Origin of the sequence: Arthrobacter wenxiniae (assembly GCF_013376105.1) — a bacterium.
In the GTDB taxonomy this organism is placed as follows: Bacteria; Actinomycetota; Actinomycetes; order Actinomycetales; family Micrococcaceae; genus Specibacter; species Specibacter wenxiniae.
In genome coordinates this window covers 1-56761 of the sequence record NZ_JAAMFM010000010.1, presented here as the reverse complement: position 1 = coordinate 56761, position 56761 = coordinate 1, and the positions used below count along the sequence as shown (strand labels likewise).

Here is a 56761-nt window from a genome sequence, read left to right as displayed (position 1 = left end):
CTACAACCGGATGCGCGCCCGGGTCACGGAAGAGCTCAAGCAGCACTTCCGCCCGGAGTTCCTCAACCGCGTTGACGACGTGGTGGTGTTCCCGCAGCTGACCCAGGACGAGATCATCGAGATCGTCGACCTCATGGTGGCACGCCTCGAGGGGCGCCTGGCGGACAAGGGCATGGGCATCGAGCTGACGCCCGCCGCCAAGGTCCTGCTGGCCACCCGCGGCTACGACCCCGCCATGGGCGCCAGGCCGCTGCGCCGCACCATCCAGCGGGAGATCGAGGACCACCTCTCGGAGAAGATCCTCTTCGGCGAGATCAAGTCCGGCGACATCGTCGCGGTGGACGTGGAAGGCGAGGGCGACGAGGCAAAGTTCACCTTCGTGGGCACGGCCAAGCCGAAGATCCCGGACGCCATCACCGCCTCCGCGTAGTCCTCGGCCAGGTTGAGGCACGACGCCGGTGCCCCGCCCTCCGGGGGGCGGGGCACCGGCGTCGTGCTTTAAGAAGCCGTGCATGCGAAAGACGGCGGTGCCGGGACGGGCGGCGTCATAGACTGAAGCGGTGACTGCCGAAACCACTGCCCTAGACATTGCCCTCCGCCCGGCCCGGACCTCGGACGTCCACGCGATCAAGGACCTGGTGGCGCCGCTGGCGCAGGAACGCATCCTGATCTCCAAGGAGACGGTCACCTATTACGAGTCCATCCAGGAATTCATTGTTGCCGAGGTCGACGGCGTCATTGTGGGCTGCGGGGCCCTTCACGTCATGTGGGAAGACCTGGCGGAGATCCGGACCCTGGCCACCGCCGACGCCTGGCGGGGCCGCGGGGTGGGGCATGCGCTCGTGGAGCGCCTGCTGGAGCACGCCCGCCGGGTCGGCGTCCACCGCGTGTTCTGCCTGACCTTTGAGGTGGACTTCTTCATCCGGCACCAGTTTGAGGTCATGGCGGACCAGGGCGCCGTGGACCCGGCCGTGTACATGGAACTGCTGCGCTCCGCGGATGAGGGCATCGCCGAGTTCCTGGACCTGGCGCGGGTCAAGCCCAACACGCTGGGCAACACCCGGATGATCCGCACGATCTGAGCCGCGGCCCGCCGGCTTCCGGGCGCCGCCGCGACCACGGCCCGGCTGCCCCTACCACGCGGCAACCGGGCCGGGTAGTGTTCAAGACAGGGGGGCACGCCCGGCTCGGCGGCCGCCACCCGTTTATGCTCACTGTTCTACTCGGAGGGTGCCGTCATGAAGAAGCTCATCAATGATCCCAAGGCTGTGGTGGAGGAATCGGTGGAGGGATTTGGCCTGGCGCATGCCGACCTGGTCACGGTCCACCCCGACCCCCTGTTTGTGTCCCGCAAGGACGCCAAGTCCGGCAAGGTGGGGCTGCTCTCCGGCGGCGGCAGCGGCCACGAGCCCCTCCACGCCGGCTACGTCGGCTTTGGCATGCTCGACGCCGCTGTCCCCGGCGCCGTCTTCACCTCGCCGACCCCGGAGGCCATCATCCCCGCGACCGCCGCGGCGAACTCGGGTGCCGGCGTCGTGCACATAGTGAAAAACTACACGGGCGACGTCCTCAACTTCGAGACGGCCGCGGAGATGGCCCAGGCCGACGGCATCGAGGTGCGCACGGTCCTGGTGAACGACGACGTCGCCGTGGAGGACTCGCTGTACACGGCCGGGCGGCGCGGCGTGGGCGGCACGGTGCTGGTGGAGAAGATCGCCGGCGCGGCGGCGGAGCGCGGTGACGGACTCGACGCCGTTGCCGCCATTGGCCGGCGCGTCAACGACAATGTGCGCACCATGGGCGTCGCCCTGTCGGCCTGCACCGTGCCGCACGCCGGGGTGCCGAGCTTTGAGCTGGCCGACGACGAGATTGAGATTGGCATTGGCATCCACGGCGAGCCCGGCCGGCACCGGATCGCCATGGAGAACGCCGACGGCATCACGGACCGGCTGCTGGAACCAATCCTGGCCGACCTCAAGCCGGCATCGGGCGACAAGGTGCTTTTGTTCGTCAACGGCATGGGCGGCACCCCGTCCAGCGAGCTGTACATTGTGTACCGGCACGCCGTGAAGGTGCTGGAAGCTGCCAACCTGGTGGTGGAGCGTTCCCTCGTGGGCAACTACATCACGTCGCTGGAAATGCAGGGCTGCTCCATTTCGGTGCTGCGCCTGGACGATGAGATGACGGCGTTATGGGACGCCCCCGTCCACACGCCGGCACTGCGGTGGGGGATGTAGGTGACGGCCACCGGCACCGGAACGACGGTGGATGCGGCCTGGGCCATCGACTGGCTGCGGCGCAGCGCGGCGGTGGTGGCGGAGCACCGCGTGGCGCTGAGTGAACTTGACCGGGCCATCGGCGACGGCGACCACGGTGAGAACCTGGACCGCGGCTTCACCGCCATCCTGGCCAAGCTTGACGAGGAGGCCCCGCCCACGCCGGGCGCAGCATTCAAGATGGCCGCGATGACGCTCATCTCCAAGGTGGGTGGCGCCGCGGGGCCCCTGTACGGCACGGCGTTCCTGCGCGCCGGCACCGCCGTGGGGGACGCGGCCGCGCTGGACTCGGCCCTGCTGGTTGCCGCGTTGACCGCGGCGCGGGACGGGGTGGTGGCGCGCGGCAAGGCGGAATCCGGCGACAAGACCATGATCGACGCGTGGACGCCGGCCGTGGACGCCGCTGCCGCGGCGGACCGATCCGCCCCGGCAGCGGTGCTCGCAGCCGCGGCGGAGGCGGCCGAGGCCGGGGCCGTGGCAACTGACCCCCTCATTGCCCGCAAGGGCCGGGCCAGCTACCTGGGCGAGCGGTCCATGGGCCACCGCGACCCGGGCGCCGCATCCTCCGCGCTGATCCTGCGTGCAGCGGCCGACGCCGCGGCCGCCGCGGCGCCGGCCGGCGCGTCCGGGACGGGCGCATGAGCGTTGGGCTGGTGATTGTCTCGCACAGCGCCCAGCTGGCCGCCGGCGTGGTGGAGCTGGCGGCCCAGATGGCCCGCGACGTTGTCCTGGTCCCCGCCGGCGGCACGGACGACGGCGGCATCGGAACGTCCCTTGACAAGGTCATGTCCGCGCTGGGGCAGGCGGACGGCGGCGACGGCGTGGTGGTGCTGACGGACCTGGGGTCCGCTGTCATGACGGCGGAGTCCGCCCTGGAGTTCATGGGAAACCCGGAAAAAATCGTCCTCGCCGACGCCCCCCTCGTCGAGGGTGCCGTGGCGGCAGCCGTGGCCGCGCAGTCAGGTGCTGCGTTGGCCGTGGTGCAGAAGGCGGCGGAGGCGGCGCTCAGCCCGGGCCCGGCATCGGCCGGCCAGGGGGCCTCCGGAGTCATTCCCGGCGCCGCGCCCGGAGCAGCGGCCGGGGGAACGGGCAGCACCGTGAGGCCCGACGGCGCCGTGACGGCGGTCCTGACACTGATCAACCCGATCGGGCTGCACGCCAGGCCGGCGGCGGCGCTGGCCGGCGCCCTGGGCGCCCTGGACGTGGACATCGACATCAACGGGGCGGACGGACAGTCGGTGTTCCTCCTCATGGCCCTCGGTGCCGGCCAGGGCACCGAACTGCATGTCACGGCCACCGGGCCCGACGCCCAGCGCGCCGTGGACCTGGTCCGCGCCGAAGTGGAAAACGGCTTCGGCGAGCTCTGAGGGCCCCGGCCCGTCAGTGCGGGAGGTGGTAGCCGGCCTCGGAGAGTTGCGCCAGGCCGTCGCCGACCAGTCCTGACAGGGCGCGCTGGAGCTGGGGGGCATGGGTGTTGAGGCCGTGCAATCTGTCCAGGGCCGCCGCGACCTCGCCAGGGTGGCCCGTGTGGGAGGCGTCGGCCGTCAGTTCCACGGCCGGACTCCATAATAGTTCTGCCTGGACGGGGGAGTCGGCCGCCCGCAGCACGGCCATGACGGCTCCGCGCACCTGCCGGTCCGTCCCCGCCCACGGCTGCCCCTTGGGGACGTAGGCCGGTTCGGGCTGGCCGGCGGCTATCCACGCACATTGCTCCACGACCGGGCAGAGCCCGCACTTGGGGCTGCGGGCCGTGCACACCAGGGCGCCCAGCTCCATGACGCCGGCGTTCCACTCCACGGATTCGGCCGGATCCTCCGGCAGCAGCTCGGCGGCCAGGGCCATTTCGGCCGCCGTCAGCGACGGGGACGGCAGGGCCTGGCCAATGACCAGCCGGGCGTGGACGCGCCGGATGTTGGTGTCCACCACGGTTTCCCTCCGGCCAAACGCAAAGGCTGCCACGGCGGCGCCCGTGTACGTGCCGATGCCGGGCAGCGCCAAAAGTTCGTCAAAGGTGTCCGGTACGGCGCCGTCGTGCCTTTCCACAATTTGCGCGGCCGCGGCGTGCAGCCGCAGGGCACGGCGCGGGTAGCCCAGCCGGCCCCAGGCGCGCAGCACCTCGGCCGGGGGTGCGGCTGCCAACGCGGCGGGCGACGGCCAGCGCGCCATCCACTCTTCCCAAATCGGCCGGACGCGCACCACGGGGGTCTGCTGCAGCATGATTTCGCTGACCAGGACTCCCCACGGCGGGCAATCCCCACGCCATGGCAGTTCCCGGGCCGTCTCGCGGAACCATTGCCGCACTTCCTGGTGCACCGTTTCTCCTTCAAGCATGTGTGGGCAGTTCAACTGTAGCGAAGGCGGCGTGGTTGGCATGGCGGCGGCCCGGCTTTCGCTAGGGTTGAAGCGTGGCTACATCAGGGAAAAACAGGCAGGGCGGCAATGCGGCGCGACCTGCCCCGAGGCCCAGGGCGTCCGCCAAGGTGTACCGGCGGCGCCGGCAGGTCGTTGGCGTCCTGGCGCTCCTTGTCCTTGCCGGTCTGGTGACGGGCGGCATTGCACTGGCCAACTTCCTGGGAAGCCTGGGCGCGTCCGACGCCGGGACCCCGCCCGCCGCTCCCACCTCCAGCGCCGCTTCGCCCGCCGCCAACGGTGCCGGCGCGGCGGACTCCCCGCCGGCCACCGTGGCCCCCGCGCCCGCCGCCACGCCGTCGGGCGTCTGCAATGAAGCGGGCATCAAGGTCAGCGGTTCCGTGGACAGGACGTCGTACGCCGCCGGCGAGGACCCCCGGCTTTCGCTGCGGGTCACGAACACCGGGCAGGTGCCGTGCGACATCAATGTGGGAACCAGCCAGATGCAGTTCAAGGTCACCAGCGGCGAGGACCTGGTCTTTAATTCCAGGGACTGCCAGGCCGACTCCACCAACCTGGTGAAGAACTTGAAGCCGGGCGCTTCTGAAACGGCCAACTTCACGTGGAAGCGGAACCGCAGCGCCGCCGGCTGTGCCAAGGTCACGGCCGACCCGGGCGCCGGAACGTACGTGTTTGTCGCCATCCTCGGCAAATGGTCCAGCGGCAAGGTCGTGTTCCAGCTCCAATAGGCATGTGTGCCGGAACCCGCGGGCCGCACCGTCTAGAGGAAGCGGTCCAGCAGGCTGGCCTCGGCAATGCGGGACAGGCCCTCGCGCACCGTGCGGGCGCGCAGCTCGCCAATCCCGTCAACCGCCATGAGATCGTCGATGGTGGCGGCCATCAGGTTCTGAAGACCGCCGAAGTGGTCCACGAGGCGGCCGGCCACGGCGCGCGGCACTGCCTTGAGTTCGGAGACCAGCCTGTAGCCGCGCGGCTGGATGATGGACTCGAGCGAATCGAGGGTGGACAGTCCCACGACCCCGGCAATCAGGTTGAGGTTGATCAAGTCCGCCTGGTTGACTTCCTGCAGCGCGGCGACCGCGGCCCCTACATTGGTGGTGTTGGGGTCGGTGTAGTCCCGGATCACCATCTCCGCGCCAGAAGCGCGCGTTGCCGTCAGCTCGTCGAGCTGGAGTGAGAGCAGGCGCCCGTCGACGCCGAGTTCGAGCACGTACTGGAAGATTTCCTCGGAAATGCGCCGCACCATTTCATGGCGCTGAAGTGTCACCGCAACGTCGCGCACGGTGACCATGGCCTCGATCTCCAGGGCGGAGAGGGAACTCGTCACCTGATCCAGGCGTGCCCGGTAGCGTTCCAGCGTCGCCAAGGCCTGGTTGGCCCGGGCCAGCACCTTTTCCGAACCCTCCAAGACGTAGCGCAGACCGTCGACGTAAAGTGCGATGATCTGCATCGACTGGCTGACGGAGACCACGGGGACCCCGGTTTGGATCGCGACACGCTCGGCGGTGCGGTGGCGTGTGCCCGACTCCTGGGTTTCAATGCGGGGGTCCGGCACCAGCTGGACGGCGGCGCGCAGAATTTTGGTGACGTCCTTGTCGCAGATGATGGCGCCGTCCATCTTGGCGAGTTCCCGCAGGCGCGTGGGGGCAAAGTCAATTCCGATTTCAAATCCGCCGGAACAAAGACTGTCAATGGTCTTGTCCGAACCCAGAACAATGAGGGCCCCGGTGCGCCCGCGAAGAATTCGTTCCAGCCCGTCACGCAGCGGTGTTCCCGGGGCAACTCGGGCGAGAGTGGCCTTCAGGGCCTCTTCGGGGCTGCGAAGCATTGACGAATCCTTCTATTCAAGCGCGGGATTCCGCACTGGTTCCATTGCCCATAATAGTGGGAACCGGGGTCCGGCACGGTTTGTGTGGAATTCGCGGCCCCGCGTTGGCCAACTGGCGTTGGCCATGGCGGTCCTGCCAGGAATGGCGGTCCTGCCAGGAATGGCGGTCCTGCCAGGAATGGCGGTCCTGCCAGGAATGGCGGTCCTGCCAGGAATAGCGGCGGTCTAGAACGGGCAGGGTTCTTCGGTCTGGGTGTGGATGTAGATGCGGCCGGTGGGCGTGGTGGTTATGGTTTGGCCGGGGCCGAGGGGTTGGACGGTCCAGCCGGTGTCGGGGTTGTCCTTGAGCTGGTGGCAGTAAGGGTCGCGGGGGCGGAGGTTCTCGACGCTGGTATCGCCTTTGGGCAGGGGGGTGCCGTCGGGGCCGTGGGTGGTCATCCGGAACGGGATGGTGTGGTCGAGGTCGCAGCTCGCGGCGGGGTGGTCGCAGCCGATGCCGGTGCACACGGGGTCCCGGCGGCGCACCTCGGCGGCGATATCCGCGGGCGGGTGGTAGCGTTGCCGGCCCACGGTGAGCCGGGCCCGGGTGGCCGGGTCGGTCAGGAGCCGTTCCCACCAGTAGCAACCGGCGGCGAGTTCGCGGGCCTGGTCTGGCGGGATGGGGCCGTAGCCTTCGAGGTGGCCGGGTTCCCCGGACCTGCCCAGCAGGGTCAGGGCCGGGACGGTGACGCTGATCGTGACGGGGATTCGGGCCGTGCGCCAGGTCTCCGGCACCGGATGCCCGCCGCTGTTGTTGTTGTCCTTGCCGGCGGGGGTTGGGTTGTGTCCGACGGGGTGGAGGAATGCCTGGTGGATGAGGTCCAGGAAGGTGTCGGCGAGGTAGTTGTTCAGGGACCGGGAGGGCCGGCCAGTGGGGGTGGCGGCGGTGCTGGGGGCCCCGCCGGCGCGGGAGCCTTCGCGTTGGGCGTGGCGGGCCCAGGCGTCCAGGGAGTCGTAGAGGGATTTCGCGGGGGCGGCGTCCAGGACGGCGGTGAGTTGGGCCATGCCGTCGGGCAGGGCGGTGAACCAGACGCGGCGTTCGGCCCGGGCGCGTTCGTGGCGCTCTGCGAGGGGTTCGGGGTTGTGCAGTTGGGCAAGGCGGCGGATGCGGCGGGTGAGGGCTCGCGGGTTGGCGCGCGCGGCCCCGGGCAGAAACAGCGGTTCGATCAGGGACTGGACGGCGGCGGGGACGTTGTCCACGCCGGCGAGGATGGCCCGGATCCGGGCCGTGTCCAGCAGGCCCTGGCGGTAGAGGCTGGTGGTGGCGGGCAGGTTGCGGGCGAGGGTTTCGGCGTTCTCGAGCAGCTGCCGGGCGGTGCCGATGCCCACTGCGTGCAGGGCCATGATTTCCGCGCCGGCGTACCGGGACCGGTGGGCGGCCGCGTCCAGTTCCTGCCGCGGGGACGCCTGGCTCCCGCCCTCCGGATTCGCCCCGTCGGGGGTTTCGCTGGCGAGCGGGGGCCGGCGGGTGGAGAACACGGCCAGGGCGGCGTCCTCCATTGCGCGGGCGAACGCGGCGAGCCGGTTCGCGGCGTGGATGAAGTCCAGCAGGTCGTTCTCCCCGAGCCGGTGCGGGTCCAGGTGTGCCAGGGCGTCGGCGACGGCCACGGGGGACCAGGCCAGGCCCGCCGGGTTCCCCGGCCGGGGCGCCTCGGGCAGGTCCGGGACCGCGGCCCGAACGGCCCGCACCCGGCCCAGGTCGGCCGGGCCCGGCAGCAGCGACACCGCCGGGTCGCACTGCCCCGGATCCGCCCACGGCGGATCCGCCATCGGAAACGGAAACCCCGCCACGGCGCCCGCCACGGCGGCGCCCGCCACGGCAACGCCCGCCGGGGTCCCGGCCGGGCTTCCGGCTGGCGTGCCTGCAGCCGCGGGTCCTGGGAGCGCGGTCCAGGGAAGCTCTTCGGGCGGCATCGAGGCGATCAGCCTTGCGATGTCCGCGTCGGAGGGCCAGCGAGCGCCGGACGGGCCGTCCTCCGCCAAGGCGGCGGCGAGCTGCCGGGCGCACTCGGCCGCGCCCGTGGCGGAAAAGGGCTCGCCCGCGTATGGGTCCGAGGCCAGCAACGCCGTCAGCGACGCATCGGACACAACATCCCCGCACGGCACGTCAACGACAGGCCGGCCGCCCGCAGGCGGGCCGCAGGCCGGCGTGGCGTTCACGTCGCCGGCTCTGGGGGAACCGGGGCCGGCAGCCGGCACGGCGTCCCCGGTAAGGGCGCTGCCAGCAGGGCCGGAAGGAGCAGCGCCGCCGGAAGGAGCCGTACTGGAATGAGCCGGGCCGGAGGGAGCAGTTTCCGAAGGTGTGGGGCCGCGCAGCGCGCCATCCGACGGAGCTGGGCCGTAAACCGCGCGGTCCGGGTCCACAGGCCGGGGCCCCGCCGGCCTGTGGCTGGCGGTCTGATCCAAAAAAGTCTGATCCATAAAAGACGGTCCGGCGGGGGTGGGATCCCCGGTGCTGCCGGGCCGGTTTAACGTGCCCATGCATCAAGACTACACCCTCAGTAATCAAAATGTAATGATTTATAGAATATAGTTTCTAGTCACTTTTGAGCCCGGTGCGAACCCGGCTCCCGACAGGCCCGGCCACGGTTAACCATCAGAGGTGCAGCAGCAGTTCGGTCGCTTCGGCAATGTGCTCAATCTGCTTGACCGTGAAGTTTGGCGGAATGGTGCCCGGGCCGGCGGGGCTGAGGGGGACCAGAGCGTGAGTGAACCCCAGCCGGGACGCTTCCTGGATGCGCTGGTTGATGCCGGGCACGGGGCGGACTTCGCCGGCCAGGCCCACTTCGCCAAAAGCCACCATCTTGTGGTGCACGGGCCGGTTGATCTTGGCCGAGGCGATGGCGAGGGCCACGGCCAGGTCCATGGCAGGTTCGGTCAGGCGGGCGCCGCCCACGGTCGCCACATAGCTGTCGTCGGCATCAAGCCTCAGTCCGGCGCGCTGCTGCAGCACAGCCAGCAGCATGCCGACGCGGGCGGAATCGAGTCCGCTGACTGTCCTGCGGGGCTGGGACCCCATGGAAGCGGTCAACAGGGACTGCACCTCGGCCAGCAGGGGGCGCCGGCCTTCCATCGTCACCGAAATGCATGTCCCGGACACGGGGTGGCTGGTGCGGCTGGTAAAGAGCCCGCTGGGATCCGCCAGTCCCTCGATGCCGTCGTCGGTCAGGTCAAAGCAGCCGACCTCGTCCGTCTGCCCGTACCGGTTCTTGACGGCACGGAGCAGGCGGAGGCGCGAGTGTCGTTCGCCGTCGAACTGGCAGACCACGTCCACCAGGTGCTCCAACAGGCGCGGTCCGGCGATGGAGCCGTCCTTCGTCACGTGCCCCACCAGCAGAGTGGTCATGTTCAGGCGCTTGGCCGCGGCAATGAGGGACGCGGCCACCTCGCGCACCTGCGACACCCCGCCGGCGCTGCCGTCCACCAGGGCGCTGCTGAAGGTCTGCACGGAGTCCACAATCAAGAGCGCCGGCTGCACGGCCTCCACCTGCCCCAGCGCCGTGCCCAGATCGGTCTCGGCGCCCAGGTACAGGGTGTCGGCGACGGCGCCAATACGTTCCGCTCGCAGCTTGACCTGGGCGGCGGATTCCTCGCCGGTCAGGTACAGCACCTTTTGCGGTTCCCGGCCGTGGGTGTTGCGGGCAAACTTCGCGGCCACATCCAGGAGCAGCGTGGACTTGCCCACCCCGGGCTCGCCGGCCAGCAGGATGACGGCGCCGGGGACCATGCCGCCGCCGAGGACGCGGTCCAGCTCAGGCACGCCGGTGAGGTTGTGGGCGGCCTGGGACGCGTCCACGTCCGAAATCAGCTGGGCGGGGCGCACCACGGTGGTGGCCGCCGTCGTGCGGACGGTCACGGTGCCGACCTCCTCCAGCGTGCCCCACTCCTGGCACTCGCCGCAGCGTCCCACCCACTTGACAGCCGTCCACCCGCACTCGGTGCAGCGGAAGTTTTGCCCGGTGGACCTGGCCGCCTTGCTTGTCTTTGTTGCCATGGTTCAACCCTAGCGCCGGGCACTGACACACGGCGCCGGCCCGGGGCGGGTGTGGACAACTAGAGCTTGGGCAGCAGCGAGCGGGCGTCGGCGGGGTCCATTTTCGCTGTCTCCAGCAGGTCCACCATGAGCGTGCGGAACAGCAGGACCAGGGCCTCGCCTTCCATGCGCGTGATGTCCAGCCTGCCGGGGTGCAGGCGGGTGGCGATGTCGGCCAGGGTGTCGCGGGCGTGGGCCAGCGAGGCCTTCCTGGGGCTCGACGGCGAGTGTGCCAGTGCCGCTCCCAGCTCGTCCACGGCGGATGCCGAGTCGCTGAGCACCTCCGCCAACTGGATGCTGCCGGCGTCGGAAATGGCCGCATTGGTGATGGCGCTGGCCAGCCTCCGGGCCAGCACGCGGCTGGAGCGCATGGCGTAGTCGAGCCGTTCCATGAGGTGCGACATTCCTTCCACCTCTTCCAGGTGGCGCCGGTACAGCGGGGAAAGGCGGGCAATTTCGACGGCGCCGTGCAGCCCCTGGCGCATGGCGTCAATGCGGGGCTGCTGGCTGCGGGCGCGCACCAGCGCGTGCCAGGCCGTGGTGGAATCGTTGTAGGACAGGGCCGACGCGCACTCGCGCAGCACGAGCGAAAGCTCGCCCAGCATGACCTTGAGATCGTCCTTGGGTGCCCGGCGCGGGTCCCGCGGCACCAGCAGCGTGGCGGCCAGGGCAAAGCACCCGCCCACGACTGCGTCAATGCTGCGGGTGAACGGACCTCCGGCGGGGACGGGCAGCAGGACCACCAGCAGGGACTGGAGGGCCAGCTGCGTGGTGAAAATGGCGCCCGAGTCCAGGAACCTTGCCAGCAGGATGGACAGGAAGACCACCAGCGCCGCCTGCCAGAGGCCTGATCCCAGCCAGTGCAGCAGCGTGTCGCCAAGGATGATTCCAATGGTGCACCCAAGCCCCACCTCGAGCACCCGGCGCAGGCGCGGATCGCGGGAGAATCCCAGCGCGATGATGGCGCTGGTGGCGGCAAAGAGCGGCCCCTGGTGGCCCAGGACGTGTGAGGAGAAATAGTAGGCGCCCACCGCGCAGACGGTGATCAGCAGGGCCTGGAGGACGGAATTTGCGCTGCGGCGCAGGCCGAGCCGGGCACGCCTCCTGAGGAAGGTGAGGGTTTGGGCGGGCCGGTCCAGCTCGGGCATGGGAACCAGTCTAAGCGGCAGGGGTGTCCGGGACGTCAGCCGGTGCTGTGGTTCAGCCGGTCCAGCAGGTCCGCGAAACGGCGGACCTCCTCCGCGTCCCACGTCGAGAGCCGGTCCTGAAGGACGCGCCGGGCGTGCGACTGGGTCGCGTTGTAGCGTTCGGCGGCGCGCCCCGTCATGGCCACCAGGTGCGCCCGCCCGTCCGCGGGATCGGCGGTGCGGGCGACGAGCCCCAGCGCCTCCAGCTGCTTGACGGCCCTGCTCATCGCGGCCTTGTCGACACCCACTTCATGGGCCAGCGCCACCTGCTGGACGGGGCCGGACTGGGCAAGAATGGTGAGCACCCTGAAACCCATGGGCTGCAGCCCGGGGTGGATGGCCGCCGCCCTGTCCTGGATGCTTTTCCGGGCCTTGACGGTCATGATCCCGAACTGCCTTTCAACGTCCCGGATGGCGTCCTGAAGGGAAGCGTCCCGCAGGGAAGGTTCGACGGCGTTCGATGTCGCCGTCCGGGGCGGATCCGGCTGCGCAGGGGGCTCGCTCATGCACTCCATGCTAGCCCCGCACAACGGACTGCCTGCCGGTTTCAAGGCCCGGCGCCACGGCAACCAGCGCTTCGCTGATGCCGGCGAGTTCCTGCTCTGCGCGTTCCAGGTCCAGCAGGCCCGTCGCGGCGGCGTCGCTCTTCTCGCGCTGGTCGCGGGTCTGCGTGCTCAATTCCAGGTTCGGCAGGAACATGACGGTCAGGATGGTCAGGATGCTCAGCGGTGCGGCCACCATGAAGACGAAGGCCACGGAGTCCCCGTAGCTGGATTCAATGATGGTCCGGACCGGGTCGGGCAGGCTGTGGACCGCGGGGATGCTGCCCGCGGCCAGGGCGGCGGCAACTTCCCTGCCCTGGGCACCCAGCGCCACAATGGCGCCCTGCAGTTCGGCTGCCTTGCCGCCGAGCAGGTCAACGACCTTCGAGGCCATGAGCGCCCCGAGCACGGAGACGCCGATGGTGCCGCCGAGGGACCGGAAGAAGGCAATGCCGGAGCTCGCCACGCCGATCTCGGCCGGGGTGACGGCGTTCTGGACGATCAGGACCAGGTTCTGCATGACCATGCCCAGGCCGGCACCGAGAAGGAACATGTACACGGAGACCAGGACGAAGTCGGTGTCGTAGTGGATGGTGCCCAGCAGGTAGAGGCCCACGAGCTGGAGCAGGGAGCCGGTGACCATGATCATCTTCCACTTGCCGTGCTTGGAGATGAGCGCGCCGGCAATGGTGGAGACGATCAGCAGCCCGGCCATCATGGGGATGGTCATCAGCCCCGACTGGGTGGCGTTGGCACCGCGGGCCAGCTGCATGTACTGGGCCAGGAAGACCGAGGTGCCGAACATGGACACGCCGACGGAAATGGAGGCAATGACGGAGAGGGTGAAGGTGCGGTTCCTGAACATGGTCAGCGGGATGATCGGCTCGGAGGCTTTCAGCTCCACGATGATGAAGGCAAGCAGGGCCGCGGCGGCGCCGGCCACCATCAGCGCGGTGGTGGTGCTGGCCCACTCAAACTGGTTTCCGGCCAGGGACACCCAGACGAGCAGGAGCGACACGCCCGCCGAGAGGAGGATGATGCCCGCGTAGTCGATGGAGACCTTGCGCTTGGCCTGCTCCGGGAGGTGGAGCGTCTTTTGTATGAGGAAGATGGCGACGGCCGCGAAGGGCAGGGCAACGAAGAAGTTCCATCGCCAGTTGATGGCGTCGGTGATGAAGCCGCCGATCAGCGGCCCGCCCACGGTGCCCAGGGCCATGACGGCGCCGAAGAGGCCCATGTACTTGCCGCGTTCACGCGGGGAGATGATGTCCGCCATGACGATCTGGCTCAGGGCGGTCAGGCCGCCGGCGCCCAGTCCCTGGAAAACACGCATGGTGATCAGCATCGAGGTGTCCTGCGAGAAGCCAGCAATGGCGGACGCCGCAACGAAGATCAGCAGCGAGAGCTGCAGCAGCATCTTGCGGTTGGAGAGGTCGGCGAGCTTGCCCCAGATCGGGGTGGAAATGGTGGTGGCCAGCAGGGTTGCCGTGACGACCCAGGTGTACGCCGTCTGGTCGCCGTGCAGGTCCGAGAGGATGACGGGAAGCGAGGTGGAGACCACGGTGCCGGCGAGGATGGAGACGAACATGCCCATCAGGAGTCCGGTCAGGGACTGGATCACCTGGCGGTGGGTCATGCCGGAGTCGGACAGGGCCGGATGCGGCCTGGGTGCTTTGCTTGTTTGCGACAAAAGGGCTCCAGGGAGAGGTCGGGAACGGTTGATTTATATCAACTATATAAAATTAGTTGTGGAAAAACAACTAGTTTCGCCGTGAGCTGTGCCTCGTCCCGGGCAGGGTGGGCACGGCGCACTGTACCCCCGCACCCGTGGGAGTGACCGGCGTCGCATGTGAAAAGCCAAGAATCCCATCAGCGTTAACCTTTAGTTCACTTGGGTTGGGCCGTCGCGTCACTTGGCGCCCGTAGCTTCAAGGGGTAAGGAAGACCAGACACCCATCGAAGAGGTAAATCGCGTGAAGGCACTTCACATTGGCCGCGTGGCAGCAGTTCTCACCGTCGGCGCACTCGCCCTGACTGCCTGTGGCACGGACAACGCCGTGACCCCCGGCAACGGCGGCACGTCCGCCGCGGCCGGCGCTTCGGTCACCGGGACCCTGACCGGCACGGGCTCCACGGCAGTATCGGCCGCCATGGATGCCTGGAAGACCGGCTTCGAGTCCGCCAACTCCGGCGCCACCGTCCAGTACTCGCCTGAAGGATCCGGCGCGGGCCGCAAGGCAATCATCGCCGGCGCCGTTCAGTTCGCCGGCTCCGACGCATACATGAAGGATGCCGAGCTCGCCAGTGCGAAGGCCAAGTGCGGTGCCGCCGGCGCCATCGACGTCCCCTGGTACGTCTCGCCGATCGCCGTGACGTTCAATGTTCCCGGCGTGAAGGACCTCAAGCTCGACGCCGACACCATCGCGAAGATCTTCCGCGGCGACATCAAGAATTGGAACGACGCCGCCATCAAGGCCTCCAACCCGTCCGTGGCGCTGCCGAACCTGGCGATCACGCCCGTGCACCGCTCGGACAGCTCAGGCACCACCGAAAACTTCACGGACTACCTGTCCCAGGCGGCCAAGACGGTGTGGACTGACAAGGAGTCCGGCGACTGGCCCGCCTCCCTCCCCGGCGAGAATGCCAAGGGGACCTCCGGCGTCGTCAAGACCGTGACCCAAACCTCCGGCGCCATCGCCTACGCCGACGACTCCGCCGTGACCGACGCGTTGGGCAAGGTTGAGCTGAAGGTTGGCGACAGCTACGTGCCCGTGACGGCCGAGGCCGCCGCGAAGGCAGTCGACCAGGCCAAGCCCGTGGCCGGCCGCTCCGCCAACGACCTCGCGCTCAAACTGGACCGCACCACCACGGTTGCCGGCGCCTACCCGGCCGTGCTGGTCTCCTACGCAGTGTTCTGCGGCAGCTACCCCGACGCCAAGACCGTTGACCTGGTCAAGGCATTCGGCAACTATGCAGTGAGCGACGCCGGCCAGCAGGCCGCGGTTTCCGCCGCCAAGAGCGCCCCGCTCCCCGCTGCGCTCGCCGCCAAGGCCAAGGCTGCCATCGATTCCATCACGGTCGCCAAGTAAGCAACGGCGGCGCAACTCAAAAAGGTTCAGGATTGTCCACCACCAAGCTCGCACGCGGGATGAAGTCAGGACGGACCGGCACGGGCCGCGCCGGAGACAAGGTGTTCTCCGGCGCGGCCCTCGGTGCCGGCGTGTTGATCGTCGTCGTGCTGTTCGCCGTCGCCTTGTTCCTGGTCATCCAGGCGCTGCCGACGTTCAGTGCCAATCCCGCAGACATCACGGGAGGCAGGGGGTTCTTCTCCTACATCCTCCCCATCGTCATCGGAACGCTGATTGCAGCAGCCATCGCGCTGGTCATCGCCACACCCATTGGCATTGCCGTGGCGTTGTACATCTCGCACTACGCGCCGCGCAGCATGGCGCGGGGGCTCGGATATGTGGTGGACCTGCTGGCGGCCATTCCCTCCGTCATCTACGGCGCCTGGGGGGCCACCTTCCTGGCCTCCCAGCTGAAGGCCCCGTACCAGTGGCTGGCGGACAACCTGGGCTGGATCCCGATTTTCGGCGGACCCGCCTCCGGCACCGGCAAGACGATCCTGACGGCCGGCATTGTGCTGGCGGTCATGGTCCTGCCCATCATTGCCTCCCTCACCCGCGAAATCTTCCTGCAGGCCCCCATGCTGCACCAGGAAGCCGCCCTGGCCCTGGGCGCCACACGGTGGGAGATGATCCGCATGGCCGTGCTTCCCTTTGCCCGCGGCGGCATCATCAGCGCCGTCATGCTGGGTCTGGGGCGCGCTCTGGGCGAAACCATGGCCGTGGCCCTGGTGCTTTCCTCGGGGCCGTTGATCGCCTCACTGATCCGCTCCGGCAACCAGACCATCGCGGCGGAGATCGCCCTGGACTTCCCCGAAGCGTTTGGGCTGCGTCTGAATGAACTGATCGCCGCAGGCCTTGTCCTGTTCCTCATCACCTTGCTGGTGAACATGGTGGCCCGTTGGATCATCAGCCGCCACAAAGAATTCTCGGGAGCCAACTGATGGCCGCGCTTATGACCGAACGGAAACGCTCCGCACTGACCCGCGGCCGCCTGCCCCGGTACACGCCCTACGTGGTTGCCGGATCCGCCATTGTGGTGGCAGCGGCGCTCATGTCGCTGATCGGCTTCAACGTCTTTGGCTGGGCCGTCCTTTCCGCGGTGCTGTTCGCCGCGGGCAACGTGGCGTGCTCGGCCCTCGTGGAGGGCCGCCGCAAGGCCATGGACAAGCTCGCCACCTCGGTGGTGGCCGGGGCCTTTCTGGTGGCCCTGCTGCCCCTGGTGTCCGTCATCTGGACCGTGCTGGTCAACGGCATCCCCGGCCTGCTGGCCCCGGGCTTCCTCGGCACGTCCATGAAGGGCGTCACCGGCACCGTCGACAACGCCTCCGTCACCAACCACACGCCCGTGCTGGGCGGTGTCTACCACGCCATGCTCGGTTCGGTGCTGATCACCCTCTGGGCCACGCTGATCTCGGTGCCGGTGGGCCTGCTGACGTCCATCTACCTGGTGGAATACAGCGCGGACAACAAGTTCTCGAAGGTCATCACCTTCCTGGTGGACGTCATGACGGGCATCCCCTCGATCGTGGCCGGCCTCTTCGCGGCCGCCTTCTTCGGCCTGGTCATGGGGCCCGGGACCAAGACCGGCTTTGTCGCCGCCGTGGCGCTTTCGGTGCTGATGATCCCCGTGGTGGTGCGCTCCAGCGAGGAAATGCTCAAGATTGTGCCCAACGAACTGCGCGAGGCCGCCTACGCGCTCGGGGTCCGGAAGTGGCGCACCATCCTCAAGGTCGTCATTCCGACGGCGATCTCCGGCATCGCCTCCGGCGTCACGCTGGCCATTGCCCGGGTCATCGGCGAGACTGCCCCGCTGCTGGTCACGGCCGGCTTCGCCACCCAGATCAACTCCAACGTGTTTGCCGGCTGGATGGCGTCCCTGCCCACGTTCATCTACACGCAGATCATGACGCCCACGTCGCCGTCCAATCCGGACCCGTCCGCGCAGCGCGCCTGGGCCGCGGCCCTGCTGCTGATCCTGCTGGTCATGCTCCTGAACCTCGGGGCACGCCTCGTTGCGAGTCTGTTCGCTCCCAAGACCGGCCGCTAGAACCTAAGAAACGGAATTTTCAACCATGTCCAAACGCATCGACGTCAGCGACCTGAACGTCTATTACGGCGATTTCCTCGCCGTGGAGGATGTCAGCATGACCCTGGACGCCAAGTCCGTCACCGCCTTCATCGGCCCCTCGGGCTGCGGCAAGTCCACGTTCCTGCGGACCCTGAACCGCATGCACGAGGTCATCCCCGGCGCCCGCGTCGAGGGCAAGGTGCTGCTGGACGGGGACAACCTGTACGCCGACGGCGTCGACCCGGTGACCGTCCGCAGCCAGATCGGCATGGTGTTCCAGCGCCCCAACCCGTTCCCCACCATGAGCATCCGCGACAACGTGCTGGCCGGCGTGAAGCTGAACAGCCGCCGCATGGCCAAGTCCGACGCCGACGAGCTCGTGGAGACGTCACTGCGCAGCGCCAACCTGTGGAACGAGGTCAAGGACCGCCTGGGAAAGCCCGGTTCCGGGCTTTCCGGCGGGCAGCAGCAGCGCCTGTGCATCGCCCGCGCAATCGCCGTCTCCCCGGACGTGATCCTGATGGACGAGCCGTGCTCCGCGCTGGACCCGATCTCCACGCTCGCCATTGAGGACCTCATCAACGAGCTCAAGGACGAATACACGGTGGTCATCGTCACGCACAACATGCAGCAGGCGGCCCGCGTCTCCGACAAGACCGCGTTCTTCAACATCGCCGGCACCGGCAAGCCCGGCAGGCTGATCGAGTTTGCCGAGACTGCCACCATCTTCAACAACCCGGGGCAGAAGTCCACCGAGGATTACGTCTCCGGCCGCTTCGGGTAGCCGCCCCTCGTAGAAATTCGGGATAACCACCGCTCCGGAACGCTCCGGCACGTCGTTATCTGCATTTGGGGTGGTTATCTCGAGGCCCGTCAGGCCAGTGGCGAGAGGGCCAGGAAGAACAAGGCACCCAGGAATGCGCAGGCAATGGGAGTGGCCACCCACATCCACACGATGCGGCCCAGGACGCGCCCGTTGGCGACGGAGAAGCGCTGGTTCCGACCGGCCCCGGCGATGGCCGAGGTGACGGTGTGCGTCGTGGACAGGGGCAGCGCCAGGCCGATGGCGCCCACGAACAGCAGCCCGGCCGCCACGAGCTGTGCCACGAAGCCGCGCATCGGATCAAGGCGGACCAGGCGGTGGCCCAGGGTGTAGGAAATCCGCCACCCGCCCGCCAGGGTTCCCGCGGTCAGCGCCGCGGCAGTGAAGATCGGCACCCACAGCGGCACGCTGCCTGCCGTGCCCGCACCGGCGGCCAGCAGCGCGAACAGGACAACCGCCGTCGTGCGCTGGCCATCCTGGAGGCCGTGCCCAAACGCCACGGCGGCCGCGGCCACGGACTGGATTTGGCGCGTGCGCCGGAACGCCTGCCCGGGCGCCGTGTTCCGAAACGCCCAGGACGTGGGGTAGACGGCCGCAAAGCCCAGCGCAAAGGCGATCACGGGCGAGACAAGCAGGGGCAGCACCACCAGTGTCAGGAGGGAGGCGTTGATGCCCTGCAGCGGCGGGTGCCCCAGCACGGCGGAACCCAGCGACGCGCCCACCAGCCCGCTGATCAGCGCGTGCGTGGACGACGACGGGTACCCCCGCCACCACTGGTGGACGCCCCACAGGCACGCCCCCAACAGGCCGGCCAGCAGCAGGATCAGCCCGGTTCCGCCCGGCGGCACGGTGAACAGGCGATCCGCGAAAGCGACCGCCAGGAACACGCTCAGGAGGGCGCCGACGCAGTTGAAGAGTCCGGCCAGCAGCACCGCGAGCGTGGGCGTGAGCGCGCGGGTCCGCACGGAAAGGGCGACGGCGGAGGAGACATCGCGAAAGCCGTTGAGGAACGCGAAAACCGCCGCCATGACGATGACGGCGCCGAGCAAAAACGGCACCAAAGTCAGGATTCCTTGACGATGATGCTGCCCACCTGGGTGGCGACGGCGCGCATTTTGGTGCTGGCCGCGGCGAACTGGTCTGCGACGGAGCGGTACTTCGCAAAACCTGAGGGGCTGTGGCTGTCGAGCAGCTCCGCCACCAGGACGCGGTGCGTGTGGTCGGCCCGCTTGGCCAGGCGCAGGACTTCCAGCCAGTAGTCCTCCAGTGAATCGAGGTCGTTCAGCGACTTCATCGCCGAAGCCGTCAGCTCGGCCTGGCGGGAAAGGATTTCCAGCTGGTCCCCGCCCCGGGCCGGAATGCGCTCCAGCGTATACAGCTCAACGAGCTCGGCCGCGCCCGTAAGGGTCTCGCAGGTTTCGTGGAGCAGCCGGCCCAGGGCGTAAAGGTCCTCCCGCGGGAGCGGGTTGATGAAGCTGGTGCGCATGGTGGTCAGCAAGGTGGAAAAATGGGCGGTCGCGGCGCCCTCATGCTGGCGCATGGTCTCGGCGAGGGCCGGGAAGTCGGCGCGGCGCGCGCCCAACAGTTCGGCCAGGGTCTGGGTGCCCGCCAGAACCTGGCCCGCCATGAGGGCGAGGCCTTCGAGCCCGGCAGTCTCTCGGGGGAAGAAGCGCAGCTTCACGACAGGGACCTTTGTCTGGGTGGAAATCCGGGCATAAAAGTGGTGTCGAACCGGGAGCGCCTCTCGGCACAGGGCCGCTCGAAGCGGCAATAAAATGGAGCCCGGGGGTTCCGCAGTTCGACACCACTTTCAGTGTTCTACGTTGGGTCCCTGCTGTCAACCGGACCCTGTGGACAGCGCAGCCGGAGGGGCGTGTACAGGGGGCGGGAGCCACAAAGGGGGCGCGCAACCTTAGTCGAGTTCACCCTTGCGCCACGATGCGGCCGCGCCCTCGAGGTCCTCGGCCGTGCGCACGAGCTGGTGGGCCTTCTGGTTGAGGACCTGGGCATGTTCAGGATGGGCGGCCTTGCGTTCGACGGCGACGGTGGCCTGCCCCAGTGCCACGACCCTGCAGAACGCGGCGGAGCGTTCCAGCGCAACGTCAAAGTCGCCGTCGAACGCGCCGGACAGGATGGCGTCCGCCATGGTGGTGATCTCCTCCGCTCCGGGCGGTTCCGCGACGCCGGCAACCGCGTTGGCGACCTGCGCGCGGTGCTGGCCCGCGCGGAAGAAGATGCTGATGCCTTCCGGGTCCTGGAGGGTGGCGGCGCGCAGTGCGTAGAGCCTCCACAGGGCGCCGGGCAGGGAGCGGGCGGGGCTGGCGGCCCACATCTCGGCGATGGCCTCCAGGCCCTGCCGGTCCGCCAGCTTGACGAGGCGCTTGGTGATGGCAGGGTCATTGCTCTCCCGGCCGCCGCGCACCAGCGCGCGGGCGGCAAGGTGCGCCGCCTCCGACACACGGGCGGGGTCGGTTCCGCCCGCGAACGGCTCAAAGTCAGCCGGTGCAAAGGGCAGCGGCTTGTGCGGTCGGGGTGCTCGGGTGCCTGGTCCTTCGTTCATGAGACGACACTACGCCAGCTGCGCGGCGGGGTCGAGGAAGCCGGCTGGGGGCCCCGGAACCGGGGCGAAATTGCCATCGTGCCCCTGCCGTGCGGTAGTCTAAATTCCGACAACTTTTCCTCTCGCGGAAGGGAAGTCGACAGGTTGGGCCTTTAGCTCAGTTGGTAGAGCATCGGACTTTTAATCCGTGGGTCGCGGGTTCGAGCCCCGCAGGGCCCACCAACAAAAACCGCAGGCAGGTGCCGCATCTCCATGGCCCCGGCCTGCGGTTCTTTTTTCCCGGCGCCGGAGGGGTGCCCCGGCGCGCGGGTCCCTGGCCGGATGGCCGGATGGTTTCATGGCCACCACAGCGCCTGCCCTTGCCCTGACCATTGCCGGCTCCGAAGCGACCGGCGGTGCCGGGGCGCAGGCAGACCTGAAAGCGTTCCAGGAGCTGGCCGTCTTCGGCATCGTGAACCTGACCTGCATTGTCTCCATCGACCCCAAGGCGGCTGCCCGCATGATCCACGGGATCAGCGGCGCCGTCGCTCCCGCCAAGGGCGCCACGCCGCTGGAAGCGGCCCGGACGGCCCAGGCCTTTGTCACGGAGGGCATCAGGAACCGTGTCGTTTCGGCGGCGCCATACACCGCCCTGTGGCAGGGCGGCGCGTCCTGGCAGGACGCTGTTGCCAGCGCAGGGGCATTGTGCCAAGCTCAATTTATGAGTGATGAAGCAGTCGGGCGCGACGACGCATTTGAAGCCGATGTGACGATGACCCGCAACGATGGGCGGCACCGGTACGAGCTGCACGCCGGGTCGGAATTGGCCGTCATCATCCTCATCCGGGACCTGCCCGGGCACATGGACCTCATCCACACGGAGACGCAGGCCGGCTTCGAGGGCCGCGGCCTGGCCAAGGTGCTGGTGCGCTACGCGCTCGATGACGTGGTGGCCTCCGGCAAGCGAATCATCCCGCACTGCCCGTATGTCGCGCGGTTTGTGGAGAAGCACCCGGAGCTGTACGCCCAATACACGGACCTTCCGGCGGAGCTGTAGGTGGGCCGCCCCACCGCGCTCATTACGGGAGCCAGCGCGGGCCTCGGGGCCGAATTCGCCCGGCAACTGGCGCGCTCCCAGCACAACCTGGTCCTGGTGGCCAGGGACGCAGCCCGGCTTGGGGCGACGGCGGCCCGGCTGCGCCAGGAGTTCGGCGTGGAGGTGGAGGTCCTGACCGCCGACCTGTTGACGGACGACGGCGTTGCTGCCACGGGAGCCCGGCTGGCGGACCCGGCGCGGCCCGTTGACGTCCTGGTGAACAATGCCGGCTTTGGCCTGGTGGCCTCGTTCGAGGCAAGCACCGCCCGGGAGGAGGCGGACCAGCTGCGGCTGCTGGTCCGCACCCCGATGGAGCTGATGCACGCAGCGCTCGGGCCCATGCTGGAGCGCCGGCGGGGCCGGATCATCAACGTGGCCAGCGTCGCCGGGTTCATCCCGCGCGGGTCCTATGGGGCGGCCAAGGCGTGGGGCATCAGCTTCAGCCGCTTCGCCAACCTGCGCTACGGTCCCCGCGGCGTCCACGTGACAGCCGTCTGCCCGGGCTTTGTGCATACGGAATTCCACCAGCGCATGGGCGCCAACACGGGACGCATCCCGACGTGGCTGTGGCTGGACCCGGACCAGGTGGTGCGGGAGGGCCTGGCCGACTCCGCCCGCGGCCGGGCCGTTTCCATCCCGTCCCGGCGGTACACCGCGCTTGTTGCCATCAGCCGCCTGGTCCCGGACAGGGTCGCGGCGGCGGCCGGCAACCGCGGCCGGTGATGTTTTTCGGCAGCGGTTGCGTTGAACCGCGGCATGGGCAATCGGCCCGGCGGGTGGTCAGGACGAAATGGTGAGCTTCCGTTCCACCACGAGTCTTGCCGTCTCGTCGAGCGACTGGTTGTGCGCCCGGGCGTAGGAACGCAGCAGCGCAAAGGAGCCGTCAATGCTGGCGTTGGCCGTGTGCGCAATGACGCCCTTGGCCTGTTCAATGACAATCCTGCTGTTGAGGGCCCGCTGGAGCTGCTCATTGACGACTGCGCTTTCCCGCAGCGCCCTCTCCTGCAGGAGGCTGATGGTGGCAACGTCGGCGAACGCCTGGGCGATGGCGGCATCTTCGGCACTGAGCGAACCGAGCTCCTGCCTGAACAGGTTCAGCGCGCCGATCGTTTGGCCGCGCAGCCGCATCGGAACGGCGTGAAGCGACCTGAAGCCCTGGCTGAGTGCGGCAGACTGGAATTGCGGCCACGCGGACCCGTCGGCTGCAATGTCACGGACCGAGACCACGGCACCCGTCCGGAAGCAGTCAACGCACGGGCCAACGCCCGCTTCCGACTGCAGGACTTCCACGAGCTGGCTTCTCTCGCTGGTGGACGCCATGACCTGGAGTTCTCCTGCAGGATCGACCAGCAGCAGGCCGGCAGCGGTGGCGTCGAGCAGTGCGACCGACTCGTCAACGAGGGTCTGCAGCTGGTCGATGACGTCGTAGTCGACCACCAGGGTGTCCGCTATCCTGACGAATGCGGCACTCACGCGCCGGGCGCGGCTTAAGATCGCCATAGTCGGAATTCTACTGCACGGAACCGTCGCCCCCACCCCCGCCCGTGGGTGTAAAGTCAAGGATCCTGCCGACCACGTCGCGTGCAACCTCATGCACCGGGCGCCCCTGGGCGAATGCATGGGCCCTCAGCAGCAGCAGTGCATCGGTGGCCGAGACCCCGGCCTGGGCCAGCACCATTCCGGTTGCCTGATGGATTTCCCGGCGCGAAAGCCGGGGGCCGTCGTCCCGGTACGGGGCCGTGGCGTCCAGTGGCGCGGCAGTCAGCAGGTGCCGAAGCAGCTTCCAGGCCGCGGCGTCGGCGAGCTGGAGGGCCTTGGCGTGGTCGGCCGGGCTGAGGGGCCCGGAAGCGGTGCTGTAAAGTTCAACGACTCCGATGTCCATGGAGCCGAGCACGAGCGGAAACTCGAAGAGCGCCGAGACATCGAGTGTCAGCAGTGCCTTGGCGAACACTGGCCACTGTGGATGCCCGTCCGACTTCACGTTCGGCAGGGCCACGGGCCTGCGGGTCCGCATGGCCGTCCACCGGGGGCCTTCGCCCAACTCAAATTGCATTTCGTCAATGCGGGCCGAAATGGCATCGCTGGCGCAAATCGGGGTCTCCGGGACCATGCCGGGAAAGGCCGATACGGCAACACCCGTGATGGGCAGGTTCTGCTGAAACGCTGCGCACAGCTCCGCACCAAAATCCGTAGGCCCAGGGGTGGAATCGTCAACCATGACGCGCCGCCGCACCGCATGCCGCCGCGTGCCGGGGAACCGGCCGGGCCGCGGCGGAAGGCCGGGGTGGCGTGGCAACTCCTGGACATCCAAGAAGGCGCACGGGGCTTAGCCTCCTTGGGCGTTGTCGAAGTGCTGCGACACGAACTTCGGAACCGCGGGTGTTCCTTCATCTTAGGCCCGTTCGAGCGGCACGCACGCCTCCCGGCCGTCGCGTTGCCTCCGGTGCCGGGGTGGTGCGGAGACCCGCCGCGCGCACGCCGCCCGGAGAATTGCGGCCGGTTTCCCGTCCGCGCCCAGGGAAATGAACTAGAATGGGGACCTGCCCCAGACCCCGGCACGACTATGTTGTTGCGGCTATTTTTAGGGGGGGGGGACCACGATGCCTTCCATCAGGCCCCTGAACGGCCCGTGCCCGCGGAATGCCCGCGCAGAGAAGGCGGGACCGGGCGGTACGCCATGATTCACCCCCCGGATGTTAAAAAACTGCTTCTGGAGGCGGCGGGGCCCCTCTCACGGGCGCGGACCGGCGGGCGCCCCGCGCCCCGGCGGGTGGCGCAGCTGCCCAAGAGCGGGAGGGACCAGCTGGCGGCCGAACTCATGGTGCTCCTTTTGACCCTTCAGCGCCGGCTCGACGACTATCTGGCGGCCAGGCCGGAGGGCCCCGCCGAAGAGTCCGCACAACTGCTCAACGATTCCGCGGTTGTCTGGATGCAGGAATCCCTCCTGGACCTGGAGGCGACAGTGGTGGGCCTTGAAGCGGCCGCCGCAACCGCACGCGCGGATCCATCGGAGCCGCGCCAGGCAAGGCATGAAGGGCGGGGGGCGCCGTGAGGCGGGGCCGCGGCGTCAATGGTGTGTCAGGATTTGCGCGCCCGCCGTATGGATCACGTCAAGACTTCGCCGGAGCGCCAACGGGGATGCTTCCATGAATGTATGAACAGCGTGTGGCGGCAGGCGCCGGGGGACGGGGGGTTCGTCTCCGTGGACGACGGCGGGGAGTTTTCCTTCCATGAATCGGCGGCGGACGTCGTGGCCGCCTTCGAGTACGCGAACGAGGCCGCCTGCATCCTGGACCGGCATGGCGCCCCCTTCAGGCTGGTCGCCGCGCCGGGCGCCCGGCTGGCACTGGCGCCGGGTCTGGGAGCACCCGACTTTTCCTGGCTGCGGCAGGCCTGGATTGACGCGCAGCACCGCGCTCCGCACCGCTACCCCCTGCAGCGCTTTTACCCCGGCACCATGCCGGCCCTGCTGGAAACACTCTTCGAGTGCCTTTGGCTCAGGCACGGCCCGGATCCGTGGCCGCCGCCGTCCGCAGTATCGCAAGGGGCCATCCTGGCGGATCCCTTTGGCCACGTCTACCGGGCGGCGGAGGTCCCCACGCTGCGGAAATCCGTGCGCACCATGGTGGCCCACACGAGGCCGGGTGCCGGACTCCACGCCCGGCACCCGATATTCGTCGAGGTCGAGGCGGAGTCCGGCACCCGGGGAGGGCATGCGGGTCAGGCGTCCGTTCCTGGACGGCCCACGGTCACGGGGATTCCCGCGCCAGGGGTCGCCGGCTCGTAGGTCTCGTCGAAGGGCAGGTGGTCCATGTCCAGCAGGGGGTTTTCGTCCTGCCCGGCCACCAGCGCTTCCGCCTCCTCCACCGTGGCCACGCTTGGCATCGAACCGGGCAGCGGCTTCTGGGCCGACTCACGCAGGAAGTAGATCGCCACCGCGCCGATCGCGGAGGTGAACATCAGGTAGTACGCCGGCATCAAGTCGTTGCCGGTGAGCGTAATAAGTCCCTGAATGATGAACGGCGCGGTGCCCCCAAAGATCGCCACGGCAAAGTTGTAGGCAATGCCCATGCCGCCGTAGCGGCTGGAGGTGGGGAACAGCGCCGGCAGGGAGGATGCCAGGTTGGCCACGTAGAACGTCACCGGGAAGGCGACCAGCGCCAGGCCCAGAAGTGTCGACCAAATGCCGCCGACGCCGATCAGCATGAATGCCGGGAGGGCCAAAACCACTGTGCTCAGGGCGCCGACCCAGAGCACGGGCCGGCGGCCCACCTTGTCGGAGAGCCGTCCCGTCAACGGGATGCACAGGGCCATGATGACCAGCACGGGGATGGTAAGCAACGTGCCGTGGACGGGGTCGTAGCCCATGGAGTCGGTGAGGTAGGTCGGCATGTAGGACGTCAGGGCGTAGCCCACGGTGTTGGCGGCGGCCACGAGGATCATGGCGAGCACAATCTGGCGCCAGTACACCTTGACCAGCCGGACAGGGCCGCTGGAAGTGTCTTCATCGCCGGCAGCCGCCGACTTGGAGTTCTCTTCATTGGCGTCCAGGGTGGCCTGGAACTGGGGGGACTCCTCGATCTTCATCCGGAAGTAGATGGCAATGGCACCCAGCGGGCCTGCGATCAGGAACGGCAGGCGCCAGCCCCACTGCTCCATGACGTCCTGCCCCATTGTCAGCTGCAGCACGGAGACGAGGGCCGCGCCGATGGCAAAGCCCATGTAACTGCCCAGGTCCAGGATGCTGGCAAAAAAGCCGCGGCGGCTGTCAGGTGCGTACTCGCTCACAAACGTGGTGGCGCCCGCGTACTCGCCGCCGGTGGAGAAACCCTGCACCAGCTTCAAGAGGACCAGCAGCACGGCGGCCCAGATTCCAATCTGCGCGTAGCCCGGAAGCAGGCCCACGGCAAAGGTGGAGGCGGCCATGATCAGCAGCGTGGTGGCGAGCACCTTTTGCCGGCCGATCCTGTCGCCGAGCCAGCCAAAGACGATGCCGCCCAGCGGACGCGCCAGGAAGGTGGCGGCAAACGTTCCGAGGAGGAACAATGTTTGCACGCTCTTGTCGGCTTCGGGCAGGAACACGGGCCCCATGGTGGCGATCAGGTAGCCGAACACGCCTACGTCGTACCATTCCATGGTGTTTCCCACCACGGTGCCGCCGAGCGCTTTTTTCAGCATTGGCGTGTCGACGACGTTGACATGGTCCATGTTGAGCCGGCGTCGTTTCAATTGCGGCAGGCGCGGCCTTTTGGGCGTGGCCTGCGTCTTTTCGGTGGTGTCCTTAACACCGTTGTCCGGGTGAATCGTGCTTCGGTCCATGGGCATTTGTCCAGCTCCCTACGGAGGTCATTTGCTTGTGGCTTTTAGCTTCATTGCTACGGGCAGACGTTAAACCCTAGCAGACGGACCGATTTCAGCCCCGGGGCGGGGTCCTGAAAACCGCGGCCCCGGTGTCTACAGGCCCAGCTCCGCCAGGGCCGGGAGGGCTGCGCGGACCAGCCCGCGGGCCTCGCCGGCGGTGGCGGCAGCCTCGGCGCGGGCGGCCAGTTCCCGGGCCTGCTCCGCCGTCACGGAGCGGAGCACGGCGCTGACGGCGGGGATGGCCCGGGCCGCCATGGACAGGCTGCTGACACCCAGTCCAGCCAGCACGACGGCGAGGGCCGGGTCCGCGGCGGCCTCGCCGCACACGCCCACCGGCTTGGGCGGCGCCCCTGCCGAAAGTCCCTGGGCCGCGGCGCCGTCAACGGTCGCGCGGACCAGCGCCAGGACGGCCGGCTGCCAGGGGTCGTTGAGGGCGGCCAGCGGGCCCAGCTGCCGGTCGGCGGCCATGGCATACTGCGTGAGGTCGTTGGTGCCCAGGCTGGCGAACTCCACCTGGTCCAGCAGGTGGCGGGAGGTGAGCGCGGCGGACGGGACCTCCACCATGACGCCGGGCGCTTGCAGCCCGGCGCCGGCGCACAGGGCGGCAAATTCGGCGGCCTCGGCGGCCGTGGCGATCATCGGCGCCATGACCCACACGATCGCGTCGGAGTCGGCTGCCGCGTCGGCGATGGCGGCCAGCTGCCGGGCCAGGACCCCGGGTGACGTGGTGTCCGTGCGGTAGCCGCGGACGCCCAGCGCGGGGTTCGGCTCGGCGGCGTCCGTCAGGAACGGCAGCGGCTTGTCGGCGCCCGCGTCCAGCGTGCGGACCACCACCTTCTTGCCGGGGAAGGCGCCAAACACGCCTTTGTACGCCGCCACCTGCTCGTCGTGCCCGGGCTCGGAGTCGTGCCCGAGGAAGCAGAACTCGGTGCGCAGCAGCCCGACGCCCTGGGCCCCGGCGGCGGCGGCGGCCCGGGCATCCCTGGCGCCGCCCACGTTGGCCAAAAGGTCAAGGGGGGTGCCGTCGCCCAGCCGTCCCACGCCGTCGAACGTGTCCAGCAGGGAGGCCTGCCCGCGCCACTTCGCGGCGGCGGCGAGCTCGGCCGGGCCCGGCCCTGTGGTGATGCGACCCTGCGCGCCGTCCACGTAAACGAGTATGTTTTCGGCCAGCTCCTGCACCCCGGTGGCGGCCACCACGGCCGGCAGTCCCAGGGTGCGGGCAATGATTGCCGTGTGTGACTGGGGCCCGCCTCCGGCCGTGACCAGGGCAAGGACCTTGGCGGGGTCCAGGGTGGCCGTGTCCGCCGGGGCCAGGTCCGCCGCCACCAGGATGAACGGGACGTCGGAGTCAGGGATCACGGGGGCTGGGACCCCGCGCAGCGCGGAGACGATGCGGGAGCGGACGTCCAGGACGTCGTGGGAGCGCTCCGCCATGTAGCCGCCGAGGCTGACGAGCATGGCCGCGACGTCGTTGCCGGCGTCCCAGATGGCCCGTTGCGCCGAGGAGCCGGCGTTGATCAGCTTGACGGCGGCCTTGAGCAGCATGGGGTCGGACGCCATCTGTGCCGTGGCCTCCAGGACCGCCTTGCTGTCGCCGGAGGCGCGGGACGCCCGGCCGGCCAGCTCGGCCCTGACCTGGGCCGCCGCCGCTTTCAGCGCCGCGGCGGCGGCCTCCTCGGGCGGGGTGCCCGTGCCGTCGGGAGCGGGAAGCCGTTCCCCGGCGGGCGGCTCGCACAGTGCGGGCGGCATGAGGCGCACGGGCCCGACCACGCGGCCGGGGGTGACGCCGACTCCGACATAGCTCTGCATGATGACTCCTTCGAGGGTTAGTAGCTGCCCTGGCTGACAAGCTCCGGTGCGCCCACGGTTTCAACGGGCTTGCGCACTGCCCAGCGCTTGAGCGCCACCACGGTGAACGCCGAGACCACCATGCCAACCAGGATGGCCGTGATGAACATGCCGATGTTGCCGATGGCGAAGAAAACGAAGATTCCGCCGTGCGGTGCCTGCGAGGTGACGCCGGCGGCCATGCAGATTGCGCCCGTGAAGGCACCGCCAAGCATCATGGACGGAATGACGCGCAGGGGGTCCGCGGCCGCAAAGGGGATGGCGCCTTCGGAGATGAACGACGCGCCGAGCAGCCACGCGGCCTTGCCGTTTTCCCGTTCGGCCAGGGAGAAGCGCTTCCTGTCGATCACGGTGGCCAGGGCCATGGCGAGCGGCGGGACCATGCCGGCGGCCATGACGGCCGCCATGATTTCCCACGGCGCGTGGTTCAGGGCGGATCCAGTTCCGAGGCCTGCGACGGCGAACGCGTAGGCCACCTTGTTGACCGGGCCGCCAAGGTCGAAGCACATCATCAGGCCCAGGACAATGCCCAGCACGACGGCGGACGCGCCCGACATGCCCGTCAACCAGTGGTTCAGGCCGTTGGAGAAGGCTGCGATGGGGCCGCCAAGGAACAGCAGCATGGCGCCGGAGGCGATGATGGAGCCGAGGAGCGGGATGATGACCACCGGCATGAGGCCGCGCAGCCAGCGGGGCACCTTCCAGCTGCCGATCCAGTAGGCGGCAAGGCCGGCCATGAGACCGCCCACCAGGCCGCCCAGGAAGCCGGAGCCCATGAAGACAGCCACCGCGCCAGCCGTGAACCCGGGGGCGATGCCGGGGCGGTCGGCGATGCCGAAGGCGATATAGCCCGCCAGCGCCGGGACCAGGAAGCTCATCGAGAGGCCGCCGATCTTGAACGCCACGGCACCCAGGTACAGGGCCAGGTTTCCGCCGTCGGGCAGGTTGAGCAGGGTGTTGTGGGTGAGGATGTCATCGGCATGGGTGCCCAGGGCGATGCCGTAGCCGCCCAGCAGGAAGCCGAGGGCGATCAGCAGGCCGCCGCCGGCCACGAACGGGATCATGTAGCTGACGCCGGTGAGCAGGACCTTCTTGACCTTGGTGCCCAGGTGTTCGCCCGCCACCTCGGCATTGTGCTCGGCAGCCTCCTCGGCGCCAAAGTGTGGCACGCGGTGCGCGTGGGGATCCGTGGCGGTCGCAAGGGCCTCCTGGATCATCTTCGCGGGCTCGTCGATCCCGCGCTTGACGGGCGCGTTGATGACGGGCTTGCCGGCAAAGCGTTCCTTGCCGCGGACATCGACGTCGACGGCGAAGATCACGGCGTCGGCGGCGGCGATGACGGCCGGGTCCAGCGGGGTCACGGCGCCGGAGCCCTGCGTTTCCACCTGGAGTTCGACCCCCGCCTCCTTGGCCGCCTCGACCAGCGAGTCCGCTGCCATGTAGGTGTGGGCGATGCCCGTGGGGCAGGCCGTCACGGCGACGAGGCGGCGGGGCGCGGACACGGCGGCGGCGGCCGCTTCCGCGCCTGGTGCCGCCGCGCCCGCCGGAGTGTCGGCCAGGGCGCCGTCGACGAGGGCCACGATGTCGGCGGGGGTCTTCGCGGCGCGCAGCGCGGCGGTGAAGTCCTTCTTGATGAGGGAGCGGGCCAGCTTCGAGAGCAGCTTGAGGTGCTCGTTGTCCGCACCGGCGGGGGCGGCGATGAAGAAGATGATGTCCGCCGGGCCGTCCTTGGCGCCGAAGTCGACGGCCGGTGCCAGGCGGGCCATGGCCAGCGTGGCTTCCAGGACCGCCTCGGAGCGGCAGTGCGGGATGGCGATGCCGCCGGGCACGCCCGTGGCGGTTTTTTGTTCGCGGGCCAGGGCGTCGGCGTACAGCCCCTCGGTCCCGGTGGCCCGGCCGGCGCCGGCAACCATGCCGGCGAGGTGGCGGATCACTGCGGAGGTGTCGGCGCCGAGGTTGGCGTCCAGCACCACCAGGTCGGTGTTGATCAGTGTGGTCATGAGAGTTCTCCAAGACGTGCATCCAGGGCCGTCACGGTGACGGCGTCGGGGTGGGTTTGGTGCAATGCCGGAACCAGGGTTCCGGGGAGGGAAGCAGCGGCCGCCCCATGGGCCACTGCCTGCTGCAGGCATGCCGCGGGGGAGTCCCCGCGCAGCGTGCCCAACAGATATCCGGCGAGGGCGGAGTCGCCCGCGCCGACGGTGCTTCTGGCGACAATGGCGGGCCCGGCGGCCAGCCAGCTGCCGTCAGCCGTGACCAGCACGGCGCCCTTGGAACCCAGCGTCGCCAGGACTGCGGCAACGCCGCGCTCCACCAGGCTGTGTGCCGCGGCGGCCGCCAGGGAGGGATCCTCCTCCAGTGACGGGCCGTCGCCGATTCCGGTCAGCTCGGCGAGTTCCTCGGCGTTTGGCTTGAGGAGGTCCGGCGCTGCGTCCACGCTGGCGGCCAGCGGTCCGCCCGAGGAGTCCACGGCGATGCGGGGCGCGGCGGCACCGTACCGGGCGCGGACCGCGGCAATCACCTGGGCGTAAAAGCCCTCCGGCGCCCCCGGCGGGAGGGAACCGGCCAGCACCAGCCAGGCGGCGCCGTCGGACTTCTCCACGGCCAGCTCCAGGAGGGCCGCGAGCTGGGCGCCGGACAGCACCGGGCCGGGCTCGTTGACCTTGGTGGTGGTGCCGTCGGGCTCGGTGACCGCCACGTTGCTGCGCAGCGGCGCACCAATGGGCAGCGACAGGTGCGGGATGTCCTCGCGCGCCAAGGCAAGGACGACGTCGTCGCTTGCGTCCCCGGGCAGCAGCGCCAGGGCGTCGGTGCCGGAGACCGTCAGGGCGCGGACAATGTTCACGCCCTTGCCGCCCGGGTGCGCCGAGGCGGCCACGGCCCGCTGGACCTCGCCGCGCTGCAGCGGGCCGGGGAGTTCGATGGTGCGGTCCAGGCTCGGGTTGGGGGTCAGGGTGAGAATCATGCCAGCACCACCTCGACACCGGCGGCTTCCAGTGCGGCGGCGAGATCGGGGGCGGGGGCGGCTGTCGTGATCAGGGTGTCGACCTCCTCAAGGGTGGCAAAGCGGACAAGGGTTTCGGCGCCGAGCTTGGATGCATCGGCGAGAATGACAATTTGGCGGGCGGCGCGGACCATCGCGGTCTTCGTGGCGGCCTCGACGGGGTCCGGCGTGCTCAGGCCGAACTCGGCGTGGACGCCGTTGGCGCCCAGGAACGCGATGTCGGGGCGGAGCGCGCCGAGCTGTTCGGTGGCGCGTGCGCCGACCACGGCGCTGGTCAGGCCACGGACGCGGCCGCCCAGGATGTCCAGCAGCAGGTGCATGTTGCTGCCCAGCGTGGTGGCGATGGGCAGCGAGTTGGTGATGGCCAGGAGCTCGTCGCCGCTGTTGGCGGGCGTCCAGCCGGCGAGCCTGTCCGCCAGGGCGGCCGTGGTGCTGCCGGAATCCAGCAGGATGGACACGGTCTGCGCGTGCGGGATCAGCGCCAGGGCCGCCTCCGCGATGCGCTGTTTTTCATCCAGCCGCTGGCTTTGCCGTTCGCTCAGGCTCGGCTCGGAGCGGCTGAGCCGGTCCAGGGCCACGGCACCGCCGTGCACCCGCCGCAGGACGCGGCCGTCCTCGAGGGAGGCAAGGTCGCGGCGGACGGTCTCCTGGGTGATGGAAAAGAGGTCCGCCAGCTCGTTGACGCCGACGCGGCCCTGCGCGCCGACCAGTTCGGCGATGCGCTGATGACGTTCTTCTGCAAACATGGCGCTCTTTCTTCCTTCGCTTGTGGCGTGACCGGCATCACAGGATGTTGTTTCACATCACTTTATCTGCGGTTATCTTTGTTTGTCAACAAGAAACAACATAAACACAGATTTAGGTGGGCTGTGGCTGCACGGACTGTGCGGAATCCCGCTGGAAACGGCGTGTCTTGGCACCGTCTTCGCCGGGAACGGCGCCAAGCCGCGAGGCAGGCGCAGGGAAGACACATCTCCCTCGCGGGTTGCGGCTTTGTGCTGCACAACGAACTGCCCGGCGCCCTGGAACCACTCGAGCCGCAGCCTCCGGCCGGGGCCACATGCTGCTCACGGCGGGCATGGTGTTCCTCTTCCCGGCCCTGCGCGCACGGCTGTTTGGCGCTTCCGTGAAGCACGGCGCCGGGACCGGCGGCCGGCCGTCCTGGATGGGCGGCTACGCTTGAAGCACGTCAACAGTCAGGGGAGCGCATGGCACGCAAGGATGTCGAACGGGCCGGTGCCGGACGGTCCGCCCGGAAGCCGAATCCCGCCGTCGGGGTGGCCGCGGCGGCCGCCTTCGATGACAAGGGCAGGCCGCGGCCGGCGGTGCATGGGATGCTGCTGAAGGCCGTGGAGGTCCAGCGGCCCCTGGTGCTGGCCAACCTCCGGCGGCTGCGCCGGAAGCACCCGTACGCCACGGCGTTTGAGCTGAGCCGGCGGCTGGAGCGCGACTTCCTCAACGGCGTCGGCGCGGGCGGGGCCGCGGTTGGCGCCACGGCCATCATCCCGGGTGTCGGCACCGTGGCGGCGCTGTCGATCTCCGCCGCCGCCACCGTGGTGTTCCTCGAGGCGACCGCCCTGTACGCCCAGTCCGTGGCCGAACTCCACGGGGTGCGCCTGGCCGACCCCGAACGGGCCCAGCTCACGGTCATGGCGATCATCCTCGGGGATGAAGGCACCGCGATGCTGGCGGGCCTGACCGGGCATGCCCTCGGCAACGGCAAGACGCCCATGCAGGCGTGGGGCAGGACCGTCAGCAAGTCCATGCCGATCTCGGCGGTCAAGGGCCTCATCGCCTCGATGCAGAAGAAATTCCTGAAGAGGGTGGCGGTCAGGGGTGGCGCGTCCATGGTGGGAAGGGCGCTTCCGTTCGGCATGGGTGCCGCCGTGGGCGGGGTGGGAAACTACATGATGGGCCGGGCCGTCATCGCCTCGGCCCACCGTGCCTTCGGGCCCGCGCCGCTGGAAATCCCGGCCGGGCTCAGGGCGGAACTGGACATGCCCAAAGAGCCGAAGGCCCTGAAGGTCCCACGCCGGCGGCCATGACTTCGGCCGGCCTGGGCCAACCCGCCCGCTGGCTGCTCAGTGGAAGATCAGGGTCGCCACCGTGAAGATGGCCAGGCCGGCGAGGGAGCCAACCACGGTGCCGTTGATGCGGATGAACTGCAGGTCCTTGCCCACCTGCAGCTCGATCTTCTCGCTGGTTTCCACCGCGTCCCAGCGCTCCACGGTGTCGGTGATGATGGACGCGATCTCGTGCTTGTACGTGCGCACCAGGTAGGACGCGGCGTCGGCAATCCACGCGTTGGCCTTGCCCGCCAGCTCCGGGTCGGTCGCCAGCCGGGTGCCAAAGTCCTGCACGCCGGCGGTGAACTTCAGGCGCAGTTCCGACGCAGGGTCCTCCACGGCGTCGGAAATCGCGGTCTTGATGGTCTCCCAGGCGCGCCCGGCCACCTCACGCACTTCCGGGTCCCCCAGCACCTGGGCCTTGATGTTTTCGGCGCGGGCAATCATCGCCGGATCGTGCTGCAGCTCCTGGGCCAGGTCCGCGAGGTAGTTGTCCAGCTGGATCCGGAGTTCATGATGCGGGTCGTCCTGCACCGCACGGGCGAACTTGTGGAGCTCGGTGTAGATTTTGTCGCCCACCAGCCCGTCCACGAACTGCGGCACCCAGCCGGGGGACCGTTCGGAGACCAGCCCGGCGATGGTCGCGTGGTTGGCCTGGATCCACAGGGTGGAACGGTCCACCAGCAGGTCGACGAGGGCGTGGTGGTGGCCGTCGGCAACGATCCGCCCGGCGACCTTGCCGATGGGCGGTCCCCACGGCGGGTCGACCAGGTGCTTGCGCACCATGGACTCGATGACGTCGCGGACGTCGTCGTCCTTCAGCACGGCCATGGCACCGCGGATGGCGGCCGCGCCCTCGGTGGCCACGCGCCGGGCATTGGCAGGCTTGGACAGCCAGGCGCCCACCTTCTGGGCGAGCCGTGTCTTGGCCAGCTTCTCGGCCACCACGGTTTCGGAGAGGAAGTTCGTCTCCACGAACTCGCCCAGGGACGCGCCGATGTCGTCCTTGCGGTTGGGGATGATGGCGGTGTGCGGGATCTTGATCCCCATGGGGTACTTGAACAGGGCGGTGACGGCAAACCAGTCGGCGAGGGCGCCCACCATGCCGCCCTCGGCGGCCGCGCGCACGTACAGCAGCCACGGGTATTCACGCTGGAAGGCGAAGGCCAGGCAGAAGACCACGGCCATGGCGATCAGCAGGCCCAGCGCAATGTTCTTCATCCGGCGCAGCGCGGCGGTCTTTTGCACGTCGGGGTCCGGAACCGGCAACGGAAGCCTGCGCGGCTGTTGTGTTTGCGCCATGCAGCAAGCGTAGCGTGATGCCATGACCGTGCAGATCTTCGCCCACCGCGGGGCCAGCGCCAGCTACGCCGAACACACCCGCGGCGCCTATCTGCAGGCCCTGGCCGACGGCGCCGACGGGGTGGAGTGCGACCTGCACCTCACCGCCGACGGCGCCCTGGTGCTGATCCACGACGACGAGCTGGACCGGACGTCCAACGGCACCGGCCCCGTCGCGGACCGCACGCTGCGGGAGCTGCGCGAACTGGACTTTTCCTCCTGGAAGGGCGCCCGGGTCCCGCCCGAATACGGCGGCACGGCCGAACAGCTGCTCACGCTGGACGAACTGCTGGACATCCTGGCGGGCGCGGGCCGGGACGTGGCGCTGGCCCTTGAATTCAAGTACGGCACATTCTTCGACGCCGCCCTGGTGGACGCGGCCCTGGAGGCCCTTGGCGCCCGCGGCTGGTCGGCCGCGGATTCCGTTGCGGGCACGGTGGACGTCTCCTTCATGAGCTTCCACCCGGAGGCCGTGAAGTACCTGGCCGAACGCGTCCCGGCTGCGAGGCTCTGCCAGCTGCTGGAAGAGGTGGGGGAGGTGCGCGGGAGGCCCGACGACGCCCCCGCGCACGCCCCCGGCTGCAGGCCGCGCCGCTCCCAGGCGGCCGGGGAGGCCCTGCTGGACGACGGCGTGGCCCGCCTCGCCGGGCCCGGCGTCGGGTACCTGCGCGCGAACCCGGAGAAAGCCTCCCGCTGGCTGGCCGCGGGGCGCACCTTCCGCGTGTGGACAGTGGACACGGAGGAGGACCTGCAGCTGTGCCTGGATGCCGGCGTGGCCGAGGTGACCACCAACCGGCCCGCCGATATCAGGGCCATGCTGGGGCGGCCGCCCAAACCGGCCTGACCGTGCGGTCCGCCCTGTTTCAACCCAGACTCATGTGGTTGCATGGACACATGGCCTCAAGGATAGAAGACTATGCACTGCTTTCAGATCTGCACACCGGCGCGCTCGTGGGCCGTGACGGCAGCCTGGACTGGCTCTGCTTTCCACGCTTTGATTCGCCGGCGGTTTTCGCCGCGCTGCTTGGCAACGAACACAACGGCCGCTGGCTGATGGCGCCCGTGGAGGCGAAGGTCGTTTCGCGGAACTACGTGGAACACACCTTCGTGCTTGAGACACTGTGGGAAAGCGCGACCGGCACGGCCCGGGTCACCGAGTTCATGCCCATTGGCGACCGGCGCGCCTCGGTGGTGCGGCGCGTTGACGGGATCACCGGCACGGTGGAATTCCGCCAGGAAATCACCATCCGGCCCGGCCACGGCAAGGTGCTGCCCTGGGTAAGGCGCGTCCACCAGGCCGCCGGGCGCTCCGCCATCGTCGCCGTCGCGGGGCCGGATGCCCTGCTGCTGCGCGGGCACGAGCTGCCGCGCGCCGTCGACCACCGGCACGGGGGCACCTTTTCCGTGGCGGCCGGCGAACGGGTGGAACAGGAACTCGTCTGGTATCCGTCGCACAGGCCCGTCCCCCGCGACGTGAAGCTGGACTCCGCCCTGGCGGAGACGCTGGAGTACTGGAACAACTGGGCGGCCAAGTACGACCGGGACGGCAAGTATTCCCCCGCGGTGCTGCGCTCCCTGCTGGTGCTCAGGGCGCTGACCCATGAGGACACGGGAGGCATTGTGGCCGCCCCGACCACCTCGCTCCCGGAGGACTTCGGCGGCTCCCGCAACTGGGACTACCGCTATTGCTGGCTCCGGGACGCGGCGTTGACGCTGGAAGCCATGCTCACCCACGGCTATGAAGACGTGGCGCTCAAGTGGCGGGACTGGCTGCTGCGCGCCGTCGCCGGGGACCCGGAAGACCTGCAGATCATGTACGGGCTGGGCGGGGAACGTGAGCTGGCCGAAGGCGTGCTGGACCACCTTTCCGGATACGAAGGATCACAGCCGGTGCGCTTCGGCAACGGCGCGGTGGGACAGTACCAGGCCGACGTGGTGGGCGAGGTCCTGGTCGCGCTGGAGAAGCTCCGGCGGGCTGGCGGACAGGAGGACCACTTCTCCTGGCCCCTGCAGCTGGCCATGCTGAAGTTTGTGGAACGGCACCTGGAGGACAAGGACCACGGCATCTGGGAGATGCGCGGGGACCTGCAGTACTTCACGCACTCGAGGGTCATGATGTGGGCGGCGTTTGACTGTGCCGTGTGTGCCGTCCGGGACCACGGACTGAAGGGCCCGGTGGAGCGGTGGGAGGAGCTCCGTGGGCTGCTGCGCCGTGAAATCCTCGAACACGGCTTCAACAAGGAACTGAACACGTTCACGCAGACCTACGGCGGCGCCTCCACCGACGCCTCGCTGCTGGTCATCCCCCAGGTGGGGTTTGTGGCCTACGATTCGCCTGAAATGCTGGGCACGGTGGCGGCGCTGGAGAAGGAGCTGGTGGACGGCCGCGGGCTGATCCTGCGCTACGAGACCGGCACGGGCCTCGACGGCCTGGCCCCGGGGGAGCACCCGTTCCTGGCCTGTTCCTTCTGGCTGGTGGAGCAGTACGCCCACTCCGACCGGCGTGAGGACGCCGTGGCGCTCATGGACAAGCTGGTGGGGCTGGCCAATGAAGTGGGCCTGCTCAGCGAGGAATACTCCGTGAAGGACGGGCGGATGGCCGGCAACTTCCCCCAGGCCTTCTCCCACCTGGCGCTGGTGCGGGCCGCCGACGCCCTGCACGGCACCGAACAGCTGAGCATGGCGTCCGACGGCGGGCGGCGGGGACGGCGCCGGGGCGTCCGTCCGGTGGACTCGGGACGGGAATCGGCGCCCGCCCGTGCAACCATGGACTCGTGAAACCAGGAACCGTCAGCACCCTGGCCCTGGCCGCCCTGTTGGGGGCCAGCGCCTTGAACCATGTGCGCAACCCCACGTTCTACTATCCTGTGGTGCCCCCCGTGCTGTGCACCGACAGGGACGGGCGCCTGGGCGTCATGACCCGGCACGGGTGGGTGGTGGCGTCAGCCGTTCCTGAGGTCCTGGCCATGGCGGGGCTGCTCCTGCCGGGAACACGCCGGGCCGCGGCCGGGGCCACGGCACTCATGTTCACGGGATTCGCCGCGGGTCACATTTCGGCCCTCCGCCGCGCGTTCGGACCCGGCGGGACGCCTGCTCGGCGTCTCCTCCACGCGGTGCGGCTGCCGCTGCAGCTCCCGCTGGTGGCATGGGCCTGGAGCGTCCGCCGGCCATGAACCTCAGGGACTCGCCCGCGGCCAAAATTGGTGCCTCGATCGCCATCGCCACGGGCCTGTACGGCGTGTCCTTCGGGGCCCTGTCAGTGGCCTCCGGGCTGGACTTTTGGCAGACCATGGCCCTGAGCCTGCTGCTGTTCAGCGGCGGCTCGCAGTTTGCCTTCATCGGCGTCATTGCCGGCGGCGGCACCGGCCTGGCCGCCATGAGCGCCTCGGCCCTGCTGGGCATCCGCAACGGCGTCTACGGCATGCAGCTGAACGCGCTCCTGCGGCCCACCGGATGGCTGCGGTTTGCCGCCGCCCACGTCACCATCGACGAATCCACGGCCACGGCGACCGGCCAGGTGGAGCCCGGTGAGCGGAAGCGCGGCTTCTGGGTTGCCGGACTCGGCATATACCTGTTGTGGAATGTTTTCACCGCCGCGGGCGCGTTTTTGGGCAATGCCCTGGGAGACCCCAGGCAGTGGGGGCTGGACGGAGCCGCCGTGGCGGCCTTCCTCGGCCTGTTGTGGCCCCGGATCAGGGCCTTCCAGCCGGCCGCGATTGCCGTGGTGTGCGCCGTGGTGACATTGCTGGCCGTCCCCTTCGTGGCCCCCGGCGTGCCCATCCTGGTGGCCGCGCTGGTTGCGGGGCTGGTCGGCTGGTTCCGGCGGGGCGGCACGCCTGACCATGCTCCCGGCCGTGTGGGCGACGGCCTGGAGCCGGACATTGAACCCTACCGGCACGATGCCGCGACGCGGCTTCCGCCGCCGGCCCGCCCCGGCCGGGGCGAGGTTTCCGGCCAGGGGGATGTCCTGGCCCGGGGGGATGCCCCTGCCCACGGGGATGCCCCGGGACGCCACCCGGAAAGCGGGGTGGCACCATGAATTTCTGGCTGTGGGTGCTGGTGGCGGCCGCCATTGCGTACCTGACGAAGCTGCTGGGCTACCTGGTCCCGGCCAAGGTGCTGGCCAACCCGCGCATGTCCCGCGTGGCGGGGACCCTGACCATCGGGCTGCTGGCGTCGCTGACGGTGGTGAACGCGGCGGCGAGCGGGACAGCCGTGGTGCTGGACGCGCGGGTGGGGGCGCTGGTGGCGGCCGCGGTGGCGCTGTGGCTGAAAGCGCCGTTTTTGGTGGTGGTGATCGTCGGCGCCCTGGCCGCGGCCGGGCTGCGGCTGCTGGGCTGGCCCTGACAGCTTCGCCCCGGGTGTACTGGGGGCGCAACGCCGGCTGCGCATGGCGGACACCCGCATGCCGTCGGTGCGGCGCCAGGGACCATAATGGAAGAAACGCAGAAGGAGACCCCATGATTGTGGCATTTTCAGTGGCACCCAGCGGCACGCCCGCGGACGCGCCGGCCGGCACGGGCGGCGACGCGTCCGTCCACACCGCCGTGGCCGCGGCCGTCAAGGTGGTGCGCGAATCCGGCCTGCCGAACCACACCAGCTCCATGTTCACCGAGGTCGAGGGCGACTGGGACGAGGTCATGGACGTGGTCAGGCGCGCCACCGAGGCCGCGGGCCGCTACGGCAGCCGCGTGTCCCTGGTCCTGAAGGCGGACATCCGCCCCGGCCACACCGGCGAGCTCACCGGCAAGGTGGACCGGCTGGAACGCGCGCTGGGGACCCTGGGGGAGTAGCCGGCGTCGTACTTCCCGCCGGGCGGAACCCTGTCCGAACGGCCCGCGGTGTCCTACGCTGGGACCATGGTTGAGCATCAGAGCCGCCCCGGTTGGGCCGAGGTTGAGGACTACCTGTCCGCCACGCTCGTGGGGGGCGGCGAAGGCATGGAGGCGGTGATTTCCAGCATCGACGCCGCGGGCATGCCCCGGATCGAGGTGGCGCCGACGGCCGGGAAGCTGCTCATGCTGCTGGCCCGGATCCAGGGCGCCCGCCGGGTGCTGGAGATCGGCACGCTGGCCGGGTTCAGCACCATCTGGCTGGCCCGCGGGCTGCCCGCTGACGGCCACGTCACCACCTGCGAGTACGTCCCCGGGCATGCCGCCGTCGCCCGCAAAAACCTCGACGCCGCCGGGGTAGGCGCCATGGTGGACATCCGGGTGGGCCCGGCGCTGGAGACCCTGCCCACGCTGGAGGGCGGTGAGCCGTACGATTTTGTGTTCATCGACGCGGACAAGGGCAACGACACGGCGTATTTGCAATGGGCGCTGAAGCTGACCCGCCCCGGCAGCGTCATCGTCATGGACAACGTCGTCTGGGAGGGCACCATCCTGGACCCCGGCGGCGACCCGGACGCCGCCGCCATCCGTGCCGCGCTCGACTTCATGGGCGCCAACTCGTCCCTGGAGGCCACCGCCATCCAGACCGCGGGCTCGAAGGGCTGGGACGGCTTCGCGATTGCCGTGGTGAAGTAGCCGCTGCACTACGCTGGCAGCATGAGCATCGAGCTGCGCCCCGCCACCACCGACGATGCCGAAGCCGCCATGCGCCTGCACCTGCGCTGCCGCGGGGCGGCGTTCCTGTGGGTGCTGGAGGACAACCCCAGGGCCCAGGCCTTTTATGCCAGGAACAGCTTCGGGGCCGACGGCGCGCGCGACGTGTTGGGTGCCGACTGGCACAACCTCCCGGAAATCCGCAGGGTCCGGCCCGCGGTGGCGGGCTGATGGGCCGCAAGCGCACGCCCCGGAATGCCGCGGTGACGCCTGACACCGCTGTGGCCGGGCCCGCGGCGGGACTGTATCCCACCGACACCGGCACCGCGGAGCTGATCCCCGACGGGGACAACCCCAATGGCTGGCTGCTCATGCTCAATGGCGTGCAGAGCTCGCACGTTGACCTGGCCGACCCGTTGCACCTGGAATTCGAGTACATGCGCTGGATCATGGCGCTCGTGCAGGACCGGTGGGGCCCGGACGAAAGGCTGCGCACGCTGAGCCTGGGCGGCGCCGCCTGCTCCATGCCCCGCTACCTGGTGGCCGCCTACCCGAACTCGCGCAACGTGGTGGTGGAGATCGACGGGAAGCTGGCCGCCCTGGTGCGCGGTTGGTTCGACCTTCCCCGGGCACCCCTGCTCCGGATCCGCGTGGGCGAGGCGCGCGGGGTGACCGAGTCCCTGGCGGCCGCCAGCCGCGACCTCGTCATCCGGGACGTGTTCGCCGGCGCCACGACACCGCACGCCCTGACAACGGCGGAGTTCACCGCCGCGGCGAAAAACGTGCTGGGCCCCGGCGGCGTCTATGTGGTCAACTGCGGGGACTCGCCCGCGCTGGCCACGGCCCGCCGCGAGGCCGCCACGATCGCCGCGGCGTTCGCGCACACCGTCATCATCGCGGATCCGCCCATGCTCAAGGGCCGCCGCTCCGGCAACGTCATCATCGCCGGCTCCGACGAACCCCTGGGCGACGGCGACGGCCTGCCCCGCGCCCTGCTTGGCGGCGCCATGCCCGCCCAGCTCTGGGCCGACGCCAAGGTCCGCCAGTTCGGCCACAGCGCCCTCGTGCTCACCGACGGGGCCAGGTGACGCGGACCAGGCCCTGCCGTTAGCGGTACGCGGCAGTGCCCGCGTCCAGGCCGGCCACCGCGGCGGGCGCGGTTTCGTCGGGAAGGAGGGTCCGGCGTCGTCCGTCACCGCGGACCCACAGGCGGAACGCCAGGACCAGCAGGGCCAGCCAGGCCCCGCCCACCCACAGGGCCACGCGGGTGTCCGGGAAGGCGCCCAGCACCACCACGATCGCCGCCATGAACACGATGGTCAGCGCGGAGGCGAGGGGCCAGAGCGGAACCGGGAAGGCGGAGGGGGCCAGGGAGTCGCGGGCGGTTTCGCGCTTCATCGCCACGTGCGACGCCAGGATCATGACCCACACCCAGACGGTGGCAAAGGTGGCGATCGAGGCGATGACCACGAACACCTCCTGCGGGATGACGGCGTTGAGCACCACGCCCACCAGCAGCACGCCGGTCATCATCACCACGGTCATCCACGGTACGCCCGTGCGTGAAATCCGCCCGAAGACGGCCGGCGCGTGGCCCTGGCGGGACAGGCCGAAGAGGATGCGGCCGGCGCCAAAGATGTCGCTGTTGACGGCGGAGAGGGCGGCGGTGATGACCACGCCGTTCAAGATGTTGCCGGCCGCCGGGATGCCCAGGGAGGAGAAGATCTGCACGAACGGGCTGGTCTCGCCCGTGATGCGGTCCCACGGGAACAGGCTCATGAGCACGCCGATGGTCAGCACGTAGAACAGCAGCACGCGAACCGGGACGGTGTTCACGGCCGATGGGATCGACCTGGCCGGGTCAGCCGCCTCGCCGGCTGTCACCCCGATCGTCTCGATCCCGCCGAAGGCAAACATGACGACGGCGAACGCGGCCATGAGCCCGCCCCAGCCGTGCGGCAGGAAACCGCCGTGCGCCACCAGGTTCCCCAGGCCCGGGGCGGACTGTGCGGCCTCGACGTGGAAGCCAAAGACGATGATGGCGGCGCCGCCGGCGATCATGGCGATGATGGCCGCCACCTTGATCAGCGAGAACCAAAATTCCAGTTCGCCGAACACCTTCACGCTGAGCAGGTTCAGGGCGGCCAGGAAGAAGATGATGGCCAGCACCCAGATCCAGCGGGGCACCCCGTGGAACCAGAATCCCATGTAGATACTGAACGCGGTGACATCGGCAATGGCGACAATGGCCATTTCAAAGACGTACGTCCAGCCGGTGATGAACCCGGCCAGGGGCCCCAGGTACCGGCCGGCGTACTGGCCAAAGGAGCCGGAGACCGGATGGCGCACGGCCATCTCGCCCAGGGCCCGCATCACCATGAAAACGGCCGCCCCCGCAACGATGTAGGCCAGCAGCACGGCCGGTCCGGCCTTTTGGATCGCGGAGGCGGAACCGTAAAAGAGGCCCGTTCCGATGGCCGAGCCGAGTGCCATGAAGCGGATGTGGCGGGCGTTGAGCCCGCGTGTCAGCGAGAAGCCTGCGCTTTGCATGCAAAAACCTTTGGAGTGGGGGCCTGGCGGTCCAGGAGTGGCCTCCAGCACATCACGCCGCGACCAGCCGTGACGCGGCTCACCAGGTGTTGCTGTCTTGGATTGGAGACCGCCCGCAAAAAGCCGGTAATCTGGGATTAGAGACTCGAATGTTCCACAGCGGCCCCGCTGCGCCGGCCGGATCGGCCAGTGTAGAGGAAGCAATGGACGCAGATCGCCGGCGAGGAACCATGACAGATGCAATGCAGGCCCCGCCCACCAGGCGGTCCCCCTCCAAGGTTCCCGCGGCGGACAATACGCTGCGCATCCTCAAGCTGCTCTCCGCCAAACGCGGCCCGCTCGCGGCCTCCACCATCGCCACCACCCTGGACCTGCCGCGCTCCAGCGTCTACCACCTGCTCGGCGTCATGGAGGCCTCCGGCTTTGTCATGCACCTGCCCGAGGAACAGCGCTACGGCCTGGGCATTGCCGCCTTCGAGCTCAGCAGCGCCTACTCGCGGCAGGAGCCGCTGTCCCGGCTGGGCCGGCCGCTGCTGGCCGCGCTCGTTGACCGGATAGGCGAGAGCGCGCACCTGGCCGTGCTGCACGGGCGCGACGTGCTGTACATCGTGGAGGAGCGGGCCAAGCACCGCCCGTCCCTCGTGACCGACGTCGGCGTCCGGCTTCCCAGCCACCTCACCGCCAGCGGCCGCGCCATTTTGGCGGCGCTGCCCAAGTCGCAGGTCCGGGCCCTGTACCCCAACGCCGCCGCGTTCACCTCGCGCACCGAGGTCCCGGACCCCATCGGCAAGTACTCCGCCCTCTCCGCCCACCTGGAGCAGGTCCGCCGGCGCGGCTACTCGACGGAAAACGGCGAGATCACCGAGGGCTTCGGCTCCGTGGCGGCGGCCGTGACGGACCATGTGGGCTGGCCCGTGGCGGCCGTGGCCGTGACGTTCCTGGCCGAGAAGGTGCCGCCGGGGGAGTGGCCGGCCCTGGCCAGGCGTGTCACCAAGGTTGCCGGCGAACTGTCCGTGCGGATTTACGGCCGCCGCGAAGGGTAGTGCCTGACGGGCGCAGCCGTCGCAGACGCTCCGCAGCGCCGACGGTCTGGAATCCCGGACACTGCTGACGCGAGGGGCCGGATTTCCTTGCTGTTAAGCGGGATAGTGGGAAGCAAGACCATTACACACCAAAGGAATCAGCCATGAGCACCGCCGTCCTTGCCCACGAAGTAACACTGTCGTCCTCCGGGGTCACCCCCGGGGACGTCATCGCCGTCGCCCGCCACGGCGCCAAGGTGACCATCAGCGAAGAGGCGCTGGCCGGCGTCGAACGCGTCAGGGCGCACATTGAAAAGCTGGCCCACTCCGACACGCCGGCCTACGGCATCTCCACCGGCTTCGGCGCCCTGGCCAACCGCCACATCCACGAGGACATGCGCACCCAGCTGCAGAAGTCGCTCATCCGCTCCCACTCGGCCGGCATGGGCCCGGCGGTGGAGCGCGAGGTGGTGCGGGCGCTGATGTTCCTGCGCGCCAAGACGCTCGCGTCCGGCCGCACCGGCGTGCGCCCCGTCGTGGTGCAGACCATGGTGGACGTACTCAACGCGGGAATCACGCCTGTGGTGCGCGAATTTGGCTCGCTCGGCTGCTCCGGCGACCTCGCGCCGCTGTCCCACTGCGCGCTGGTGCTCATGGGCGAGGGCGAGGCCGCCGGGCCGGACGGCGCGGTCCGCCCCGTCGCCGAGCTGCTGGCCGAGGCCGGCATCACGCCCATCGAGCTGGCCGAAAAGGAGGGCCTGGCGCTCGTCAACGGCACGGACGGCATGCTCGGCATGCTGCTCATGGCCATCGCGGACCTCAAGCTGCTGCTGACGACGGCGGACGTGACCGCCGCTTTGAGCGTCGAGGGCCTGCTGGGCACCGACCAGGTGTTCCTGCCCGAGCTGCACATGGACCTGCGCCCGCACCCCGGCCAGGCATTGAGCGCCGACAACATGCTGCGCGTGCTCGCCGGCTCGCCCATCGTCGCCTCGCACCGGACGGGCGATTCCCGCGTGCAGGACGCCTACTCGCTGCGCTGCGCCCCCCAGGTCGCCGGCGCCGCCCGTGACACCGTGGAGCACGCGCTGACGGTCGCCACCCGCGAGCTCGCCGCGGCCATCGACAACCCCGTGGTCCTGCCCGACGGCCGCGTCTCCTCCAACGGCAACTTCCACGGCGCCCCGGTGGCTTATGTGTTGGACTTCCTCGCCATCGTCTCCGCCGACGTCGCCTCGATCGCCGAGCGCCGCACCGACAGGATGCTCGACCCCGCCCGTTCGCACGGCCTGCCCGCCTTCCTGGCCGGGGACCCCGGCGTGGACTCGGGCCTGATGATCGCCCAGTACACGCAGGCCGGGCTCGTCTCCGACTCCAAGCGGCTTGCCGTCCCCGCCTCGGTGGACTCCATCCCCAGCTCCGCCATGCAGGAGGACCATGTCTCCATGGGCTGGCACGCCGCCCGCAAGCTGCGCCGCTCCGTGGAAAACCTGCGCCGCGTGCTCGCCATTGAGCTCGTCACGGCCACCCGCGCCATCGACATGCGGACTTCCATGTCAGGCGGCGCACTGGTCCCCGGCCCCGCCGGCGCCGCCGTGCTTGAGCTGCTTCGGGCCACGGTGCCCGGCCCCGGCGCAGACCGCTTCCTGTCCCCGGAGCTGGAGGAGGCCGACCGCCTGGTGGGTTCCGGCGCCATCCGCGCGGCGGCAGAATCAGCCACGGGCCCGCTGAACTAACCGGCTCACCATCCAACTGGCGCACCATCAGGGCGGACCGGCATTCCCACCGTGAATGCCGGTCCGCGGCCGGAACGAGGGTGTTGAGACGAGCCGCCCGCCCCCGATGTGACGGTTGCCACACCGGGGGCGGGCGTGTTTAATGTTTGAGTCACTTGAGTATCAAACATTTATTCGAATGAGGTTGCCTTGTGAAACTCGCCCTGCTGGCATTGCGCCATGCGCGGCCATATTGGGGATCCATTCTTGCCGTGCTGGTGCTGCAGCTGGTCTCCACCCTGGCTGCCCTCTACCTGCCCAGCCTCAACGCCAAGGTCATCGACCAGGGCGTGGCCAAGGGCGACACCGACTTCATCTGGGCCACCGGCACCACCATGGTCGTGGTCTGCTTCATCCAGGTTGCCGCGGCGATCGGCGGCATCTACTTTGGCGCCCGCACGGCCATGGCCATGGGGCGCGACCTGCGCCGGGAGGTCTACCACCGCGTCAACGCGCTCGGCGCCCTCGACGTGGGCCGTTTTGGCACCGCCACGCTCATCACCCGCAACACCAACGACGTCCAGCAGGTGCAGATGCTGGTCCTGATGGCGCTGAACTTCATGGTGTCCACGCCCATCATGTGCATTGGCGGCATCGTCATGGCACTGCGCGAGGACCTGGGCCTGTCCTGGCTGTTGTGGGTGTCCGTCCCGCTGCTCTTCATGGTGGTCGGCTTTCTGGTGGTGAAGCTGCTGCCCCTCTTCCGCGAGATGCAGGAACGCATCGACACCGTCAACGCGGTGCTGCGCGAACAGATCACGGGCATCCGGGTCATCCGGGCATTTGTGCGTGAACCCTTTGAGGCCGAACGGTACCGCGGCGCCAACCTGGCCCTGACGCGCGTGTCGGTGCGGGTGGGCAACCTGTTTGTGCTGATGTTTCCGCTGATCATGATGATCCTGCACCTGGCCACCGCCGCCGTGCTGTGGTTTGGCGGGCAGCGCGTGGACGCCGGCCAGATGCAGGTGGGCTCGCTGACGGCGTTCCTGCAGTACCTGCTCCAGATCCTGGTCGCTGTCATGATGGGCGTCTTCATGGTCATGATGATCCCCCGTGCGGCCGTTTCGGCGGAACGGCTCGACGAGGTCCTCAGCACCCGGCCCAGCCTCGCGGTTCCGGGCGGCACAGGCATGCCGGCGGGCCATGACGTCGAATTCCAGGATGTCTCCTTTGGCTATCCCGGTGCCGAGCGCCCCGTGCTGAACAGGGTCAGCTTTACGGCCGGTGAGGGGCGGACGACGGCGATTGTCGGGTCCACGGGGTCCGGCAAGTCGACGCTGGTGAACCTGATTCCCCGGCTCTTTGACCCGCAGGGCGGTTCCGTGCGGATTGGCGGCGTGGACGTGAGCGAATTGAGCCGCCCCCAGCTGGCCTCCCTGGTGGGGCTGGTGCCGCAAAAGCCGTACCTGTTTTCCGGCACCGTCGCCTCCAACATCCGCTTTGGCCGGCCGGACGCGAGCGACGGGGACATCTGGGCTGCGCTGGAGGTGGCCCAGGCCAGGGACTTCGTTGAGGACAAGCCCGGGGGCCTGGCGGAGACCATGGCCCAGGGCGGCACCAACGTCTCCGGCGGGCAGCGCCAGCGGCTCTGCATTGCCCGGGCGCTGGCGGCCAGGCCGCGCGTGTTCCTCTTTGACGACTCCTTCTCGGCCCTGGACGTCACCACCGACGAGAACCTCCGCAGGTCCCTGCACGCCGCCACAGACGGGGTGACGGTGATCATCGTCGCCCAAAGGGTCTCCACCATCCGGGAAGCCGACCACATCATCGTGCTGGACAACGGCGAGGTGGTCGGGACCGGCACTCACGACGAACTCCTGGAAAGCAGTGGGACGTACCGGGAAATCGTCGAGTCGCAGCTAAGCGTTGAAGGGGTCCCCTGATGGCACGGCGGAACACGGACCAGGCGTCCGGGACGGCTGAGGAAGCCGGGGACACCGGCGCCGACTACGAACCCGGAAGCACCGACGGCGACATGTTCGGCGCGGCGCCGGCCAAGAAGGCCAAACACTTTTGGCCCTCGGTCAAGCGGCTGACGGGACTGTTGCGCCCGGAACGCCGTCAGTTCTCGCTGGTGGTGGTGCTGGTGGCGGCATCGGTGGTGCTGACAGTGATTGCGCCGAAGATCCTCGGAGCCGCCATGGACACCATCTTCAACGGCGTCATCGGCGCGCAGCTTCCCGCCGGCGTGCCCCTGGATTCCATCGTTGCCGGGCAGCGCGCCGCGGGCAACGGGCAGCTCGCCGACATGCTGGCCAAGGCGAACATCGTGCCCGGACAGGGCATCGATTTTGTCCGGCTCAGCCGCTTGATCGTGGTTGTGTTGGCCCTGTACATGGTTGCCTCGACACTGATGTGGCTGCAGGGGTACCTGCTCAACGCACTCGTCATGCGCGTGGTCTTCCGGCTGCGCGAGGACATCGAGCACAAGCTGAACCGGCTGCCGCTGGGGTACTTTGACACGCGCCAGCGCGGGGACCTGATGTCGCGCGTCACGAACGACGTCGACAACATTCAGGCCGCCCTGCAGCAGGCGTTCTCCCAGCTGGTCCAGTCCGCGCTGACCATTCTGGGCATTGGCGTCATGATGTTCATCGTGTCGTGGCAGCTGGCCTTGATCGCCCTGGTCGCGCTGCCGCTTTCCGCAGCCATCGCCGGTGCCATAGGTGCCAGGTCGCAAAAATTGTTTGCCGCGCAATGGAAGAACACGGGCGCACTCAACGGCCACGTGGAGGAGACGTTCTCGGGGCTTGAACTGGTCCGTGCCTACGGCCGCGATGCGGAAATGCTGGAGGTCTTTGACGAACGCAACGAGAAGCTTTACAAGGCGTCCTTCGGTGCCCAGTTCGTTTCGGGCATGATCATGCCTGCCATGCAGTTTGTCTCCTACCTCTCCTACGTGCTGGTCGCCGTGGTCGGCGGCGTGCGCGTGGCCACCGGGCAGATGACACTGGGCGACGCCACGGCGTTCATCCAGTACTCGCGCGAATTCTCCCAGCCCATCGGCGAGATGGCAGGCATAGCCAACATGATCCAGTCCGGCGTGGCCTCCGCGGAGCGCACCTTTGAACTGCTCGACGCCGGGGAGCAGGACCCGGACACGGGCAGCGCCGAGCTCCCCGCCCAGGCGGACGGGCACGTCGCCTTCGAGCAGGTCTCCTTCAGCTACGATCCCGAAACACCCCTCATCCGGGACGTTTCCTTCACGGTGCAGCCCGGCCAGACCGTCGCCATCGTGGGTCCCACGGGCGCCGGCAAGACCACGCTGGTCAACCTTGTCATGCGCTTTTACGAGCTCACGGGCGGGCGGATCCTGCTCGACGGGATTGACACCCGGGAGCTGCCCCGGCAGCAAGTGCGGGCGCAGGTCGGCATGGTGCTGCAGGACGCGTGGCTGTTTGAGGGGACCATCCGGGAGAACATCCGCTACGGCCGCCTGGATGCCACGGACGGAGAGATCGTGGAGGCGGCGAAGGCCACCATGGTGGACAGGTTTGTCCGCCAGCTCCCCGACGGCTACGACACCGTGATCGACGCCGACGGCGGCACAGTCTCCGCCGGCGAGCGGCAGCTGATCACCATTGCCCGGGCGTTCATCGCCAACCCGTCGCTGCTGATCCTCGACGAGGCCACCTCGAGCGTGGACACCCGCACCGAGCTGGCGGTCCAGCACGCCATGGCCGCCCTGCGCACCGACAGGACGTCGTTTGTGATCGCGCACCGGCTCTCCACCATCCGCGACGCCCACACCATCCTGGTCATGGAGGACGGCGACATCGTCGAGCACGGCACGCACGAGCTCCTGCTGGCCCGCCGCGGCGCCTACTACACGCTGTACAAGACCCAGTTCCGTGGCGGGCACGGCCTGGAAGATGAGGTCGCGGCCGAGGCCCGGTGATCGGGTTGGCCCGGTGATCGAGCCTGTCGAGATCCAGGGTCGCGCCGTGGCCCGGATTTCGACCGGCTCAACCACCGGAGTCCGCGGCCGGAGCGCAGCGGCTACCGCAGCAGGGTGTCGACGAGGCGGGCGGCCACCCTGGCCGTGCGGTTGTCGATGTCGAACTCCGGGTTGAGCTCCGCCACGTCGAAGTGGAACAGCTTGCCGCCAGCAGCCACCTGCCGGCACACGGAGGCGATGACCGGCAGCGGAACGCCGTACGCCGCGGGGGCGCTGACGCCGGGCGCCACGGCGGCGGGGAGCACGTCGAGGTCGATCGTCAGGTACACGATGTCCACGGTCTCCAGGAACGCGGACACAAACGCGGCCGTCCGCTCGGCCGTGCAGTCCTCGTCGAGCAGGTACTTCACGTCCAGCTCGTGGGCGGTGTCGAAAAGGACGCGGGTGTTGTTCGGCTCGCTGATGCCGACGACGGCGTAATTGAGCTCGCGCCCTGCGGCGGCTTCCGCGCGGGCCATCTGCAGGAACGGCGTGCCGGAGCTGGGGACGGGCGCCTCGCGCAGGTCAAAGTGGGCGTCCAGGTTCAGCACGCCCAGCCGGGCGCCGTTCGCCACCGCCGCGGTGCCGGCAACGCCCAGGTAGCTGGCAAACGCGGTCTCGTGCCCGCCGCCCAGGACGAAGGTGAGCTGTCCGGCGTCGAGCATGGAGGTGAGGGCGCGGCCGGCCCGGGCCTGGCCGTCCTCCAAGTCCTCGCCAGCCACCACCACGTCGCCCACGTCAGTGACGGCGCGGGAGCCGTGGAAGGCCAGGGAGCCGAGCGCGGCTCGGATGGCGGCCGGGGCCGCAGCCGCCCCGACGCGGCCCTTGTTGCGGCGCACGCCCTCATGGGAGCAGAAGCCCAGCAGCGCGGCGGGTCCGGCGGATTCCGCGGAGGAGTCCCGTACGGCCGTCCGGGGAGTGGCCACGGACTGCCACCAGCGCCGGTGGGCCGGCCCGTCGCCGTCGTTCCTTCCGGACCAGGGGGAAGGGGCGGTGTCAACGGTGAGGGAAGTGAAGTCCATGGTTCCAGCCAACAGCAGCCGGGCCGGAATGACCAGCGGCTCCTCGAAGGCGGCGTCTGTCATGGCAGACGCCGCCCCAACGCGCGGAAGGGCGGGCCCCAATCGAGGAACGAGGCAGGGGAGTCGTGGTTGGGCCCACAGCTCCGAGGGGCCCCAATCGAGGAACGAGGCAGGGGAGTCGTGGTTGGGCCCACAACTCCGAGGGGCCCCAATCGAGGAACGAGATTGGGGAGGAGCTGGGGACTACTTGATGTTGAAGACCTGCTCGATCGGGCCGATCCCGAAGAAGACCACAAACGCGGCGGCCACGGCCCACATGAGCGGGTGGACTTCCCTGGCGCGGCCCTGGAACAGGCGGATCAGGACGAACGCGATGAAGCCGGCGCCCAGGCCGTTGGCGATCGAGTACGTGAACGGCATGAGGGTGAAGGTCAGGAAGGCCGGGATGCCGATGCCCCAGTCGGACCAGTCGATCCTGCCCACCTGGGACACCATCATGAAGCCCACCACCACCAGCGCGGGGGCAACGGCCTCGAACGGCACCAGGGAGATCAGCGGGGTGAAGAACATGGCGACAATCAGCAGCAGGCCCGTGACGATCGAAGCCAGGCCGGTACGGGCGCCCTCGCCGATGCCGGCGCCGGACTCGACAAAGATCTGGTTGGAGGACACCGAGGTGCCGCCTCCCGCAATGGCGCCGAACGCGTCGACGAGGAGCACGCGGTCCACGTTCGGGATGTTGCCTTCGGCATCCACGGTGCCGGCCTCGTTGGCCAGGCCCACCATGGTGCCCATGGCATCAAAGAAGATGCTCAACAGGATGCTGAACGCGAGCAGCAGGGCCGCCAGCGCGCCCAGGTGGGAGAAGGAGCCAAAGATGTTGGCCTGGCCGAACAGCCCCAGGTCCGGCGGCGTCAGCCCGGAGAAGTGCGGCACCACCAGGGACCAGCCCTCGGGGTTGGCGGTCTTGCCGTCAAAGCTGGGGCCGATGTTGAAGACGGCCTGCAGGATGTTGGCCAGGACGGTGGAGGCGATGATCCCCATCAGGATGGCGCCCTTGACCTTCCGGACCACCAGGGCGATGGTCAGGACCAGGCCCACCACGAACACCAGGGTGGGCCAGCCGAGCAGCTTGCCGTCAAAGCCCAGGCCCACGGGGACGGTGGTGCCGGCCACGTCGGGGATGCGGCGCACAAAGCCGGCGTTGACCAGGCCAATCAGCGCGATGAACAGCCCGATTCCCACCACGATGGCCGTCTTCAGCCCGGCCGGCACCGCATTGAACACGGCAGTGCGGAAACCGGTGAGGACCAGGATGAACATGGTGGCGCCGGAGAGCACCACCAGACCCATCATGTCCGGCCAGCTGAGCCCCGGGTGCGAGGCCACGGTCACGGCCACGAACGCATTCACGCCCAGCCCGGTGGCCAGCGCGAACGGGTGCTTCGCCCAGGCGCCCATGATGATGGTCAGCAGGCCAGCGACGAGGGCGGTCATGGCGGCCACGCGGGCCGGGCCCAGTACCGCCCCGGAGGAATCGGCGCCCCCCAGGATCAGCGGGTTCAGGACCACGATGTAGCTCATGGCGAAGAAGGTGGCGAAGCCGCCGCGGATCTCGCGCGAGTAATTCGAGCCGCGCTCGGTGATCATGAAGTATTTGTCTACCGCAGATAGGCGGGTAGCCATCGTGGTTGCCATAAGGGGGCCCTCCGGGCGAAGAAAAAGGGGGATAGTCCAGTTGAGAAAATACTAGCCGCATTCAGGGCGGGCCATGATGGGCCGCGTCCGGGTCAGGTCGGCATTTTAGGTACGACGCCGCCACGCGCCGTGTGCGTTCGTTCCACCCCCGCGGGCCGGAGGATCCGCGCCGGCGCCGGGCATTCCCCCCAGTTCCTGCACTAAGGTGAAGACGACACCCCATTGCCCAGCCAAGGATCACGTACCGTGAATTTCCCTTCCCCGCAGAGCGCCGACGAGACGAACATGACACCGGGGGGACATGCCACCCGGCGGAATCCTGCCGCTGGCCTCCGCCTGCACGGTTCAGCGCGGCGGGCCGTCCGCCCGCGCGCCGCCTGGCGCGCCCTGGCGGGTGCCGCCGTCGTGCTGCTGGCACTGCTGGGCGGAACGGGAACGGCCCAGGCCCACGATTCCTTGGAAAGCACCTTTCCGGCCAACGGCGCCACCGTGGCCACGATGCCCCAGGCCGTGACGCTGACCATGTCCAACACCCCGGCCGCCATCGGTGCCGAGATCAAGGTGCTGGACGCGGGGGGCACCAACTGGGCGGTTGGCGCGGTCTCGGTGCTGGACAATGTGGCCACCCAGCAGGTCAAGCCGGGCGCCCCGGCGGGCAAGTACACGGTGGAATGGCGGCTGGTGTCCTCCGACTCACACCCGGTCGGCACCGGACAGAACTTTACGTTCACGACCAAGGCGGCGGCCAGCCCGGGCGCCGTGGCGGGGCCCGCGCAGCCGGCGCAGCAGGTCAGCGAGGCCGCGGCACCGCCCGTGGCCGACAGCGGCGGCATTCCGTGGAGCGTCGTCGGCCTGATCGGCGTGTTGGTGGTGGTGGTCGTGGCAATGGTCGTGGTGGCGCGGCGCCGGCTCGGCCAGGCCGACTGACGTTCCGGCACCGGGCGGCAGGCTCCGGGTGCCGTATTACGCGGTGGCTGACATGGCAGCGGCGTGCCGGGAGGCCACCCGGACGGAGATGGAATGCCCTGTGCGCTTGGCCTGGCGCAGTATTTCCGCCGTGGTGGGGGTGACCAGATCCCCCGCGCCCACCAGATACAGGCCCAGTGAATGCATGGCGGCGCCCAGCCCGCGGCCGGTGCCGATCCCCGTGGTGTGCAGCATGCGGCGCAGCTGGTTCAGAGCCCCGCGGGTGAAGACAATGCTGTATGCCGTCAGGGTGCCCGTGGCCGTCTGAACCTCCCATTGCCGTGCAGCGGGGTTTGCGGCCGGGGTGTGCTGGATGTGCAGGGCGCGGGTGGCGGGCCGGATGTCCAGCTCGTGGCGGCGGGCGTAGTGCTCCAGCAGCCGCATGATGTCGGTGCGCTCGCCCATCGCGTCCAGGCTGATGCCTCCGGTCGACGGTGCAGCCGGGCCTGAAGCGTGGGAGGGGCAGTCCACCACGATCGCCTTGATGCCCTGGCGGTTCAGTTCCGCCGCCATGGCCAGTCCGGAGAAGCCGGATCCGATCACGATGGTGGTGGTGGCTTCGGTGGTCAAGCCTGTTGCGGGCACAGCAGTTGGTGCGGCCGTCATGGCAATGCCTCCTCGAACGGTGGGAGAAACCTCGCGCGGCAGCGGCCCGGGAGCGGGCTGCGCCGTCAATGATTCGCTGCGGACATGATCCAAATTGGTGTTCGTAAAACACTTCGTGCGGTTCAGCGTCCTTTCGAACCATACCGAACATTTCAACGTCTGGGTAGGGACAGTGAAAGTTCTGTGAATGGAGAAACGCCGCCTGCCCTCGCGGGGTGTCCGGCATGGGTGGGACGATTTCCCCGGGCTCGCGGAGGGGGCGAAAGCATCTGTTTTTGCCTTCAGGGCGAGGACTGGGCAACCGTATTCGCGGCCCGATTCAGTGCCCGAGAATGGCCGCGGCACAACACGGCCCGGGCCCGGCGCGTGTAACTTGACGCGCAACGCTGGAGGGACAATAGTCACAGGTACAGGCTTCGAGGGGGAGACGGACAACAGTCCTCGACGCCCGCTCCAGGCCACCTACCCAAGGAGGCGCAGCATGAGCAGTCCAGAGCAGTCATCCCCGGTTGCCCAGCCCGACCCCATTCCCGCCCCCACCGGAATTGTTGTGGGCGTCGACGGTTCCGAACAAAGCAACTGCGCCGTGGTGTGGGCCGCCCGCGAGGCCAAGGCCCGCAAGTCGCCACTGCACCTGGTCACCGCTTACACCGTCCCCATCTTTGCCGCCTCCGGGCTCGACGGCGGTTACGCCACCGTGGACGACGACGTCATCCGCCAAGGCGCGGAGGCTGTCCTTCGCGAGGCGGCCGCCAAGGTGGCCCACCTAGACGTGGAGCTTGATGCCCGCGTGGAAAACGGCGACCCTGCCGGCGTCCTGCTCGAGATGAGTGAGACAGCCGAGCTGCTGGTATTCGGCACCCGCGGCCGCGGCGGCTTCATTGGCCGCCTGCTGGGCAGCGTGAGCTCCGCCCTGCCGGCCCACTCGAAGTGCCCCACCGTCACGATTCCGCTGAGCTGCGCCCCGCGCCTCGGTGAAGGCACGGACCCCGACGCCGTCCCGCCCGTCATTGAAAAGGTTGTCACCGTGGGGGTCGACGGTTCCGACCAGGCACGGTATGCCGTGCTGGTGGCCGCCGAACAGGCCGAACGTACAGGATCCCTGCTGCGCATCATCTGCGCCGTGCAGCCCTACACCGGTTCGCTGGCCTGGATGCCGGCCCCCGTGGACCGGGAGGCACTGTTCGCCGAGATCCAGACACAGCTTGATGCCGGCGAGAAATGGTTGCGCCACCACTTTCCCACGCTGCCCGTTGAAGTCAAGCTGGTGGAGGGCTCCGCCGTGGACGTGCTCGTGAAGGCCTCGGAAACCTCGGAGCTGCTGGTCATGGGCACCCGCGGCCGCGGCGGCTTTGCCGGCATGATGCTCGGCTCCACCACCGACGGCGTGCGCCACCATGCCAGGGGACCCATCATGGTGGTCCGGGACCGTGAAGATCCCCGGCAGGACGACCGCGCGGCGTTCGGCCCCATGCTGCAGACCTGAGCACCGGCGGCCGATGCCACAAGCACCTGCCGGGCGGGCTCGGGGCCAATCCGCGAACGCACCCACAACATACACCGTCCGTGCGGCTTGGCACCGCCCTCGCGGTGATCGCTGGCCCCCGAAGGCGCGGACCACCCAGGAGCCCGCGGTTGGGGCGCGTGCGGCCTAGTAGCGGGCGGCGTACGGGTAGAGGCTCATGCCGGCCATGTCGGACAGGGAATACACGCCCACCGGGTAGCCATAGTTGAGCGCCTGCACCACCTGGTTGTTCCCGATGTAGATGGCAATGTGGCCGAATTGGCCCGAGCCTGCCGGATACTCGTCAAACACGAGCAGGTCGCCATAGCGCATTTGCGACAGCGGAACGCGCTTGGGAGCCGCCCAGAACTGCGCGGTTCCAGTGCGCGGCACGGAAATTCCGGCCGCCGCAAAGGACTTCATGACAAGCCCTGAGCAGTCAAAGCCCGGATTGCCGGTGCCGCCCCACTGGTAGCCCTTGCCGCCTTGGGACATGGCGTAGTTGACCATGACCTGGATGTAGGACCCGGACGGCGCCGGGGCGGGGGCAGGTGCCGGTGCCGGCGCGGGAGCCGGGGCGGGGGCA

At 69.1% G+C, this 56761-nt stretch carries 54 protein-coding genes and 1 tRNA gene (1 of these 55 cut by a window edge); 32 read left to right on the top strand and 23 right to left on the bottom strand.

Going from position 1 to position 56761, the window contains the following annotated elements:
- From G6034_RS08800 to dhaM, 5 genes are all read left to right on the top strand, one after another.
- Positions 1-430, top strand: the 3' portion of a protein-coding gene (locus G6034_RS08800) for an ATP-dependent Clp protease ATP-binding subunit (protein WP_176634733.1). Its footprint begins 2060 nt before the window's first position; 430 of the gene's 2490 nt are visible here — the last part of the coding sequence; its start codon lies beyond the left edge, outside the window; its stop codon occupies positions 428-430.
- A 130-nt stretch (positions 431-560) separates the two neighbouring features.
- Positions 561-1082: an amino-acid N-acetyltransferase gene (locus G6034_RS08795; protein WP_343037996.1), complete on the top strand. Its 522-nt coding sequence runs from the start codon at positions 561-563 to the stop codon at positions 1080-1082.
- Positions 1083-1238: 156 nt separating this feature from the next.
- Positions 1239-2237, top strand: a complete 999-nt coding sequence (gene dhaK / locus G6034_RS08790) for a dihydroxyacetone kinase subunit DhaK (RefSeq protein ID WP_176634732.1) — start codon at positions 1239-1241, stop codon at positions 2235-2237.
- Entirely contained in the window at positions 2238-2918 is a 681-nt protein-coding gene (dhaL, locus tag G6034_RS08785) for a dihydroxyacetone kinase subunit DhaL (RefSeq protein WP_343037995.1), read from the top strand. It abuts the gene before it with no gap.
- A complete protein-coding gene (dhaM, locus tag G6034_RS08780; protein WP_176634731.1) occupies positions 2915-3643 on the top strand; it encodes a dihydroxyacetone kinase phosphoryl donor subunit DhaM in 729 nt (242 codons plus the stop codon). The genes dhaL and dhaM overlap by 4 nt, the downstream gene beginning before the upstream one ends.
- A 13-nt stretch (positions 3644-3656) precedes the next feature.
- Here dhaM and G6034_RS08775 read toward each other — a convergent pair whose 3' ends face one another.
- Positions 3657-4607: an HhH-GPD family protein gene (locus G6034_RS08775; protein WP_176634730.1), complete on the bottom strand. Its 951-nt coding sequence runs from the start codon at positions 4605-4607 to the stop codon at positions 3657-3659.
- A 74-nt stretch (positions 4608-4681) separates the two neighbouring features.
- On the opposite strand from G6034_RS08775, the gene G6034_RS08770 reads away from it, so the two are divergent.
- On the top strand, positions 4682-5374 hold the full coding sequence (locus G6034_RS08770) for a hypothetical protein (RefSeq protein ID WP_176634729.1): 693 nt from the start codon (positions 4682-4684) through the stop codon (positions 5372-5374).
- A gap of 32 nt (positions 5375-5406) precedes the next feature.
- Here the strand turns inward: G6034_RS08770 and disA are convergent, their stop codons facing one another.
- From disA to G6034_RS08740, 6 genes are all read right to left on the bottom strand, one after another.
- Positions 5407-6474, bottom strand: a complete 1068-nt coding sequence (disA, locus tag G6034_RS08765; RefSeq protein ID WP_176634728.1) for a DNA integrity scanning diadenylate cyclase DisA — start codon at positions 6472-6474, stop codon at positions 5407-5409.
- A gap of 225 nt (positions 6475-6699) precedes the next feature.
- On the bottom strand, positions 6700-8673 hold the full coding sequence (locus tag G6034_RS20290) for a DUF222 domain-containing protein (RefSeq protein WP_218063740.1): 1974 nt from the start codon (positions 8671-8673) through the stop codon (positions 6700-6702).
- A 436-nt stretch (positions 8674-9109) separates the two neighbouring features.
- The gene (gene radA / locus G6034_RS08755) at positions 9110-10507 is read right to left on the bottom strand and encodes a DNA repair protein RadA (protein WP_176634726.1); all 1398 of its coding nucleotides are present in this window, start codon (positions 10505-10507) and stop codon (positions 9110-9112) included.
- Between the two features lie 59 nt (positions 10508-10566).
- Positions 10567-11694, bottom strand: coding sequence for an FUSC family protein (locus G6034_RS08750; protein WP_176634725.1), 1128 nt, complete (start codon positions 11692-11694; stop codon positions 10567-10569).
- Positions 11695-11729: 35 nt separating this feature from the next.
- The gene (locus tag G6034_RS08745; RefSeq protein ID WP_176634724.1) at positions 11730-12239 is read right to left on the bottom strand and encodes a MarR family winged helix-turn-helix transcriptional regulator; all 510 of its coding nucleotides are present in this window, start codon (positions 12237-12239) and stop codon (positions 11730-11732) included.
- A 10-nt stretch (positions 12240-12249) separates the two neighbouring features.
- Positions 12250-13911: an MDR family MFS transporter gene (locus tag G6034_RS08740; RefSeq protein WP_176634785.1), complete on the bottom strand. Its 1662-nt coding sequence runs from the start codon at positions 13909-13911 to the stop codon at positions 12250-12252.
- A gap of 337 nt (positions 13912-14248) precedes the next feature.
- Here G6034_RS08740 and pstS point away from each other — a divergent pair, with 337 nt between their 5' ends.
- Genes pstS through pstB form a run of 4 tightly spaced genes read left to right on the top strand, consistent with a single transcriptional unit; the run spans position 14249 to position 18255 of the window.
- Positions 14249-15364, top strand: coding sequence for a phosphate ABC transporter substrate-binding protein PstS (gene pstS / locus G6034_RS08735; RefSeq protein WP_176634723.1), 1116 nt, complete (start codon positions 14249-14251; stop codon positions 15362-15364).
- Between the two features lie 59 nt (positions 15365-15423).
- Positions 15424-16344, top strand: a complete 921-nt coding sequence (pstC, locus tag G6034_RS08730) for a phosphate ABC transporter permease subunit PstC (protein WP_176634784.1) — start codon at positions 15424-15426, stop codon at positions 16342-16344.
- Between the two features lie 11 nt (positions 16345-16355).
- Complete coding sequence (gene pstA / locus G6034_RS08725) at positions 16356-17450, top strand: phosphate ABC transporter permease PstA (RefSeq protein ID WP_425485490.1); 1095 nt, start codon at positions 16356-16358, stop codon at positions 17448-17450.
- 25 nt (positions 17451-17475) lie between these two features.
- Positions 17476-18255, top strand: a complete 780-nt coding sequence (pstB, locus tag G6034_RS08720; protein WP_176634721.1) for a phosphate ABC transporter ATP-binding protein PstB — start codon at positions 17476-17478, stop codon at positions 18253-18255.
- A gap of 89 nt (positions 18256-18344) precedes the next feature.
- Here the strand turns inward: pstB and G6034_RS08715 are convergent, their stop codons facing one another.
- From G6034_RS08715 to G6034_RS08705, 3 genes are all read right to left on the bottom strand, one after another.
- Positions 18345-19352 carry an inorganic phosphate transporter gene (locus tag G6034_RS08715; RefSeq protein WP_425485489.1) on the bottom strand — a complete coding sequence of 336 codons (1008 nt, stop codon included), beginning with the start codon at positions 19350-19352 and terminating at the stop codon, positions 18345-18347.
- Positions 19353-19357: 5 nt separating this feature from the next.
- Positions 19358-19975: a nuclease PIN gene (locus G6034_RS08710; RefSeq protein WP_176634720.1), complete on the bottom strand. Its 618-nt coding sequence runs from the start codon at positions 19973-19975 to the stop codon at positions 19358-19360.
- Between the two features lie 231 nt (positions 19976-20206).
- Positions 20207-20854: a hypothetical protein gene (locus tag G6034_RS08705; protein ID WP_176634719.1), complete on the bottom strand. Its 648-nt coding sequence runs from the start codon at positions 20852-20854 to the stop codon at positions 20207-20209.
- 146 nt (positions 20855-21000) lie between these two features.
- Between G6034_RS08705 and G6034_RS08700 the strand changes: the two genes are divergently transcribed.
- The 3 genes from G6034_RS08700 to G6034_RS08685 all read left to right on the top strand — a co-directional run bounded on the left by G6034_RS08700 (position 21001) and on the right by G6034_RS08685 (position 22652).
- A tRNA-Lys gene (locus G6034_RS08700) sits at positions 21001-21076 on the top strand.
- Between the two features lie 115 nt (positions 21077-21191).
- Complete coding sequence (locus G6034_RS20450; protein WP_425485488.1) at positions 21192-21890, top strand: GNAT family N-acetyltransferase; 699 nt, start codon at positions 21192-21194, stop codon at positions 21888-21890.
- Positions 21891-22652, top strand: a complete 762-nt coding sequence (locus G6034_RS08685; RefSeq protein WP_176634718.1) for an SDR family NAD(P)-dependent oxidoreductase — start codon at positions 21891-21893, stop codon at positions 22650-22652.
- A 57-nt stretch (positions 22653-22709) separates the two neighbouring features.
- Here the strand turns inward: G6034_RS08685 and G6034_RS08680 are convergent, their stop codons facing one another.
- Together G6034_RS08680 and G6034_RS08675 are read right to left on the bottom strand one after the other, a co-directional pair.
- Positions 22710-23429: a GAF and ANTAR domain-containing protein gene (locus tag G6034_RS08680; protein WP_176634717.1), complete on the bottom strand. Its 720-nt coding sequence runs from the start codon at positions 23427-23429 to the stop codon at positions 22710-22712.
- Between the two features lie 10 nt (positions 23430-23439).
- Positions 23440-24147 (bottom strand): GAF and ANTAR domain-containing protein, encoded by a 708-nt coding sequence (locus G6034_RS08675; protein ID WP_176634716.1) that lies wholly within the window; start codon positions 24145-24147, stop codon positions 23440-23442.
- Positions 24148-24606: 459 nt separating this feature from the next.
- Here G6034_RS08675 and G6034_RS08670 point away from each other — a divergent pair, with 459 nt between their 5' ends.
- Positions 24607-24981: a hypothetical protein gene (locus tag G6034_RS08670; RefSeq protein WP_176634715.1), complete on the top strand. Its 375-nt coding sequence runs from the start codon at positions 24607-24609 to the stop codon at positions 24979-24981.
- Between the two features lie 102 nt (positions 24982-25083).
- On the top strand, positions 25084-25716 hold the full coding sequence (locus G6034_RS08665) for a hypothetical protein (protein ID WP_176634714.1): 633 nt from the start codon (positions 25084-25086) through the stop codon (positions 25714-25716).
- Here the strand turns inward: G6034_RS08665 and G6034_RS08660 are convergent.
- The 5 genes from G6034_RS08660 to G6034_RS08640 form a co-directional block, all read right to left on the bottom strand.
- On the bottom strand, positions 25650-27254 hold the full coding sequence (locus G6034_RS08660) for an MFS transporter (RefSeq protein WP_176634713.1): 1605 nt from the start codon (positions 27252-27254) through the stop codon (positions 25650-25652). The genes G6034_RS08665 and G6034_RS08660 overlap by 67 nt on opposite strands.
- A 129-nt stretch (positions 27255-27383) precedes the next feature.
- Positions 27384-29099: a putative PEP-binding protein gene (locus G6034_RS08655; RefSeq protein ID WP_176634712.1), complete on the bottom strand. Its 1716-nt coding sequence runs from the start codon at positions 29097-29099 to the stop codon at positions 27384-27386.
- 17 nt (positions 29100-29116) lie between these two features.
- Positions 29117-31138, bottom strand: coding sequence for a PTS fructose transporter subunit IIABC (locus G6034_RS08650; protein WP_176634711.1), 2022 nt, complete (start codon positions 31136-31138; stop codon positions 29117-29119).
- Positions 31135-32103 (bottom strand): 1-phosphofructokinase family hexose kinase, encoded by a 969-nt coding sequence (locus G6034_RS08645; protein WP_176634710.1) that lies wholly within the window; start codon positions 32101-32103, stop codon positions 31135-31137. Before G6034_RS08645 ends, G6034_RS08650 begins: the two co-directional genes overlap by 4 nt.
- Positions 32100-32888: a DeoR/GlpR family DNA-binding transcription regulator gene (locus tag G6034_RS08640; protein WP_176634709.1), complete on the bottom strand. Its 789-nt coding sequence runs from the start codon at positions 32886-32888 to the stop codon at positions 32100-32102. The genes G6034_RS08645 and G6034_RS08640 overlap by 4 nt, the downstream gene beginning before the upstream one ends.
- 314 nt (positions 32889-33202) lie before the next feature.
- On the opposite strand from G6034_RS08640, the gene G6034_RS20110 reads away from it, so the two are divergent.
- Together G6034_RS20110 and G6034_RS08635 are read left to right on the top strand one after the other, a co-directional pair.
- Entirely contained in the window at positions 33203-33325 is a 123-nt protein-coding gene (locus G6034_RS20110; protein WP_281375446.1) for a hypothetical protein, read from the top strand.
- 25 nt (positions 33326-33350) lie between these two features.
- Positions 33351-34187, top strand: a complete 837-nt coding sequence (locus G6034_RS08635; protein WP_176634708.1) for a hypothetical protein — start codon at positions 33351-33353, stop codon at positions 34185-34187.
- A 36-nt stretch (positions 34188-34223) separates the two neighbouring features.
- Here G6034_RS08635 and G6034_RS08630 read toward each other — a convergent pair whose 3' ends face one another.
- A complete protein-coding gene (locus G6034_RS08630; protein ID WP_246295487.1) occupies positions 34224-35510 on the bottom strand; it encodes a DUF445 domain-containing protein in 1287 nt (428 codons plus the stop codon).
- 22 nt (positions 35511-35532) lie between these two features.
- On the opposite strand from G6034_RS08630, the gene G6034_RS08625 reads away from it, so the two are divergent.
- The 9 genes from G6034_RS08625 to G6034_RS08585 all read left to right on the top strand — a co-directional run bounded on the left by G6034_RS08625 (position 35533) and on the right by G6034_RS08585 (position 42183).
- Positions 35533-36393, top strand: a complete 861-nt coding sequence (locus G6034_RS08625; RefSeq protein ID WP_176634706.1) for a glycerophosphodiester phosphodiesterase — start codon at positions 35533-35535, stop codon at positions 36391-36393.
- Between the two features lie 32 nt (positions 36394-36425).
- Positions 36426-38327 (top strand): glycoside hydrolase family 15 protein, encoded by a 1902-nt coding sequence (locus G6034_RS08620; RefSeq protein WP_281375445.1) that lies wholly within the window; start codon positions 36426-36428, stop codon positions 38325-38327.
- Complete coding sequence (locus G6034_RS08615; RefSeq protein ID WP_176634704.1) at positions 38324-38722, top strand: DoxX family protein; 399 nt, start codon at positions 38324-38326, stop codon at positions 38720-38722. Before G6034_RS08620 ends, G6034_RS08615 begins: the two co-directional genes overlap by 4 nt.
- The gene (locus tag G6034_RS08610; RefSeq protein WP_176634703.1) at positions 38719-39588 is read left to right on the top strand and encodes an AzlC family ABC transporter permease; all 870 of its coding nucleotides are present in this window, start codon (positions 38719-38721) and stop codon (positions 39586-39588) included. The genes G6034_RS08615 and G6034_RS08610 overlap by 4 nt, the downstream gene beginning before the upstream one ends.
- Entirely contained in the window at positions 39585-39896 is a 312-nt protein-coding gene (locus G6034_RS08605) for an AzlD domain-containing protein (RefSeq protein WP_176634702.1), read from the top strand. The genes G6034_RS08610 and G6034_RS08605 overlap by 4 nt, the downstream gene beginning before the upstream one ends.
- 113 nt (positions 39897-40009) lie before the next feature.
- A complete protein-coding gene (locus tag G6034_RS08600; protein ID WP_176634701.1) occupies positions 40010-40342 on the top strand; it encodes a thiamine-binding protein in 333 nt (110 codons plus the stop codon).
- 66 nt (positions 40343-40408) lie between these two features.
- Positions 40409-41077 (top strand): O-methyltransferase, encoded by a 669-nt coding sequence (locus tag G6034_RS08595; protein WP_176634700.1) that lies wholly within the window; start codon positions 40409-40411, stop codon positions 41075-41077.
- Positions 41078-41098: 21 nt separating this feature from the next.
- Positions 41099-41326, top strand: a complete 228-nt coding sequence (locus tag G6034_RS08590) for a hypothetical protein (protein WP_176634699.1) — start codon at positions 41099-41101, stop codon at positions 41324-41326.
- Entirely contained in the window at positions 41326-42183 is an 858-nt protein-coding gene (locus G6034_RS08585; protein WP_176634698.1) for a spermidine synthase, read from the top strand. Before G6034_RS08590 ends, G6034_RS08585 begins: the two co-directional genes overlap by 1 nt.
- Positions 42184-42202: 19 nt before the next feature.
- On the opposite strand, the gene G6034_RS08580 is transcribed toward G6034_RS08585, so the two are convergent.
- Positions 42203-43645, bottom strand: a complete 1443-nt coding sequence (locus G6034_RS08580; RefSeq protein WP_176634697.1) for an amino acid permease — start codon at positions 43643-43645, stop codon at positions 42203-42205.
- Positions 43646-43875: 230 nt separating this feature from the next.
- On the opposite strand from G6034_RS08580, the gene G6034_RS08575 reads away from it, so the two are divergent.
- From G6034_RS08575 to G6034_RS08560, 4 genes are all read left to right on the top strand, one after another.
- Positions 43876-44688, top strand: a complete 813-nt coding sequence (locus G6034_RS08575) for an IclR family transcriptional regulator (protein WP_246295485.1) — start codon at positions 43876-43878, stop codon at positions 44686-44688.
- 143 nt (positions 44689-44831) lie between these two features.
- A complete protein-coding gene (gene hutH, locus G6034_RS08570; RefSeq protein WP_176634696.1) occupies positions 44832-46403 on the top strand; it encodes a histidine ammonia-lyase in 1572 nt (523 codons plus the stop codon).
- Positions 46404-46594: 191 nt separating this feature from the next.
- Positions 46595-48325: an ABC transporter transmembrane domain-containing protein gene (locus G6034_RS08565; RefSeq protein ID WP_176634695.1), complete on the top strand. Its 1731-nt coding sequence runs from the start codon at positions 46595-46597 to the stop codon at positions 48323-48325.
- Positions 48325-50340: an ABC transporter ATP-binding protein gene (locus tag G6034_RS08560; protein WP_176634694.1), complete on the top strand. Its 2016-nt coding sequence runs from the start codon at positions 48325-48327 to the stop codon at positions 50338-50340. The genes G6034_RS08565 and G6034_RS08560 overlap by 1 nt, the downstream gene beginning before the upstream one ends.
- Positions 50341-50441: 101 nt before the next feature.
- Here G6034_RS08560 and hutG read toward each other — a convergent pair whose 3' ends face one another.
- Positions 50442-51401, bottom strand: coding sequence for a formimidoylglutamase (gene hutG / locus G6034_RS08555; RefSeq protein ID WP_176634780.1), 960 nt, complete (start codon positions 51399-51401; stop codon positions 50442-50444).
- Between the two features lie 243 nt (positions 51402-51644).
- The gene (locus G6034_RS08550; protein ID WP_176634693.1) at positions 51645-53087 is read right to left on the bottom strand and encodes an NCS2 family permease; all 1443 of its coding nucleotides are present in this window, start codon (positions 53085-53087) and stop codon (positions 51645-51647) included.
- 258 nt (positions 53088-53345) lie between these two features.
- On the opposite strand from G6034_RS08550, the gene G6034_RS20105 reads away from it, so the two are divergent.
- Positions 53346-54026 carry a copper resistance CopC family protein gene (locus G6034_RS20105; protein WP_343037994.1) on the top strand — a complete coding sequence of 227 codons (681 nt, stop codon included), beginning with the start codon at positions 53346-53348 and terminating at the stop codon, positions 54024-54026.
- A 36-nt stretch (positions 54027-54062) separates the two neighbouring features.
- On the opposite strand, the gene G6034_RS08540 is transcribed toward G6034_RS20105, so the two are convergent.
- Entirely contained in the window at positions 54063-54671 is a 609-nt protein-coding gene (locus tag G6034_RS08540) for an FAD-binding protein (RefSeq protein ID WP_176634692.1), read from the bottom strand.
- Between the two features lie 481 nt (positions 54672-55152).
- Between G6034_RS08540 and G6034_RS08535 the strand changes: the two genes are divergently transcribed.
- Complete coding sequence (locus tag G6034_RS08535; protein ID WP_176634691.1) at positions 55153-56157, top strand: universal stress protein; 1005 nt, start codon at positions 55153-55155, stop codon at positions 56155-56157.
- Between the two features lie 165 nt (positions 56158-56322).
- On the opposite strand, the gene G6034_RS08530 is transcribed toward G6034_RS08535, so the two are convergent.
- A partial coding sequence (locus G6034_RS08530; protein WP_176634690.1) for a C40 family peptidase occupies positions 56323-56761 on the bottom strand: 439 nt, incomplete at its 5' end.

Coding starts and splice junctions, on each gene's coding strand:
- dhaK (WP_176634732.1), top strand. CDS start 1,239: ATGAAGAAGCTCATCAATGATCCCAAGGCTGTGGTGGAGGAATCGGTG.
- dhaM (WP_176634731.1), top strand. CDS start 2,915: ATGAGCGTTGGGCTGGTGATTGTCTCGCACAGCGCCCAGCTGGCCGCC.
- G6034_RS08775 (WP_176634730.1), bottom strand. CDS start 4,607: ATGCTTGAAGGAGAAACGGTGCACCAGGAAGTGCGGCAATGGTTCCGC.
- disA (WP_176634728.1), bottom strand. CDS start 6,474: ATGCTTCGCAGCCCCGAAGAGGCCCTGAAGGCCACTCTCGCCCGAGTT.
- radA (WP_176634726.1), bottom strand. CDS start 10,507: ATGGCAACAAAGACAAGCAAGGCGGCCAGGTCCACCGGGCAAAACTTC.
- G6034_RS08750 (WP_176634725.1), bottom strand. CDS start 11,694: ATGCCCGAGCTGGACCGGCCCGCCCAAACCCTCACCTTCCTCAGGAGG.
- G6034_RS08745 (WP_176634724.1), bottom strand. CDS start 12,239: ATGAGCGAGCCCCCTGCGCAGCCGGATCCGCCCCGGACGGCGACATCG.
- G6034_RS08740 (WP_176634785.1), bottom strand. CDS start 13,911: ATGACCCACCGCCAGGTGATCCAGTCCCTGACCGGACTCCTGATGGGC.
- pstC (WP_176634784.1), top strand. CDS start 15,424: ATGAAGTCAGGACGGACCGGCACGGGCCGCGCCGGAGACAAGGTGTTC.
- pstA (WP_425485490.1), top strand. CDS start 16,356: ATGACCGAACGGAAACGCTCCGCACTGACCCGCGGCCGCCTGCCCCGG.
- pstB (WP_176634721.1), top strand. CDS start 17,476: ATGTCCAAACGCATCGACGTCAGCGACCTGAACGTCTATTACGGCGAT.
- G6034_RS08705 (WP_176634719.1), bottom strand. CDS start 20,854: ATGAACGAAGGACCAGGCACCCGAGCACCCCGACCGCACAAGCCGCTG.
- G6034_RS20450 (WP_425485488.1), top strand. CDS start 21,192: ATGGCCACCACAGCGCCTGCCCTTGCCCTGACCATTGCCGGCTCCGAA.
- G6034_RS08680 (WP_176634717.1), bottom strand. CDS start 23,429: ATGGCGATCTTAAGCCGCGCCCGGCGCGTGAGTGCCGCATTCGTCAGG.
- G6034_RS08675 (WP_176634716.1), bottom strand. CDS start 24,147: ATGGTTGACGATTCCACCCCTGGGCCTACGGATTTTGGTGCGGAGCTG.
- G6034_RS08670 (WP_176634715.1), top strand. CDS start 24,607: ATGATTCACCCCCCGGATGTTAAAAAACTGCTTCTGGAGGCGGCGGGG.
- G6034_RS08665 (WP_176634714.1), top strand. CDS start 25,084: ATGAACAGCGTGTGGCGGCAGGCGCCGGGGGACGGGGGGTTCGTCTCC.
- G6034_RS08660 (WP_176634713.1), bottom strand. CDS start 27,254: ATGCCCATGGACCGAAGCACGATTCACCCGGACAACGGTGTTAAGGAC.
- G6034_RS08655 (WP_176634712.1), bottom strand. CDS start 29,099: ATGCAGAGCTATGTCGGAGTCGGCGTCACCCCCGGCCGCGTGGTCGGG.
- G6034_RS08650 (WP_176634711.1), bottom strand. CDS start 31,138: ATGACCACACTGATCAACACCGACCTGGTGGTGCTGGACGCCAACCTC.
- G6034_RS08645 (WP_176634710.1), bottom strand. CDS start 32,103: ATGATTCTCACCCTGACCCCCAACCCGAGCCTGGACCGCACCATCGAA.
- G6034_RS08640 (WP_176634709.1), bottom strand. CDS start 32,888: ATGTTTGCAGAAGAACGTCATCAGCGCATCGCCGAACTGGTCGGCGCG.
- G6034_RS20110 (WP_281375446.1), top strand. CDS start 33,203: ATGCTGCTCACGGCGGGCATGGTGTTCCTCTTCCCGGCCCTGCGCGCA.
- G6034_RS08635 (WP_176634708.1), top strand. CDS start 33,351: ATGGCACGCAAGGATGTCGAACGGGCCGGTGCCGGACGGTCCGCCCGG.
- G6034_RS08630 (WP_246295487.1), bottom strand. CDS start 35,510: ATGGCGCAAACACAACAGCCGCGCAGGCTTCCGTTGCCGGTTCCGGAC.
- G6034_RS08625 (WP_176634706.1), top strand. CDS start 35,533: ATGACCGTGCAGATCTTCGCCCACCGCGGGGCCAGCGCCAGCTACGCC.
- G6034_RS08620 (WP_281375445.1), top strand. CDS start 36,426: ATGTGGTTGCATGGACACATGGCCTCAAGGATAGAAGACTATGCACTG.
- G6034_RS08610 (WP_176634703.1), top strand. CDS start 38,719: ATGAACCTCAGGGACTCGCCCGCGGCCAAAATTGGTGCCTCGATCGCC.
- G6034_RS08605 (WP_176634702.1), top strand. CDS start 39,585: ATGAATTTCTGGCTGTGGGTGCTGGTGGCGGCCGCCATTGCGTACCTG.
- G6034_RS08600 (WP_176634701.1), top strand. CDS start 40,010: ATGATTGTGGCATTTTCAGTGGCACCCAGCGGCACGCCCGCGGACGCG.
- G6034_RS08595 (WP_176634700.1), top strand. CDS start 40,409: ATGGTTGAGCATCAGAGCCGCCCCGGTTGGGCCGAGGTTGAGGACTAC.
- G6034_RS08590 (WP_176634699.1), top strand. CDS start 41,099: ATGAGCATCGAGCTGCGCCCCGCCACCACCGACGATGCCGAAGCCGCC.
- G6034_RS08585 (WP_176634698.1), top strand. CDS start 41,326: ATGGGCCGCAAGCGCACGCCCCGGAATGCCGCGGTGACGCCTGACACC.
- G6034_RS08580 (WP_176634697.1), bottom strand. CDS start 43,645: ATGCAAAGCGCAGGCTTCTCGCTGACACGCGGGCTCAACGCCCGCCAC.
- G6034_RS08575 (WP_246295485.1), top strand. CDS start 43,876: ATGACAGATGCAATGCAGGCCCCGCCCACCAGGCGGTCCCCCTCCAAG.
- hutH (WP_176634696.1), top strand. CDS start 44,832: ATGAGCACCGCCGTCCTTGCCCACGAAGTAACACTGTCGTCCTCCGGG.
- G6034_RS08560 (WP_176634694.1), top strand. CDS start 48,325: ATGGCACGGCGGAACACGGACCAGGCGTCCGGGACGGCTGAGGAAGCC.
- hutG (WP_176634780.1), bottom strand. CDS start 51,401: ATGGACTTCACTTCCCTCACCGTTGACACCGCCCCTTCCCCCTGGTCC.
- G6034_RS08550 (WP_176634693.1), bottom strand. CDS start 53,087: ATGGCTACCCGCCTATCTGCGGTAGACAAATACTTCATGATCACCGAG.
- G6034_RS08540 (WP_176634692.1), bottom strand. CDS start 54,671: ATGACGGCCGCACCAACTGCTGTGCCCGCAACAGGCTTGACCACCGAA.
- G6034_RS08535 (WP_176634691.1), top strand. CDS start 55,153: ATGAGCAGTCCAGAGCAGTCATCCCCGGTTGCCCAGCCCGACCCCATT.